We start from the raw sequence: 56,533 nt of genomic DNA on the forward strand, positions 1-56,533 counted from the left end.
TGCGGGTCAGCACCAGCTCGGAGACCATGGTCATCAGATGCTCCAGCGTATCCACGTTGACGCGGATCGACTGGTTGGCGATGCTGGCGCCCTCGCCGGCGCCCTCGTCGGCGATCGACTTCTTCGGCGCGGCCTTTTCCTTGGGCGCCTTGGCTTCCTTCGCTACTTCCTTGGCAACAGGCACCGGCGCTTCAGCGGCCGGCTGGGGCTCGGCCTTGACTTCAGCCTTGGCAACGGGGACCGGGACTTCGATCGCGGTCTCGCGGAAGGCGCGCTCGAGCTCGTCGAGCGAGACTTCGCCCGGACGCAGCGGACGCTCCAGGGTCTGGTCGGCCAGCACGCCGGAGGTCGGCGCGGCTTCAACGGCGACAGGCGCTTCCGGCACCAGCGGCGGCGCTTCAGCCACGGGAGCAGCAGCACCCGCCGCCATGGCCGCCATGCCCTGCTCAACCATCGCTTCCAGCTTGTCGATGAGATCGCGGTCGGTACCCTCGGGCTCGGCTTCGGTCGCCTCCAGCCCGGCCAGAATTTCCTTGATGCGGTCGATCGACGACAGGATCACCGTCACCGCCTGCCCCGTCACCGGCATGCCGTCACGGAATTTGCCCATCAGCGTCTCGCCGGCATGCGCCAGCGCTTCCAGCCGCGGCAATCCGAGGAAGCCGCACGTGCCCTTGATGGTGTGGACCAGCCGGAAGATGTTATCCAGGATCTTGGCGTTGTTCGGCTCCTGCTCGAACTTCACCAGCTGATTGTCCACGGTGTCCAGGCTCTCGCTGGTTTCCGTCAAAAACTCCCGCAACAGATCATCCATGAGCTACGCCTTACTGACCTGGATCCGGACCTCGACACCCGAGCCGCGCTGGCATGAACGGAAGTCCCCACCTTGGATCGTTAGACATCCCCTTTCACGGTCCCGTTAATTTCATCCTCCGTGCTAATACGGATATTGAAGACAAGTTTGCCGTTCGACTGCAGGCGACAGCGTTTTTCGGCAAAACCGGCCCCACGCCGCAACCGCGAGACGCGTTAGGTGAACGTGCCGATAACAGCGGGACCAGGCGCGCGGGAAAGCCCTGCTCGTGAAGGACGATATGCGCGGTCTTCGCGGAATTGTATCGAGCCGCCTGCAAGCCGCGGCAGTCTCGCCACGTTCGCTTGGTGCTTTGCCGGGATACGCAAGACCCGCATTTGCGGTAAACGGACCGTTACCCGCGTCCACTGCGGCCGATGCCGCGCTAACCCAGGCGCGCGGCCGAGGCAAGGTCGCCGTGGGGACGGTGCTCCGCCAGGCAATCGTTGATGGCGGCGAGCAGCGCGTGCGGCGTGAACGGCTTGCGCAGACAGCGCGCCGCACCGAGCTCCAGCGCCATCCGGAGGAAATCGGGGGCAGGCGAATTCAGATTTGCGAACGCGTAGCCGGACATCGCGATCAGCGGAACGGCTGGCGCCCGCTCGTGGAAGATCCTGACCGATTCGAACCCGCGCTTGTGCGGCATGAAAATATCGATGATCATCAGATCGAACTGCTCGTGTTCGAGCGCGCGAAGTCCGGCTTCCCCCCTTCGGCGATCGTCACCCGAAAATCGTTGCGCTGGAGATAGACCTCGATGGCCATGCAGACCATCGGGTCGTCGTCGACGACGAGAATATGGCGCAGACTTTCTGTCCCCGTTTGAGCTTCCCGATTCGGCGATTCAATAATTGAACCGTGGCGCACGCCTTTCTCCTTTGCTCGAGAAATGAACTGTTGAGAATGTCGTTGCCGGCGCGAGGAAGACGATGGACGCGGAATCTGCGGCCACGCGGCGCCAAGGTTCAAAACAATGTTTGAGAATTGCAGGCACTCGTCCGACCAACGAGGGTGCACGGGTCGACCGGCGTCCGATGGCAGCGCGGATGCAATGCTTCCAGCTCATGAAGGCCCCTTGCCGCTTTTACCTGCGCAACTCCTCGCAGACCGGTCCGCCGGCTCATCAGCGAATCAGCGTGCCGTTCTCATTTCGGCCGCAAATGCACCAGCCTGTCTGCCCCCAACGGGTATACGCAGAGCGCCACAACCATTATAATAAGGTTTTGCTGCCGCACAACCGGATGACGAACAGGAACATAGCGGGGATCACGTCGAAACGCGCCGGATCAACCATGACCGCGACCACCCTCCGAATGGATGCTCCAGTCGACGATCTGGATCTGCTGGGTTCCCAAATCGGTATCGTGGAAATGGTCAGGGAATCTGTCTTGGCGAGGGCGACGTGCAGCGGCGATCACCGGTCGGACAACTTGTCCCAATTGCCTATATATCCCGACGGGAAGATGATGGAACTTGCGCGGACGGCAAGCAGTTTCGCGTGCTGCGGCCCCGCGGGTCCGAGAGACGGGAGGCTACTTTGGAAACGATGGTGCGTTCCTCCAACGGTTTCCTGTCCGCGCTGTCGGCAGACGATTATGAATTGATCCGCCCGCACCTGCGTACGGGCGATCTGCCGCATGACGCGGTGCTGGTCGAGACCGGCGAAACGCTCAAGCGCGCCTACTTTCCTCATCGCGGCGTCATCTCGTTGGTGGTGGAGCTCGCCAGGGGCGAGCACGTGCAAGTCGCCATGATCGGCCGCGACAGCCTGCTCGGAACGCTCTCGACCATGGGCGATGCCTGCGCGCTGAACACGGCCATCGTGCTGGTTCCCGGCTCCGCCTCGATGATGGACCTCGACCGGCTGCGCATCGCGGCCGACCAGAGCGGCACCCTGCGGACGCTGCTCACGCGTCACGGGCTCGCGGTCTACGCGCAGGTGCAGCAGACCGCGGGCTGCAACGCCGCCCATCCGGTGGAGGCACGGCTGTCGCGCTGCCTGCTGCACACCCATGACCTCTCCGGCGATTACCGGCTGCTGCTGACCCAGGAGGCGATGGCGCAGATGATCGGCGCTCGGCGCAACAGCGTGTCGCTGGTCGCCAATACCTTGCAGCAGGCGAATTTCATTCACTACAGCCGCGGACACATCCAGATCCTCAACCTGGACGGCCTGCGCCAGACGGCGTGCGAATGCTACGCCACCGTGAAGGCGCAGTATGACCGGCTGCTCGGCCCACGCTGACGGTGCCGCGGCGTGGTAAACCGGCCGCTAATTCCGGCCCGCAAACACGGATTGTCCTGCTACCGGAACTGAAATCCGGATGCCGTAGACATGGACGTGACGCGCGCGCCTGTACGGGCCAGCGGCAAACCAACCGTGATCAAGGCAGGCCAAACCATGTTCGAAGTCACCGTCGCGCCTGCGCAGACAGCGCTTGATGCCGAGCCTGCGCGCGAGCCGGGCGCGTACCAGGCGCTGGTGCGCGAGATCGGCGAGGACGGTGCTTGCGAAGTGCGCGACGTGTTCTGGAGCGAGACCTGTGCGCGCCTGCAATTGTTCCGCACGCTCTCGCTCGCGCAGCACCACGGCAGGATCGCGCGCGAAGCGCATTCGCTGAAGAGCGCGGCCGGAACGTTCGGCTATGTCAGGCTCGCGATGCTGGCGCTGCGGCTGGAGAAGACCGCGGAGAGGCTCGGCGACGCCGGATTTCGCGACCTCCTGGAACTGATGGACGTGGCCTATGCCGCCGGGCGCGCGCAGGAGCCGGAGGGCTGACGCGCGCGCTCGAAAACGCCGTAACCACTCACACGTGCATGCCCGCCGTACTTCTACGGCTTGGGATTTTCACAGATGGCTAATCATAGGCAGCGATAGTCGCCGGAAACCAGGAGGGTTTCCATGTTCACCTACGAGACCGCGGACCAGAAAGAAGTTCGTCGCTTCCGCATCGCACAGTTCAACGGCCGGATGGCGACGGTGGCCGCTGGCGAGGCGACGGTGACGGGCTTCGTGCGTTCGGTGCTGGAGCAGGAATCGAGCATGCCGCCCCGCTGGACCATCACGATCATTCCCAACGTGCCGAAGGAAGAGCTCAAGCCGCTGCGGCCCTCGTCGCGCGCGCGTCCCTTCGCCGAAGATTATTTCTGAGCACGATCGGAGCCGCGGGTCTTTCTCGAGAGATGTCTCACGCTTGGCCCTCGCCGCTGGCGGGCGGCCCGAGGCAAGAGCCTTCAGTCGATCGAATGCAGCAGCGCCGCACGGACGAGGTCCGCCGTGTTGCGCGCACCGAGCTTCCGCATCGCCTCGGCGCGATGGCTCTCGAAGGTGCGCGGGCTGATCTGCATCCGAAGCGCACCCTGCTTGTTCGAATATCCCTCGCTGATCAGCCTCAGCACCTCGCCCTCGCGCTTGGTCAGCCGCTTTTGGCCTGACAGGCCGAGGATCTCGCCGCTCGACACCCGCTGCGGCTGTGGCGCGCGCGTGAGCTTCGGTTCGGCCTCCGCGGTCGGCAGACCAGCCGTGGGAGAACCGGCAAGCTGTTTGACGAGGCCACAAACCCGCTCGGTCTGCACCAGCGCATTCTCCACGACCCGCTGCAAATAGGCACGGTCGCCCGTCACCGGCGCGAGCTGATCGCTGTGATGCTTGATCTCGCCCATGTAGAGCAGGAGCGCCGTGAGGGGACCGTTGAGCTCGCGGGCGATGGCGGCGGCCATTTCGTCGGCCGCCTTGGCGCGGGCGGCGTTCAGGCGGACGACATCGAGCTCTTCAGTTGGAGCAGCGTTGCTGTCGTACCATTCCGACGGCCGCGAATCAGTGGCCGTATCATTCTGTGACCCCATGTCACTCGTTTAGCGGAACCCAACGCGATCTGTGGTTAACTTTTTGCTCCGTAAGACTACGGTGAATTTGGCAGTTTTGTGCCGAAACCCCGACACAGGCACACTTTATGCTTGAGTAGCAACGTCCCTCAACATTCTTAGGTTGCTGAACCTGCCCAAATGGTAGGCGGGTCAACGGAAGCCTTCTTAACGATCCGACCCGCGCCGATTACCTGAGGCCCCGGATTTTACGGATATATTAACGGCGGCTTGCTTCTCTATGTCACAATTGAGAGCGCGCAAATGCCTCCATGCATGGGGCCGATAGGCCTGCTGGAATCGTTGCGGAAGATTGCGTGCAATGAACGAGATCGACCAGCTATCGAACTTCTTGCAGAAGCTGACGCCGCTGTCGCGCAGCTGCCTGCTCAGCGAGCTCGAACGGCTTGAGCTGTGCGGCATCGACATGCCGGGCTCGTCCGACCTCCAATCGCGGCTGCGCGCCGAATTTCGCAAGGACGGATCGAGCCAGGCGCGCGCCACCAGTCCTTCGCGCCATTTCTTTGCGCCGCTCGAGCTGCTCCTGATCGACGGCGCGCCCGAGCATGCCAATATGGGGCGGATCTCGCGCAACACCCTCACCCCGATCTGGGAATGGATCTGCCGCGACCTGCTGCCGACCATGGCGCGCGACTACATCAAGGCGATCAACGACCAGGTCGCCGCCAACAACCAGAAGGAAGTGCTGAAGATCGCATCGACCTTCCAGACCAAGGTCGTCAAGGTTCTCGAGAGCACCCTCGCCCCAGCGGAGAGCACCGAGTTCGCGCGCGGCAAGCTCGCGCAATATACGGCGTCGCGCACCGCCTTCGACGACGTGAAGAAGATGCAGCACGTGCTGCGCGCCGGCGCTGCGCTGCCGAAGTTCAACGAAAAGCTGCCCGAGAAGATCGCGAAATTCGACGACGGCCTGGTCGATCAGATCACCGCACGATTGGACGCCTTCAAGAAGGCCCATCCCGAGGCGCTGCCGTTCGCACTGACGCTGGTGGCGAGGCGGCTGAAGACGTTCTGGCAACTGGTGCGCCTTGCCACCAAGGCCGCCGCGAGCAAGAGCGCCGCCGATGTCGCCGCCACGCGCTATGCCTGCGTCGTTCACATGGTGCTCGACCAGCTCGACGACAGGCGCCTCGCCTTGCGCATCGCGCTCCGGCACAACCGGGTGCTGATCGCACGCGACCTGCTCGCCGAGATCTACGACACCGAATATGCGCTCAAGGTGCGGATCGACGGCATCGAGCATTGCGAATGGGGCATTCGGCTCCAGCAATTGATGGACGCGATCGCGGCGCTGGTGGCCGCCGAGGTGAGCCGCTTCCCCTCCAATGTCGGCCACATTCTCGGCTCGCGCCGGCTGCGCAGCCACGATACGCTCGGTGGAAAGCTGTCTTATCTGGCCTGGAAGGGACGCGATGCGATCGAGGACGGCGCGGCCGCGTTGCGCAAGCTGATCGGCCAAACCTGATCCCGCGCTAATGCGCGCGCGGCAGGCACAGGAAGCGATCGAGAAATCGCCCTGACAGCACGAACCTGAACCACCAATACATTATTCGCCGCGACGTCATTGCTGCGATCCTCGACAGCCCACCACCGGCTGCCCAGAGCAATAGCGCACGTGCAGCAATCCGCTTGTGATGTGCTTCACACGGGCGCCAGCGCGCACCGACGCATTGTCGCAGAACCGTCACGAGCGAACCGGGAAAAATGCGCGCATCGCGCGCAATTGAGGCACGCCATTATTCAATTGGGCGAGGCGCGCGCGGCTTGGTCCAATTGCAGGACAGTGCGCGTGCATGCAGCCTTACTGCGCGTCGCGGAATCTCCAGTGATTGCCGCAACCCTGCGCCCGATGCGCGGGCAGACGTAAAAACTTCTCGAACAAGACGCAGACAATTTTAGACGTGATGGGTGCTTTAACGTTACCCAGATAATTCGACAATCGACTGAAGCCTTCCATATTTGAAACTGCTCACGTCGCTAACACACCGGCACGGAACGGGAGTGCTTGCGATGAACGACGAAATTGTAGAACTCGCCGAACGAAGGCCGAAGACCTTCGGACGGCGAAAGATGAAGCCGCGCGCCTGCGTGGCCGACGGCAAGCGCCATCTGCGCGCGTTTCTCGCGGAAGTTCTGGAGGATCTCGGCTTCGTCACCACCGAATGCGCCAGCGCCGAGGAGCTGCAGAGCGTGCTGACGAGCGGATTGCCCGACCTGATCCTGCTCGGCATCGCTGCCGACGGCATCGAGCCCGGAAAATTTCTGGAGACGCTGGTGCGCGAGGCCTTCGACGGAAAGGTTCTGACGGTGGGCGCCCGCGAGTCGATCATCGTCAGGGCGGTGCAGCAGGTCGGCGAGGAATACGGCCTCAAGATGCTGCCGCCGCTGACCACGCCCTTTGCCGCGGAGACGCTGCGCGACCGCGTCGCGATGCTGTTGCCGGAGGAGCCGGCGCCGAGCCCGGCCGTGCATGTCGGCGAGGCCCTGCACGCCGGCTGGCTCGAGCTCTGGTACCAGCCCAAGATCGACGCGCGCACGCTGATCCGCAATAGCGCAGAGGCGTTGGTGCGGATGCGGCATCCGACCTGGGGCGTGGTGCCGCCGGCCTATTTCATCCCCGAAGAGCACGACCCGAATCTGCGCGACCTCTCCGAATTCGTGATCGAGCGCGCCATGCAGGACTGGCACTATCTGCTGGAGCAGCAGAGCCCGGTCGATCTCGCGATCAATCTGCCGGCGTCCTATCTGAAGGAGCCGCAAGCCGTGGGCGATCTCTGCCGCCGCATGCCGACGCATCCGGCGTTCGGCGGGCTCACGATCGAGATCGACAGCGAGGAGGCGATCCGCGACCTCGATCTCCTGGTCGAGGTCGCCCGCGAACTGCGTCTGCACAATATCGGCCTGTCGATCGACAATCTCGGCGCCAACTGGCCGTCGCTGATGGATCTCGGAAAAATTCCGTTCATCAAGCTGAAGGCCGACCGGCACTTCGTCACCGGCAGCGGCACTGATCGCCTCAAGCGCACGGTGTGCCGCCACATCGTCGAGCTTTCACATGGCTACGGCGTGCACGCCGTCGCCGAGGGCGTCGAGAGCCGCGCCGACCTCGTCGCCGCCAACGAGCTCGGCTTCGACCTCGTGCAGGGTTTTCTGTTCGGCAAGCCGATGCCGCTGAAGAAGTTTGCGCGGAGCACGCTGACGCGGACGGTGATGGGGTGATTCCGTGCGTGGGCGGCGGATTACGCTGTTGTCGCGCAACCATCCGCCGTCGATCGCATGGAGCTCGCCTCACCATTCGGGCTGCGTGCCTCGGCCTGCTCGACGTGAAGCGCGAATCCGGTCGCGCCGGAATGCTCAAGTCCTGCGCGGAGCTGCATGCTCGGAATCAGGTAATCGCCGCCATTCTGGCGTCGGTAAGGAATCGGCGATGTCGTCGCAAGCGTTCGCATCCTCTCGCGCAAACGTTCGGCAGTCGCCTGGAAACCGGCTTCGTCCAGTTTGTCGGCCTTGTAGACAACGAACGGCGGAAGCACGTCATATCCGGGATAATAGAGGACGCCGTGATTGATCGGGAACAGCAGGTCGTCGATCGGCCCGTTGATCCCGCGCGCCGCATAATGCTCCTGCCAGCCGCCGGCCGTCACGATCAGCATCGCGCGTTTGCCCGCTAGCCTGCCTTCGCCGTAACGGTCGCCCCACCGCTTGTCGCTGTGCTCGCCGACGCCATACGCGAAACCGTAGGCGAACACGCGGTCGACCCAGCCCTTGAGGATGGCCGGCATGCTGAACCACCACAGCGGGAATTGCAGGATCAGGACGTCCGCCCACAGCAGCTTCTCGATCTCGGCCTTGACGTCCGCGGTGAGCGTGCCCGACTCGAACGCCTGCTTGGAGGCGGCGGCCGGCGCCAGCCGCGCGTCCTGCGGCAGCAGCGGAAAGTCGGCGCGGCCTACCTCGGATGTCCAGCCATGGGCGTAAAGGTCTGACATCCGCACCTCGTGTCCCTGGGCCTCGAGTTCTCTGACGGCGATATCGCGGAGCGAGCCATTGAGGGAGCGCGGTTCGGGATGAGCGAAGACGATCAACACTTTCATGATCAGCACCTTGGTTGACGATTGCGAGCAGCAGGTAGCGCCTCCGACTGCAATCCGGTAGTTGTCGCCAATGGATAGGATCCTGCCGAAATATGGATAGATCGGACATTACGCTCGAACGCATGCGCAGCTTCGTGCGGGTCGCCGAGCGCGGAAGCCTGTCCGCGGTCGCGCGCGAGCTTGGCCTCGGCCAGTCGACAGTGACGCGGCATCTTCGGGAACTGGAGCAGGCCGTCGGCGTGCCGCTGCTCACGCGGACCACACGCAGCGTGACGATGACGGAGGAGGGGCGCCGCTACTACGCGGACTGCGTGCAGATCCTGCGCCTGGTCGAACTGGCGGGCGACGAGGCGCGCAGCACGCGCGGCGCGCCTGCCGGAACGGTGCGCGTCTCCTGCACCGCGGCCTTCGGCGTGCTCCACGTCAGTCGCTTGCTGTTCGCGTTCCAGGACCGCTATCCGGACGTGGCGGTTGATCTCAGCCTGACCGACGAGCGGATCGACCTTGTGCGGGAAGGTGTCGATATTGCCCTGCGTCTGGGGCCACTCACCGACAGCTCGATGAAGCTCAGGCTGCTTGGCCAGTCGCGGCGGGTGCTTGTGGCCGCACCGGACTATCTGGCTTCGCGCGGCAGGCCCACGCGGCCGCAGGATCTCGCCGGCCACGAGGGTGTCAGGATGTCGAACATCGCCGGCAGCGACGTGCTCGTGCTGCACGGGCGCCGCGGCGGCCGCCATGTGGTCCCGTTCGCAGGGCGGCTGCGGGTGGATCACGGGCTGGCCGCACGCGAGGCGCTCGCGGCCGGTCGTGGCATTGCGCCGGCCCATCTTTGGCTCGTCGACGACCTTCTTGCATCCGGCCAACTCGAGCGCGTGCTTCAAGACTACGCGCCGCCTTCCGTTCCGCTCAACATGCTGATCGTCCCGGAGCGGTCCGGCATCGCGCGGGTACGGCTGCTGGTCGATTTTCTCGCCGAGCGGATCGCGCGGCTGCCGGGGATTGAAAAGGCGCAACCGGGCAAGAACTAAGGCCGCGTCAATCCGGCCTCAGGCAAACCGCCGCGCGAAGAAGACGCAGGCGACCACCAGCGCGGTCGCGACGATCATGCTCCACGCAACCGGTTCGTGCAGAAGGAGGCCTGCAAGCGCGAGGCCAAAGAACGGCTGGAGCTGCTGCAACTGGCCGACACGGGCGATGCCGCCGATCGCGAGCCCGCGATACCAGAAGATGAAGCCGACGAACATGCTGAAGACCGAGACGTAGGCGAGCCCGATCCAGGCGGGCACGCTGATGCCGCTCCATGTCGAGGGCCAGGTTAGAATCGCGACGGGCAGCATCAGCGGCAGCGACAGCAGCAGCGCCCAGGAGATCACCTGCCAGCCGCCGAGCCGGCGCGACAGCGCGGCGCCTTCGGCATAGCCGAGCCCGCACAGCACGATCGCCGCGACCATCAGGAGATCGCCGGCGAGCGATGCGGTGCCGTCGTTGGACAGCGCAAAGCCCGCGACAGTGGCGCTGCCCAGAACCGCGAGCAGCCAGAACATCGGCTGCGGCCGCTCGCCGCCGCGCAGCACGCCGAAGATCGCGGTCGACAGCGGCAAGAGCCCGATGAAGACGATCGAATGCGCCGAGGTGATGTGCTGGAGCGCAAGCGCCGTCAGCAAGGGAAAACCGACCACGACGCCGATGGCGACGATGGCGAGCGAGACGAGATCCTTGCGCTGCGGCCGCGCCTGACGGAGCAGGCCTAGCACGGCCACGCCGATCAGCGCCGCGATGACCGCGCGCACCGAGGTCAGGAACAGCGCGGAGAACCCGCCGACCGCCACCCGCGTCGCCGGCAGCGAGCCGCTGAAGATGATGACGCCAAGAAGCCCGTTGCTCCAGCCGGTGGCGGAAGAGTGCATGTCTGTCTCGTGTGTGGGGTGGTGGTCCGATCTGGAGGTGCCAGCCGGGGTGGCGTGACGATTACCTGTAAGCCTTCCAAGGCCCAACAACAAAAAGCGCGAAAACAACCCCATGCACAGTAGCCGGGGACTGCAAGATCAATGACTTACACGGGGCCGGAATCGTCCGACTGGGCGACACTTAATTCGCCTTGATGCCCGCTTCACTGATTAGCTTGCCCCATTTCGCACTTTCGCTTTGGATGAAACGGCTGAACTGCTCGGGCGAGGTCGGTGCAGGCTCTGCGCCAAGCGTCCGGATCTTCTCGACCACCGACGGATCCTTCAGGGCTTTTCCGAAAGCTTCGTTCAACCGGCCGACGATATCGGCTGGCGTGCCGGCCGGAGCAACCAGCCCGAACCAGCCGACGGATTCGAAACCCGCAATACCGCTCTCGGCGAGTGTCGGCACATCGGGCAAGGACGACAGACGCTGCGCAGACGACACACCGATGGCGTTGAGCTTGCCTTCGAGGATCAGTTGCCTCGATGCGGGGATATCCAGTACCGCGAAGGGGACATGGCCTGCGAGAACGTCGACCGTCGCCGGTGCGGTCCCGCGATAGGGGACCAGCTCCATGGCGATCCCGGTCTTCTGCGTGAACAGTGCTGCGGTCAAGTGCATGGCCGTCGAATTGCCGCCATGCCCGATCGACAACGCGCCCGGCTTGGCCTTGGCAAGCGCGATCGCCTCCGCCGTCGTGTGCGCCGGCACGTCCGCCGAGGCGACGAGCACGAAGGGGATTTTCGCGAGCAGGGTGATCGGCGCAAGATCCTTCGGATCGAACGGCATCGACGAATTGAGGTGCGGATTGACCGTCAGGCTGCCTGCCGGCGCGACGCCGAGCGTATAGCCATCAGGCTTGGCCTGTGCCACGGCAGCCATGCCGATGTTGCCTCCAGCACCCGCGCGGTTCTCGATCACGAGACCCTGCTTGAGCTCGGCGGTGACCAGCGGTTCGAGCGCGCGGATGACGGTATCGGCGCTGCCGCCGGGCGGAAAGGTCACGATGATCTTGATCAATTGCTCGGGATAGGCCGCTCGGCCCGCCTCCAGCGGCAGCACGGCGAAACTCGCGGCCGTCAGCACGGCCAAAATGCGGCGGCTTGCAACGTGAAACACGTTTCCCTCCCCGGTACGTTCTTGTTTGTGAACCACGCCTTGGTGAACCACCTCCCGGCGGACTTCGCCGCGAGACCGTCGGCTTCAAATCGCCTTACGCCGAAGCGCCAATGATGCGCGTCAGCAAGCCTTGTGGGTCCGCGGGCGCGGCCTGCCCGCGCCAGGCGATGTGCTGATCGGGCCGAGCCAGCACCAGCTTCTCGGCATACGCGCCGTTCGCTTCGTCCGGCGCGATGTCGAGCAGCGCGAGCGGAATGCCGCGCTGCTCTGCGGCAGACTTCAATAGCGCCACATCGATCGCCGGATCGAACCGCAGCAAAGTGTAGCCGGCGCCGAAGGCATCGTAGAGCGATCGTCCGTCCCGCAGAAACAGGTGCGGCGCGCGAGCGCCGGGCACGGTGGAGGGCGTGAAGCTGCCCATCGCGTAGGCCGGCGGCGTCTCGCCGTCATAGGCAATGATCGGCGAGGCATCGTAATAGTAGCCGAAGTTCAATCCGGCACAGCAATATTGCTGCACGTTGAGATCGTAGGCCGCCTTGGCCAGCGCTGCACGCGCGGCGTGGCCGCGCGGCGTGTCGTCCTCGATCTCCGCGGAGACGCCGCCACGCTGCGCCATCATCTTCATCGCATGGTCCATGGCAAAGCGCGACACCTGTTCGGTGATGGGCTGACGCTCCGCCTCGTAGGCATCGAGGATCGAAGCCGGCGCCCACCCGTTCAGATGCGCCGCCACCTGCCAGCACAGGTCGACGGCGTCCGCAATGCCCGCATTCATGCCGTAGCCCGCATACGGCATCCACAGATGCGCGGCGTCGCCGCAGATGAAGACCCTGCGGTCGCGGAAGCGATCGGCGACAAGTCGACGCCCGACCCAGTCCTCCTTGCTGAGGACGCGGTATTCGAAGCGCTCGTCGACGCCGAGAATGGCGCGGATCGCCCAGTCCCGATCGACCGAATCAAATTCGGGCTCGTCTGGCTTCAGGTGATTGTGGATCAGCCAGCGGTCACGACCGTCGATCGCGACCGTCGTGCCTGAACGTCGCGGGTTGAGCGAGAGCACCATCCAGGCCGGCTTGTGCGCGCCCATCAGCTCCTTGAGCTGCGGCGCTTCGATGAAGGTCGATTGCACGCGCTGGATCACCGGCGTGCCGGACAGGTTGGCACCGATCGATTTGCGAACCAGCGAACGGCTGCCATCGCAACCGATCACAAAGGAAGCCTCGATGCGGAGCGAGCTTCCGCTGTCGAGGTCGCGCGCCAATGCGACCACATGGTCGTCATTCTGCTCGATGTCCGTGATTTCCGTGCGCGCCAGAATGGTGATGCGCGACTGGGCGGCGGCATGGCTGAACAGGATCGGCTCGAGATAGACTTGGTTGATCCGGTGCGGCGGCTCCGGCGTCGGCCACCAGGTATCGGGGCCGCCGGTGGCATTGTAGCGGCGTGCGCGCGAGGGAATGTCGATGCGACACAGCTCGATGCCGGTCGCCGTGGTCCGGTAGGAGCAGTCGTTCGGGAAATCTGCGGGCAGGCCTGCGTCGCGCAGCTTTGCGGCGACGCCGAGCCGGCGGAAGATCTCCATCGAACGCGCCGAGACGTGATTGCATTTGACGCTGGGCGGATCGCCGGCATGGCGGATCTCCGCGACCACGACGTCGATCCCACGGGAAGCCAGATCCATCGCCGCGGTCAATCCGATGGGCCCGGCGCCCACCACCAGCACCTGTGTCCTCATGTTCGTTTCCAATCCCTTGGCGATCGCGGCTTCACCGTCCACGGGATGCATTTTATTGCATGCTCGCTTATGTGATAAGCCGGAAAGAACTCATCAATTCATGAGCTTTGCCTATGAACGTCACCTTGCGGCAATTGCAGGCCTTCACCGGCGTGTACCGCACGCGCAGCATCACGCGGGCCGCGCGCGAGCTGGGGATCACGCAATCGGCGGCGAGCCTGTTGATCCAGCAGCTCGAAGCGCAGCTCGGCGTCAAACTGTTCGATCGCTCCACGCGTTCGGTGCAGCCGACGCTGGCCGCTGACGAGGCAGTTCATGTCGCCGAACGGATGCTGGGCGATGCGCTGGGCCTCTCGCGGCGCATGCGCGACCTGGCGCAAGCGCGCGCCGGCCGGGTCGCGTTTCTCGCCTCAGCCGGTACCGCATCGGCGCTGCTGCCCTCGGTGCTCGCAAAATTCCGGGCAGGCTATCCCGACATCGAAATCGACATGCGCGACGTCGCCGCCGACGATCTCGTTCCGCGTCTGATCGCGACGGATGCGGAGTTCGCGATCGGCAGTGTCGAGGGAGAATTCGCGGAGCTCACGATCGAGACGCTGACCCGCGGCCGCCTGAGCGCGATCGGCCGCCGCACCGCCGACTTCGCGGCACGGCGCTCGCTGACATGGGACGAGTTGGCTCAGATGCCGACGATCGCGATGCGGGGCGAGACGCGGATTCGCATGCAGATCGATCAGGCGCTGGGCACCCAGGGCAAGCACCTCAACCCAACCTATGAAGTGACGCTGATCAACACCGCGCTCGCCATGACGGCGCAGGGCCTCGGCCTCGCGATCCTTCCTGCGACGATGCTGCCGGCAGATCAATTTCCGACTCTGATCGCAAAGCCGCTGATACGCCCCGCCATTACCCGCCCGGTGTCGCTGCTGCAGCGACAGGGTCGGACGTTGTCCCCGGCCGCGCAGGCGTTTGTGGCGACGGCGCGGACGGTGCTGGCGGAGCGAGGGCCCGCAAGATCGGACTGATCTGCCGCGCTTTCTGGAAGCCGTTTTATTGTGGCGGATGATATTGGCGGAGAGGGAGGGACTCGCCTTTTACGCGGGTCCAAAACCCCTTGTTTACAAGTTTATCCTTCGGTTTCAGGGGTTCGAGAGCGGCCGGTGCTACACCGAGGTGCTCCACCGTGCCCCAGTTCAAGATGCCGACACCCATCACCCGCCCCACCAGCGCCTTCTACTGGCTCCGCAAGAAGGTCCCGAAGGACCTCCGCGACCTCGTCGGCAAGACCGAGGTCTGGGCCTCGCTCGGCACCAAGGATCCGCGGCAGGCGGCGATCAAGATCGGAGCCCTGAACGCCGAGATCGAGGCCGACTGGGCCCGCCTCCGCGCCGAACCCCGTCGGGGACCGGTCCGGGCCAAGCCGGCGGCGCGCAAGCCGCACGTGCTCACCCACCAGGACCTGCACGCCTTGCGCGCCGAGGAACACGCCAGGATCCGCGAGCACTGGAGCCTGGATCCCCCGACCGGCTTCGCCCGGGCGCGTCTGGCCGCGGCGGACGACGAGGCGCTGCGGCTCGACGCCTGGGATCTGCTGCAGGGCGCCGGCTACGACGCCACTTCCGAGAACGTCGAGCGCCTGGTTCCGCTCCTGGTCAGGGCCAGGAAGGAAGCCGCCCGGGACGTCGAGCACGCTCGCCTAGGCGAGTACGAGAAGGTGGCGGACCTGAGCAAGGTACCGCCCCGCACCACGCCCGTGCTCGATTTCATCGACGCCTTCGAGGATTACGCCTGCAACGGCGGTTTGAAGGGAGGACGGTTCGGACCGACGGCCAAACGCTGGCGTCCCGTCATCCGAGCGTTCTGCGACTTCGTCGGACACCGCGACCTGACGAGAATGAAGACCACGGATGCCTACCGCTGGATCAACAGTCTCAGGAAGAGATATCCGCAAAAGTCGATCAAGGACGTGTGGATCGCCGCCATCAAGGCGACGGCCGGCTACTTCGTCGAACAGACCAGACTGGACGTGAATCCTTTCGCGGGGATCAAGGTCCGAAAGGACGATCCGAGCGCCACCAAGGAGAACAAGGTCGAACCCAGGACGCCTCCCCGGAAGGGTTTCAACGAGGACGAAGCCCGGATCATCCTGACGGCCACGCTGGCGACGCCGAGCCATCTGACCTCGCCGGAGATGAAGGCCGCCCGGCGCTGGCTGCCGTGGCTCTGCGCCTACAGCGGCGCCCGCGTGAACGAGGTGACCAGCCTCCATCCCCACGACATCACGGAACATGCCGACGGCATCCGGTGCATGGTGATCAAGCCGTCGCTCGAGAAGACCGAGCAGTGGCGCGTCGTTCCGATCCATACCCACATCCTCGAACAGCCGGGGGGCTTCCTGGAATACGTCGAGCAACGCAGGAAGCTCGGCAAGCCGCTGTTCTACGACCCGGACCGCAGCCGCGGCGGCAAGCCGGGCAATCCGCAATTCAAGAAGGTCGCCGAGCGGATCGGCGAGTGGGTGCATGGTCTTGGAATTCCGAAAGGCGTTAAACCCAATCACGCCTGGCGCCACCTGTTCAAGAGCGTGGCGCGGCACGTCAAGATGGACCGCGAGGTCGAAGCATTCATCACCGGCCACCGCGCCAAGGATGCCAACGCCGGGATCGAATACGGCGACCCTTGGGTCAAGACGATGTTCAACGAGATCGAACGCTACCCACGCTTCGAGATCGAAGCCTTGGGTCGGTCGCCCGTCGCTCACAAGCGCCGGCGCCGGACCAACGCCGAAGTCGCTGCGGCAAAGGTCGCGAACGAAGAGCGCAAGGCAGCACGCGCGAATTAGGCCTCAAACCCTGGCGAGGCGATGGAGGTTAAGAAGCGTGACAAGGGATAGGCCGCAGACCGTGGTTCCGGGCCGCGGAACTTTTGCCCCGACACAATATTGTGGTTCGTGGCAGAGGCTGAATCATGAAAAACGAACCATCCCGGATCTCAAAATTCTTCGGTGATTTGGCTAACAAGACTTCGCTTGCGGCTGGGCGCGCCTCGACCTTCCTGTTAGCTGCGGGTGTGGTGGTCGTATGGGGCATCAGCGGCCCGCTCTTCCAGTTCTCGGACACTTGGCAGTTGGTCATCAACACGGGGACCACAATCGTAACATTCCTTATGGTATTTTTGATTCAGAATTCGCAAAACCGTGACAGCGCGGCCATTCAGGTAAAGCTGGACGAACTCATTCGCGTAAGCGCGGCGCGCAATAGCCTCGTCGGGATCGAACACCTCACCGGCGATGAGATTGAGGAGCTTCGCTCGAAATGTGAAGCGCGTGCCCGAGCCGATAAAGCCGGAGATGAGACACTCGACCGGACCCGACAGTCAGCGCGGCGAGCGGCCGAGCAGATCGCCACCTGACGATGTCAGCGCAGGACTCATCGAAAAAACCGTTAGAGAATATCGACGCCATCCTGCGGCTTGAAAAGCAGGATGAGGAAAGGATCGCTCTTCATCATCGTGTTTTTCATGCCATCGGACGTTCGCGGGCACTCCGCAGTTCGTTGTGCTGCAATGCGCGGCGGTGGTGTGCTGGATTGCCTTCTGCGGGATATTCCCCGATCGCGCGTTTGATCCGTTCCCGTTCCCGCTGCTTGGGACATTCCTCGCGCTGGAGGCGGTACTTCTCACCTCCTGCGTCCTCATTCGTCAAAATGCGACTGACCGCATTTTGGAGAAGCGAGATCGACTAGAACTTCAGATTAATCTCCTCTCCGAACGAGAGGCGACGCGGTCCTTGAGAATATTGCAGAAGCTTGCCAGGCGGCTGAATGTCGATGACGAGGACTGCCAACAAGACGAATTGGCGCAGGAGACGTCTGTTGATCAAATTGCCCGAGGCTTGCGCGAGGGCGAAGAGGCCGAAAAGGCTCAATGAGAGGTTGGCCCCAAGTAAGCCGACATGCCGGTCGCCCTGATGCCACTTGCGCGGTCGTCATCTACACGAGCTAAGCCTCAACTTCCTCGAACAGAGTCGGTGCGATGCGCACGGTGCTAGAATTTGAGTGTAGTCCGGAGCCCGAACACCGAGGCGTTTTTGAGGACCTTTCCGGCGGATGACGTCGCCGGCCCCGTGGCACCGCCGCCCGGGTGGATGATGTATTGGAAGTTTGGCTGCAACGACCAGCCCTCCTTGATCTGGTACTGGTAGACAGCCGTCAACAAACCTTCGAAGCTTCGCACTGGCCAATTTGGGTTCACCAACGTGCGGTAGTCGGCGTCGAGCGCCTGCGCCCGTTTGGACACATGGGCATAGCCCGCGGCGATCCCGAACTTGTCATCGCGCCGGTCGTCACGAAGCCCGATGAACTCGACGCCGGCATCAGCGTAGAGATCGATCAGGTTGCGATCAGCGGGCGCGCCAGCGGCCCTTGCGAACACACCGATCCCGCGATCGTCACTGTGAGGCACGCGGTAGATCTGTTGCTCGAAGACGGCCCAACCACCGATGTCTCCTGCGAGCAACAGCGGTTCGCCGCTGCTACTGGGAGCGGCGAGCGAGCTGCCGTTCGTCGCGAGCTGTTGATCGGCGAAAGACCCGAAGTGCCGCCAGCCGCCGAACTTGATCTGGCCGGTCAGGTTAGGATCACCCTTCTTGTTGTTCCAGGCGTACTGGATCTGACCCAGTAACAACGGCGGATCGTTGACGCGAAAATTGACGCCGTAGCGATTGCGCTCCTGCGGATCGCCCGGTCCGGGTCCTGCTTGGTCGCCGTCGAAGATCCCACCCAGAACGGAGAGCTGGTCGGTCACGTTGACCAGTAGCCTTGCGCCCATAGCTGCCAAAGGTGGCGAAGGTCCGCCGCTGGGAAGATTGAGCGACGTGATCGCGGGCCAACCCATTGAGGCGTTGGTGAACACGTCTGTATATTTGGTGTTGAAGAATTCGCTGTCGGCGGCGAGCTGCCCCACTTTCAGCGAGATCCTCTTTGCGCCCCACTGCTTCTCGAAATACGCTTCGTAGATACGCGTCGAGGGTAGAGCCTCGATTCCGCTGACGACGAGAAAGTTCTGGAGATTGCTCCGGGACAGGCCGTCGCCGTGGATCTGGAACATGTTGGCGTGAAAAGTGAGCTTGTCGATGCCAACGAGTTTCTGCAGATCGACATCCACCGCAAGGTTGAGGCGGCCTTCGTAGATAGCGCCCTGCTTCAGCCCGCCGGAAGCGTTACCCAACGCCTCGCCGATGTACGTGGCTGCGAACTTCACGCCGTACTTCTGCAGCGGATTGGGCAGAAGGCCGAGCGTCTTTTCCTCCACCGTGCTCTCACCCGTATCCGGATCGGCAGGCTTGTCGTCGTCGGTCTTCTTATCCTCCTGGGCGGCGGCGCCGGCTGCCAGGAGCAAAAGGACCGACATCGAAAGCATGACCTGTCTATAGACTCGCTGGGGTCTCGACATGCGAGTTCCTGATCTCGAAGATAGCGTTACGACTTGCCCGATGTTGCAAGGCAAGTCCACCGTGCGGCAGCTACCAAAGGTTTGGGTCAGACCAACTGGCCCATCACGGTCAAAACTTCTTGAGGCGCGCCGTGCGAAACGCTGGCTATAGGTTTTGGGGAGCATAGATGTTCGATGCGGCAACCGCGCGAGTGCGTCTGCGAGCGCATTTCGCAGCGCGAGATCGGACCGCCTAGCCATGTCGTCTCAAAGATCCTGGGGGCGGTTACCAGAGCCGAGGAATCGTTGGACGAACTCAGGCACGGCGGCCGTGACGCCCTTTGGCGGGCGCGCACGGTGTGGCGTTGATCGGTCGAGGCGGTCGTGAATTTCCAGGTCACGGTGCTGAAGATCCTGGTGAGCTATCCGGACGGTTTCGCTGTCATGGAAGACCTCAAGCGAGACATGGCCATCCTGGCGACCAGTGGCCGCGAATGGGCGGACCGCACTAAGCGTCTCGCCGCGAGGGTCCCGGATCTCGATATCTTTTCCCACGGCATGGTCGAACGCCTCAGCGGCGGCTGGAAGATCACGACCAAGGGACGGGCAGTGCTCGAGTTCATGGAAGCCCGCCCCGCTGCGCCGGAACCGCTCCAGCCGCTCTTTGTCGAGAAAGCTCCCGTTGAGACAGCGGCTGCGCCGCAGGTTCCTCCGCTGCGGCAGCCCGCTGACCGTGCCAAGCGGCGGCGCGAACGCCGCCAACGTCGGCGCGAGGCGCGCGAACGAGCGAGGGCGAACGCGCCCTGAAGTGTCCTCAAAGCAGGTAAGGCACCAAAAGAAGGGGTCGGGCGCCGAGCCTGCGCGCTATCGCCAGCCGCGACCGCTCCGCCGGCCCTAACCACGCCCAGCACGCCGCATATGAATGGAGGGCCCGTTTCCGCCGACGAGAGCACCTGTTGCTTAAGGCCGGGCTGGAAGCGGTCGATCAGAACGCAAGGCGTCCGGAGGCCGGTCAGCTCCACGATCGCCGTTGGTCCAAGCTCGATGAGCGTCCGGAGAGGCATCCGCTCAAGGTCCAGACCGGCAGTGGTGATATTCTCGCCCAGGTCCCCCGCTGCGACCTGGAAGCCGGCATTCGAAAGGGATGCAAAGAGCTCGGCCGGGATGAGGTGCACCTGCCGGAGATTGGGTAGGCGCGGCTGCCGGCGGGCGAGATACCGGTGCTTGACGAACGCGCCGGCGTGGGCGTCGCCTTCGACGCCATGGCCTTCCACCAGCATGATCCGGCCCTGCGGCGGTTTGCTGAAGTGGTGACCGCGATCGGCGGCAACTGCGACCACGGTGCCCTCCAGCGAGAAGCCGTGCCCTTGCTGCATCAGGCCGCCCGGGCGAACGAGCGCCGCTTCTGGCGGAGGTAGCGCGTGATCTCCGGAAGAGCCATCGCGTTCAGGACCCGGTCGGCGGGGACACCGCCCTTCCGAGCCATCTCGACGCCCCAGTGCATGTGGTCGAGCTCGGGGATCGAGTGCGCGTCCGGATTGATGCTCAGCATGCAGCCGAACTCCAGCGCTGCCTGGTGCCAGCGCCAATCCAGGTCGAGCCGCCATGGGTGGGCGTTGATTTCGACGACGACGTCGTGCTTGGCGCAGGCGCGCAGCACCTTCTCGATGTCGATTTCGTAGCCTGGTCGCCGCTGCAGCTGGCGCCCGGTCATGTGGCCGATGATGGTGGTGTGAGGGTTGGAGACGGCACGAAGCAGCCGCTGCGTCTGCGCCTTGCGATCCAGTTTGAACCGGCCGTGGATGCTCGCGACAACGAAATCGAAGCTCTCGAGCACGTCATCCGCATAGTCCAGTGAGCCGTCGGCCAGAATGTCGGACTCGATGCCTTTGAGTATCCGGAAATCCTTGCCGAAGCGCTTGTTCAACCGGTCGGTGTCCCGGTGCTGCTGCCTGATCTCTTCCTCCGAGAGGCCGCCCGCGTAGTGCGCGGACTTGGAGTGGTCGGCGACGCCGAAATACTCGAAGCCGCGCCGGCGCGTGGCCTTGGCCATCGTCTCCAAGCTCTCCGTGCCGTCGGAGGCATCGGTGTGGCAATGAAGGATTCCGCGCAGGTCCTTGTCGGTGACGAGCTTCGGCAACTTGCCCTTCAGGGCCAACTCGACCTCGCTACGGCCCTCACGGAGTTCAGGATCGATGAAGGGCAGACCGAGGGCACTATAGATCTCGGCCTCGTCGCCCGCGATCAGGGTGCGGCCCTTGTGCAAGCCGTCGGCCTCCAACCGCATCCCCTTCTCAATGGCCAAGGCCTGGAGCTGCTCAACGTGAGCGGCGGAGCCGGTCGCGAAGAGAAGAGCGGCGCCGAAGTGTTTGCGATCGGACAAGCGGATCTCCATTCCATCCGCCCCGGAAGCCTTCGACGTTTTGGCGACCTTGGGCGCTTCTGCAACGATCGTGAGGTCGCCGACCAGTTCGCAGCCGCGGCGGAAGTCGCCCGCGATCGTCACGCGCTTGAGTTCGGGCCGGGCCTTGCGGAGCGAATCTTTGGCGTGGGCGAGCAGGACGGCGGCACGGTGCAGATGGAGGCGGCCTTCCCCGCTTTTCGCGATGGCCAGGTTCTGCAGGATCTTGGCTTGCAGCGCCGCGCCGAGACCTTTGGCCTTCTTGATACGGTCGTCCTTGGCGGCGGCCTCCAACTCGGCGAGCGAGGTGATACCGAGATCCTTGTAAAGCCGCAGCACCTTCTCGGGGCGGAGGCCGGGAACGGCGAGCATCTCGAGCACGCCCTCGGGTATCTCCTTACGGAGCTTTTCAAGGGTCGGATGAAAGCCCGTCTTGTGAAGCTTGACGATAATGTCGGCGATCGCCTCGCCGACGCCGGGGATTTCCTTGAGCCGGTCTTCAGCGATCAGCACATGCAGAGGGACGGCAAGGGCTGCCAGACTGTCGGCGGCCCGAGAATAGGCTTTTGCCCGGTAGGGGTTGCCGCCGCGCAAGGCGGAGCGCTGCGCATATTCCCGCAGCAGGCTTGCTACACCACGGGTGTCGAGGGAAGGCATTCAACAAACCTCCCGTCCCGCGTCCTGCCACCTCGGCGGACTAAAGCGAGTCCCAGCGCCCGAGCCTTGACCGGGCGGACGATCGAGAGACCTCTCCAGCCTCTGGGCTGCCCGGAAGTCTTCAAAGTGCTGCGTATTCGGGCCGTAAGCGGCCTCTTTCTTGAGAAGATTATAGATCCGCCCGGCCAGCAGCTGCAGATGCTTCATCCTGCCGTGCGGCATGGATCGGGCCTTGCATAGAGCTCGGACAGCGTAAGCCCGGAAGTAATCGAAAGCGTCTGACATGATGTCGGTAACGCCCACTCTTGCCGATAGTTCGGTCGGCATCCAAGTAGCACTGCGCGCCCTGCGTGATCCGCGCCGTTCGTAGGAGCCGAATTCGACTTGCGCGAGTTCGCGAGGCCGGTGGAGTGCTGTTCCGGATCGCGGACTACCCTTCTAGCCGCTGCGATCGATTGGTAGATCAATCGAGTCGGATCCTAGTCCACCTGTTGTCACAACAGGAAATTGCCTTGAGCCGCGAATCGATGCCTACATTTGCAAGGGGTGACGTGGCGGCGTTTAGGGTCACTCGATCGAGGTCCCATGACGGCGTTCACGGTCCACTCTTCGAAGGATGGGAAGACGGTCCAGACCGTTCGGTTAAGCCCGGTCACAATCGTCGCCAAGGCGATCGCCCTCCACAGCGAAGGCTGGCAGGTGTATATTACGGACGCTCATGGAAGGCGATTCGATCCCGCCGATTTCGACCAGGTGCTCGGCGAAAAGAGCGCCCCGGCTCCGGATCCGGTTTAGCTTCAAGGCGCTCGGCTCGCGCCGTGCCGTGTACCGGACCAAATTCCGACGGCATCTCACAAATTCAGGTTGTGGTATTGGAACAGTTCGCAACGAGGGTTGTTGCCTTTCCGATCCCCGAGCCTAGAGGGTCGCCTCGACGCGCCAGCAAGTACGGTGATCATCAATGAACATCCAAGCAAGAAACAATGTGCACGTCACCGGGCGCGGCAGCCGGGCCATGGTCTTCGCCCACGGTTTCGGCTGCGACCAGAACATGTGGCGTTTCGTGGCGCCCGAGTTCGAGGACGACTTCAAGGTCGTCCTTTTCGACCATGTCGGCGCCGGCGGGTCCGACCTGTCCGCTTATGACAAGTCCAAGTATTCGTCGCTGCACGGCTATGCCGGCGACCTGGTGGACATAGGACGCGATCTGAATCTTAAGGACGCTGTCTTCGTCGGCCATTCAGTAAGTGCCATGATCGGTCTCTTGGCCTCTTTGAAGGCGCCGGACCTTTTCGGAAGGATGGTGCTGGTGGGCCCGTCTCCCAGATACATCGACGACGGCGAGTACGTGGGCGGCTTCACCGAAAAGCAGATCGCGGAGCTGCTCGAGTTCCTTGAAGACAATCACATGGGTTGGTCCGCCGCCATGGCGCCGTCCATCATGGGCAATCCGGATCGGCCTGAACTCGGTGAGGAGTTGACCAACAGTTTCTGCCGCACCGATCCGGAGATCGCTAAGGCATTCGCGCGAGTGACCTTCACCTCCGATAACAGGAACGACCTTTCCAAGGTGACGGTTCCGACCCTGATTCTCCAGTGCAGCGAGGACATCATCGCCTCGGAGGCGGTCGGCAATTTCGTGAGGAGCCAGATCCCGGGAAGCGAGATCGTCTTTCTCAAAGCCACCGGACACTGTCCGAACCTGAGCGCGCCGGCGGAGGTCGTCTCGGCCATCAGGGCCTATGTCTGAACTCCTTCCCACCAACGAATACAGAGATCTGTTCGAAAATGCCCCGTGCGGTTATCTCACGATGGGACCTGACGGGCGCATCTCCAAAGTCAACGCGACGTTGACGAGGTGGACCGGTTTCGAAGCCGACATGTTCATCGGCCGACGTCTCCATCAATTCCTCAATATGGCCGGCCGGATCTACTACGAAACCCACATCGCTCCTTTGCTGCGGATGCAGGGTTTCTTCAACGAGTTCGCCCTGGATTTCGAGACCGCCGCCGGCGAGCGGCTGCCTGTCATCGCGAACGCCTCCGAACGCCGCGATGCCGACGGTTCACTTCTCTTGACTGCGGTCGTGGTGATCAAGGCCACCGACCGACGGCGCTACGAACGCGAACTGGTGGAATCGAGGTCGCAGTTGCAAAAGGGTCTCGCCACCGAGCGCGAGACGGCTGAACTTCGCGAGCAGTTCATCGCCGTGCTCGGGCACGACCTCCGCAACCCGCTCGCAGCGATCAGTGCAGGCGCACGGATCCTGCAGCGCTCCGGCGCGCTGCAGGAACACAAGCATCTGCGCGTGCTCGATATGATCAACACCACCGTCACCCGCATGTCGGACCTGATTGACGACGTGCTGGATTTCGCGCGTGGGCGGCTTGGCAGCGGTATTGTGCTGAATCGCGACGCTGGGCAGCCATTGGAGCCGATCCTCGAGCAGGTCGTCGACGAACTACGGACTTCATCTCCGGAGCGCATGATCGAGACGAGCTTCGACATCACGGAGCCGGTGAACTGCGACCGCGCTCGCTTGGGGCAGCTCTTGTCCAATCTGGTCGGCAACGCCCTCACGCATGGGGCGCCCGATCGGCCTGTCCGCGTCGGAGCGGAGACCAAGGGCGGCGAATTGAAGCTCTGGGTCGCGAATGCCGGCGAGCCCATTCCGGCGAGTGCGATGGAAAGACTGTTCGAGCCGTTCTTTCGGGGCGACGTCCGCGACAGCCGACAGGGTCTCGGGCTTGGGCTCCACATCGCTTCCCAGATAGCGCAGGCCCATGGCGGCCGGATCGATGTCACGTCCACGACTGAAGAGACCAGGTTTGTCTTCAAGATGCCGCTGGCAACGGCCACGTCGTGACGAATCCCGCGCGACGCGCTTCCGGGCCTGCCGGGGGCCGGAACGGATTTTTGCCCGACTGCAGGGATGGGCCGGAGGCTTTCAGATGGCGCATCTAATTCCCGTGATCCTGATCGTGGAAGACGAATACCTGCTCCGGATGGATGCCGCCGACATGATCGAGCAGGCAGGCTTCGAAGTTGTCCAGGCGGGCAACGCCGACCAGGCCATCGCGATTCTCGAGGCCCGTTCCGATATCCACGTCGTCTTCACCGATGTCCAGATGCCGGGTTCGATGGATGGGCTGAAGCTCGCCAGCTTCGTCCGGGACCGGTGGCCACCCATCAAGATACTCGCCACGTCCGGCTTCGTGAGAGTGGGGACCGGCGATCTACCTTCCGGGAGCGAGTTCATGGCAAAGCCATATCGCGGTCCCGAGGTCGTGGCGACGCTTCGCAGATTGACCGATCACGGCGGATCATCCGCCGCATAGCATATGGACCGATCTCGCCTGTCGGGCCCTTCGCTGCAGCAGCTTCATTCGGCCATCTCGCAAAGAGCCGCCAAGAAAACACACTCGCGGCGTACCTGTTGCTCGGGTCATGAACATCCCAAGGAACAAACAAAATGAACGCCCAGGAACTCGCAGCCAAGTTCAGCGCAAAGACCGCGGTCGCAGTGGCGGAGAAGAACCGGCAGACCGAAATCGCTGCCGCCAGCTCGGAAAAACGCGCCGCGGATGTCGAGCACTGCAAGGTCGCCATGGAGCGCCATGTGCTGCCTTTTATGGCCGAGCTGAAAGAGCACTTCGCCGACAATCAGTTCTCGTTCGCGCCGCAGATCGAACTGAACGACCACCGCCCGGTCGGCGTATCCTTCAAGGTCGGAGATGGCGCGCCCACCACGATCACCACGGCGTTCGGAAACATCGTGGTGGCGAGGATCGGTGACAGTGGCACGTCGAAAGGAGTTCCCTTCGTGTATGGGCCGGACGTGGAGCCGTACATCTCCAACTCGGGCGACCTGACGCGCGAAAAGATGGCCAAGCTCGTCGAAATGGTGATCGATACCGCCGGCTGATCGCCGCCACGACCGGCGCCACCGCGTCGAGCGGGCGCCGGCCGGCTTATCCTGGATCAGAATTGCCGCAGCGCGCTCAAGGCACTCCCTCGGCGGGGAGACACAGAGGCCGCTCGCTTCGGCGGACGCCAACGATCCGATTACTGCTATACCCCTTCTCATGATCTTCCGGGCCGGGCGCCTGGTTGGGCAGGAACCGCCGGTTGCCTAGGGGAAACGTTCACGATGACAGCCTTCAATACAGGCGACGGCCCTGCGGCTTCATCACCTAATTCTACCGGGCGGGACGAACTTGGTTACCGACTCCGGCAGCAATCGTTGTTGGGAGAATTCGGCCGCGCCGCCATGCAGACCCGGGATCTTCGGATGATCCTTCAGAAAGCGACCGAACTCTGCGCCATCGGACTGCGGGCGGAGTTCGCAAAGGTTCTGGAATACGAGCCCGACGAAGAACGCCTGGTGGTCCGTGCCGGCGTAGGCTGGAAAGAGAATACCATCGACGTCGTCTCGCTTGCCGCCGACGTCGGATCTCCGGCGGGCTATGCCTACCGTACCGGGGAATCGGTGATATCGAACCACCTTGAGGCGGAAACACGTTTCCGTACGCCGCAGCTCCTGACCGATCATGGCGTCAGGCGTGCGATCAACGTGCTGATCGAAAAGGGCGCGGAGGACGAGGCGTACTTCGGCGTTCTCGAAGTCGACAGCGCCGATGCCGGTCAGTTCGACCAGGCCGATGCCGATTTCCTCACTGGTTTCGCCGGCTTGCTCGGCATTGCTATCGAGCGCCAGCAGGCCGACGCCAAGCTTCAGGAAGCGCTCAAATACCAGGCGCTCCTGACCCGCGAGATGAGCCACCGCGTCAAGAACAGCCTCGCATCGGTCGTGGGCCTGCTTCGGGTCCAAGCGCGCAACACACCGTCTCAGGAGGTCAAAAGCGCTCTGGAAGATGCAAGTCTGCGAGTCTCCACCATCGCTGACGTTCACGATCATCTGTGGCGGAGCTCGCATGTCGGCTTCATCGAGCTCGCCGACTTCATGACGGAACTCTGCAAGAAGCTCAGGGGAAACGTGGGGAAACATACGTTGAATTGCCAGTCGGATGCGTTGCTGCTCTCCGCCGACCATGCCGTCCCGCTGGGTTTGCTCATCAACGAGCTCGTCGCGAACGCCATAAAGTATGCATATCCAGATAGCAAAGGACTCATCGAGGTCTCGGCACGGGAGATCGAAGGAAGCCTTCGCGTCGAGGTGTCGGATCAGGGCAAGGGTCTGCCTGAAGGATTCGACATCGATGAGCCGCGCGCCAGCCTGGGGTTCAAGGTAATCACCGGCATGGTGCGGCAGCTTCAGGGCCATCTGACCATCGCCAAAGATTGGAAGGGAAGTCGCTTCCTGATTGATCTGCCCATCATTTCGCATCCGGATCGATCGCAATCGTCGTGACCTGAAACCGCACGCAGCGGGGCGTAGCGCGATCAAAGGTCCTCGCGAAGTCCCTTGAAGAACGGGTGCCTGACCTTGCCCTCGGCCGACTTCGCCCGGTACTCGATTTCGGCAAGCAGCTTCGGCTCGACCCAAACGCCTTTGTGAGCGATCCGTTTTGCGTAGGGCTGCGTCTTCCGGACCAGCGGCTCCAACCGTCTGCGGAGCTCCGCCGTCGAGGTCTTGTCGAATCCATGGTCGACCTTGCCTGCGTAGACCAGATCGGCGCCCTTTCGTCGGCCGACATACAGGCCGTCCCACTTGGTGCCATCCAGGGCGAAGCCTGCGATCGTCAGGGTCTCCCGCTGCGCGCAGGTCTTCTTGACCCAGTTGTTGCCGCGGCCGCTCACGTACGTGCTGTCGCGCACTTTGGAGACCACGCCCTCCAAGCCGACCTTGCAGGCGTGCGCGAATATATCCTGGCCCTCGATCTCGAAGCTCTCGCTGAACTGGACGTCAGTGCCGGCGATAATCCTTTTGAGCTCGGCCTTCCGTTGGTGGAGCGGAAGCTTCCGCAAGTCGCGTCCGTTCAGGTAGAGCAGGTCGAAGGCGACCAGCACGATGCGCTTTGAACTGCCCTTGAGCTCGTTCTGCAGGACCGAGAAGTCGGTAGTGCCGTCGGCCGCCGGCACTACGATCTCGCCATCCAAGATCGCCGAGCCGCACTTGATGTGCCAGGCGTCCTGAGCAACCTTCTTGAAGCGATGAGTCCAGTCGTGGCCGCGCCGAGTGAAAACCTTGACGGCCTCGTTATGCAGATGAACCTGTACGCGGTAGCCGTCGAACTTGATTTCGTGAATCCACCGGGATCCGGACGGCACCTTTTCGATCGAGGTCGCCAGAGCCGGCTCTATGAAATCGGGAAACGGCGCCTTGATGCCGAAATCGGCTGGCTTCCTACGCGTAAACGCCACAACGAACTCCACTCAACAAACGTGATTCTAAGGTGCCGCAGGCCGAATCGTTCCGGAACCGGCGAATCCTTGCGACGTTGCCCCTTCATCGAACCAACGAAAGAGCAGCCGAACATGGCGAAAGCAGCCAAGAAGACCACGCGAGGACGCAAGCAGGACCGAGCCCGTGTCGCCGGCGGGGAGAAGTACGAAGTCGGCTACGAAGCCAAGAAGACCGGCCGCTCGGCCGCCGCGGTCAAGAAGACCGTGAAGAAGGTCGGCAATTCCCGCAAGAAGGTCGAAAAGCGCCTCGGTCGCTGAGGCTAGGTTCGCCGCAGACCAACGCGGCGGTCGCCCGGCCGTCAGATCCTGCTGGAGAATCGGGTGAAGGCGGTCAGCGTCTGCAACCGCGGCTCCACGTCCCGTAGGTAGATCTCGGTCCGCAGGAACGCGAGCTCGTCGTCAAGCGCGGGCTCGCAGACGTCGATGTACCAGCTTTTCGGCCGTCCATCCGTGCCGTCGCTCCAGCGGTAGCCGCGCCGCTTCAGCGAATCCTTGAGCTCGAACGGCGATTGCTCGGCCCAGATGCGTACCGTCTTCTTCCGCGCTGTCTCAAGCAAGATCGCGAGCGCCGGCGTGCCCGTCGTCGGCAAAAGGAAGTCCAGGATCTCCAACAAGGCGTGGCAGTCGTCGACGGCCCGATGGGCCTGGTGGAAGTATCCGGCGCCGTTCAGCAAATAGCCGAGTTGCGCGCCGGCGAAGCCGTGTGTCCGCCAGTCGACCTCGGTGGCGCTGCAGCCCCAGGCTACCCGTTCGAAGACAGGCCAGTACCGCTCGGCGAATTTGCGATCGAAACCCGCATTGTGCGCGATGGAGATCACCGCGCCGTCCACGAAGGCGTTCACGGCGGCCTCGTCGATCTTGTGGCCGGCGACCATCTCGTCGGTGATGCCGGTGAGCGCCGTCACCTCGGGCGGGACCGGCACGGAGGGCTCGTTGAAGGCGGAGAAGGTGTCCCTGACGCCGACGATGCGGCCGTCCGGCGTGTAGTCGAATTTGACCATCCCGAGTTCGATGACCTCGTCCCTGGCGTGATCGAGGCCGGTGGTCTCGGTGTCGAGCAGGATGCCAACCCGGGTCCCCTGTCCGGCTGCCGACGCCGACGGAAGACGCGGCGCCAAGCGGCGCAGCACCCGGTATTCTCCCGACTGCGCGAGCAGTTCGGCCATAGCGGCCAGGTCCGCCGAGTCCAGAAAATGCTCGTCTCTGAGGGGCAGGGCCAGCGCGTCCATTGGTCCACAATACCGCCCGAAACCTCCACGAGGTACCTAGAAAACAAGCAATTCACGGCGTTTTCGAGCGGGCTGCGGGCGGCTGGGTAATTTTCCTGTTGACCGGCTCGGCGCATGTCGGAACCGCTCGGCCCCGACCGTCTTGAGTCCGAGTACCCTATTGGAGTTCCGCGTTGATGGCCCCGCGAGCCAACTGGAAAGGCTTCCTTCGTCTGTCGCTCGTCACCTGCCCGGTGGCGCTGTACCCGGCGACCTCGGAGAGCGAGAAGATCTCCTTCAACCAGCTGAACCGGGCGACCGGTCATCGCATCAAGTACCTGAAGGTCGATGCCGACACCGGCGACGAGGTCCCCAACGAGGACATCGTCAAGGGCTACAAGGTGGACACCGACACCTTCATCGAGGTGACGAAGGAGGAGCTCGAGAACGTCGCCCTGGAATCCACGCGCACAATCGAGATCGACGAGTTTGTCGACAAGGCCGACATCGATCCGCGCTACCTGATCCGCCCCTACTACCTCCGTCCAGACGGCAAAGTCGGCCACGACGCCTTCGCCGTGATCCGCGAGACCATCCGGGAGATGGACAAGGTCGCCATCGGGCGGGTGGTGCTGACCAACCGCGAGCACATCATCGCGCTGGAGCCGTTGGACAAGGGCCTGATGGGGACGCTGTTGCGCTATCCCTACGAAGTGCGCGATCCGAAGGAATATTTCGACGAGATCGAGGACGTGAAAGTCACCAAGGACATGCTCGACCTGGCCCGGCACATCGTCGACCAGAAATCCGGATCCTTCGAGCCCGACAAGTTCGAGGACCAGTATGAGACCGCGCTGGTCGATCTCATCAACCAGAAGCGGGCCGGCAAGCCGATCACTCCGAAGGATCGTCCACGCGGCGAGAACGTCGTCGATCTGATGGACGCGCTCCGCAAGAGCGTCGGCGGTGCTGCAGCGGAGGCCAAGTCCCCTACGAAGCCGGCAAAAAAGGCCAAGAAGGCTTCTGCCGGCCAGAAGGAGATGCTGATGCCCATTGCCGGCAAGAAGCCGGCGAAAGAGGCCGCCGCGAAGAAGCCGGCCGCAGGGACTCGGCGGAAGTCGGCGTGAAACATCCGCCGACACGGGATGGCAGATATTTTCGTCGTCCGCTCACGACGGCAAGCTTCGAACTCACTGCCGAGCGTTTGGGCACCAAGGTTGAACCCGGCGATGATTGATGTAGTCTGCCGCTGACATTCGTACCTGTTATGTTCACTCGCCCTTCGCTCCTGCTCAGAGACCCCATGAATCTCAACGATCGCTTGGAAGCTTCAGCAAGCGATGACGGTCGTTACCGTCTCCTTGTCGACGCCATTACCGATTACGCAATCTACATGCTCGACGCGAAGGGCATCGTGTCCAGCTGGAATCCCGGAGCCGCGAGATTCAAGGGTTACCAGGCGAACGAGATCATCGGCCGCCATTTCTCGGAGTTTTATACGGAGGAAGAGCGAGCCGCCGGTATCCCCGACCTTGCCTTGAAGATCGCCGCCAGCGAGGGCCGTTTCGAGCGCGAGGGATGGCGCTTGCGCAAGGACGGGACGCGGTTCTGGGCGCACGTGGTGATCGACCCTATCCGATCGCCCTCCGGTGAGATCATCGGCTACGCGAAAGTGACCCGAGATCTAACGGAACGCAGGGCAGCGGAAGAAGCCCTCCGTCGTAGTCAGGAGCAATTTCGCATACTCGTTCAAGGTGTCACCGACTACGCCATCTTCATGTTGGACCCGGAAGGTCACGTCGCAAGTTGGAATGCCGGTGCGCAGCGCATCAAAGGCTATGAGCCTGACGAGATCATCGGGTCACACTTCAGCCGCTTCTATACCTCGGAAGACTTAGCCGAAGGCATTCCAACGCGGGGCCTCGCAACGGCGGCTCGGGACGGGCGCTGGGAGGCGGAGGGCCTTCGCAAGCGAAAGGATGGAAGCACCTTCTGGGCGCACGTGGTCATCGACGCCATCCGCGACGAAGACGGCAAGATCATCGGATTCGCCAAGGTCACCCGCGACATCAGCGAGCGAAAAGAGGCTGAGCACTCGCTACAGCAGACGCAGGCTGCCCTGGCGCAAGCGCAGAAGATGGAAGCGCTAGGCCAACTCACCGGCGGGGTGGCACACGACTTCAACAACCTGCTGCAGGTGATCAGCAGCAACTTGCAGTTGGCGGTTAAAGACGTGGCGGGGAATCCGCGGGCGGAGGTCCGGATTCAAAATGCCCTCGCAGGCGTTTCACGCGGGGCAAGGCTCGCCCAGCAACTCCTGGCGTTCGGCCGGCGGCAAGCCCTCGAACCGAAAGTCATCAACGTCGGACGCTTCATCAGAGGGATGGACGACATGCTGCGCCGAACGATCGGCGCGGATATCGAGTTCGAGACCTGCGTCTCCGGAGGATTGTGGAACACGCTGTTGGACCCAAACCAGGTCGAGAACGCGGTACTCAATCTAGCAATCAATGCCCGCGACGCCATGCCGGAGGGCGGAAAGCTCACGATCGAGGCGGGGAATGCTTTCCTCGACGACAGGTACGCCGCCAGCCACCAGGGGCTGCAGCCTGGCCAGTATGTTATGTTGGCAGTGACCGACACCGGTTGCGGCATGCCTGCCGACGTAGTCCAACGAGTCTTCGAGCCTTTTTTCAGCACGAAGCCTGAAGGAAAGGGCACCGGGCTGGGACTCTCCATGGTCTACGGCTTGGTCAAGCAGTCGGGGGGGCACGTCAAAATCTATAGTGAGCTCGGGCATGGCACGACGGTGAAGCTCTATTTCCCGCGTGTCCATGAGAGCGAAGAGGTCGTCACTGACCTCTCAAGCACGCCCATTCGTGGCGGCACTGAAACGATCCTCGTCGTCGAGGACGACGAGGACGTGCGGGAGGGCGCCGTGGCACTCCTCCGCGACCTCGGCTACCGCGTCCTGAAGGCCAAGGACGGATCCAGCGCCATGGGGGTGATCGAGAGCGGTCTTCCCATAGACCTGCTGTTCACCGATGTGGTGATGCCGGGTCCAGTGCGGAGCCCGGACCTGGCCCGAACCGCCAAGGAGCGGCTGCCCAATCTCGCGGTCCTGTTCACCTCGGGCTACACCGAGAACGCCATCGTGCATGGCGGCCGGCTCGACCGCGGGGTCGAACTCTTGGGCAAGCCTTATAGCCGCGAGCAATTGGCGCGGAAAATCCGCCATGTTCTCGCAAACCAGTCTCAGCGCCAGATGGCTGTAGAACAAGCGACCATCAGCGAGCCGCCGCGGTCTGAGAACGCTTCGCGTCCCCGCACAATATTGCTAGTCGAAGACGACGAACTGGTCCGTTCGACGACTTGTGAGATGCTTAGATCTTTGGGCCATGAGGTGCTGGAAGCGCCCGACGCGCCAACCGCGCTGGAAATGCTCGCTTCAAATCCAGTAGATACCCTCCTCACCGACGTGGGGCTACCGCGGGTCTCAGGTACGGTATTGGCCCGTCAGGCCCGCGCGAAATCCAAGAATTTGAGGATCATAATCGTCACCGGAGATGCAGGCGCTGCACAAGATGCTCGGGAGATAGGCGCGACGCTGTTGACGAAACCGTATCAATCGGCGGATCTGGCGCGGGTGCTGGACTAGATTAGAAATTCAATCCATCGGTGTTCGATGAGACGTGTCGACATCGTAGCCGCTTCCTCGAGCGGAAGGGTCCTCGAAGGATCGAACGTTGCGGAGTTGCCGTCTTGGATGAGCCTCCAGTTTTCAACTTGCTTTACGTCAGCACGGCCAGCGTGTCTGTCGCCATGGCGCTGGCCGATACCATGCAGGACATTCTCGTTGCATCGGACGCCAACAACCGTCGCGACGGAATCACCGGCTTTCTGCTCAGCGACGGCTATGCATTCGTGCAGTTGCTCGAGGGGCCGAAAAGGGAGGTCCAGGAGTGTTTCTCGCGCATTTGTGCGGATGGGCGCAACTCCTCGCCGACGGTTCGCGACATGAGTTGGTCTGACTCTCGACTTTTCCCCAACTGGTCCATGTGCGCGCTGAACCTGTCCGGTAGGGACAATCTGCTTCTTCGACCTGGAGACATAAGTCTCGATCTTTTCGCGGCATCGGCCGGAGCGCTGCGCCAACACTTGCTTACCCTCGCCTCTACTCACGGGTCGGAGCTCATGCGAGCCCATGCTCCGTTGCTGGGCAAGCGGGCAAAAGAGCACATCGAAGGCGACCTCACCAACGCTACCCTAATCGCAATTGAAGACAGCCAAACGAAAAGGCGGCGATAGGTGTCAGCCGCAATGAGGACCGCGTCAAGCGCAAGGCCGGGCGCTGATGCTTTCGCGCCGTAACTCAAGCCGCCGGGGCTTAGTTCCGTATTTATTGCCGGCTGCAAAGATGATCGTCGGCGGTAGGACCTGGCCGCGTGAAAGGCCTTCATTCGGGATCGCTTTGAACACCCCGTGGGAGTGCCGGATTGGCCGCGCAGGCGAAATCCAGCGAGGTCGCCGAAAGCCGGCCGGACCTACTCGGGGTTAGGCGGTGTGGAACCGGTTCCAAGTGGTTTTCTTATGTATTTGTTCAATTCCGCAGTTCCTAAAAATGCCGGATCACAAGCACGAGGAGCTCGTCGGATGGACAATTTTGGAACTTGGCTCGCCTAGGATTGAACTCTCTCCCCTATTGGCTGTCCTCGAAGCTGCTCAGAAGCAGGTAGTATTATGAGTTCAAACGACTTTCGATTCCTGAGCGGTGGAGGCGCGATGGGCGCGCTGATGCGGGGCCACGATTGGCACGCGACCCCGCTGGGCGATCCGGCCGCCTGGCCGCAGTCTCTGCGATCGGCCGTGAGCATCATGTTGAACTCGCGCTATCCGATCGCGCTATACTGGGGGCCGGATCTCGCTCTGCTCTATAACGATGCCTGGAGCCCCATACCCGGGAACAAGCACCCCTGGGCGCTAGGTCGGGCCGGTCGCGAAGTGTGGCCGGAGATATGGGACACCATCGGACCGCTCTACGACAAGGTGCGCGCGACCGGAGAGGGCGTGTGGCAGGAGGACGAGCTGCTGCCGATGCTGCGGCATGGCTATGTCGAGGAGTGCTATTTCAATTTCACCTTCAGTCCCGTTCGCGGCGAGGACGGCAAGATCGATGGCATCTTCAACGCCGTCGTGGAGACAACCGACAGGGTCCTCTCGGAAAGACGGCTTCGGACGCTGAGCCGCTTGGGCGAGCGGGCCAACGCCTCGCTTAGCGTCGAAGAGACTTGCCTGCGGGCGACCGGCATACTGGCGGAGAACCGGGCCGACGTCCCGTTCGCCCTGCTGTACTTGCGGGAGGGCGACACGACCCGCCTGCTCGCTGCGGCAGGTTGCGGCGATGTCCCGCTGACTGACGGCACCTCCCCATGGCCACTCGACCGAGCCGAAAAGGAGGGTCGACCGATCGTGGCCCCGGCGCCGCCCGGCTACTGTCCAAGCGACCCGTTCTGGTCAGAACCGGTCACGGAGGCGGTGGTGGCGCCGATCACGGTCGCCGGTGAGGACGGTGCTCCTGCATTCCTCGTCACGGGCGCGAACGCGCGTCGCCGCGTGGACGCCAACTACCTATCCTTTCTCGAGCTTGCCGCAGGCCATATCGGGACTGCCATCGCGACCGCGCGGGCGTATGAGGACGAGCGCCGGCGCACGCAGATGCTCGCCGAAATCGATCGCGCGAAGACGGCGTTCTTCTCGAACGTCAGCCATGAGTTCCGCACGCCTCTCACGTTGATGCTGGGACCTCTCGAGGACGCGCTCGCCGCCTCCTCCGCCCCCGAACAGCGCGCAAGGCTCGAGGTCGCCCACCGTAACGCATTGCGCCTGTTGCGGCTGGTCAACGCGCTGCTCGACTTCTCGCGGCTGGAAGCGGGCCGGGTCGAGGCTACGTTCCGACCGACGGACCTGGCCGCCGTCACGTCCGATCTTGCGAGCAGCTTCCGGTCCGCAACAGATCGCGCGGGATTGCGCCTGAAGGTCGAAGTCAGACCCATCGCCGGCGAAGTCTACGTCGATCATGAGATGTGGGAAAAGATCGTTCTGAACCTCATGTCCAACGCCTTCAAGTTCACGCATCAGGGTGAAATCGCGGTGAGCCAGCGGGAGCAGGAAGGCAAGGCAGTGTTGACGGTGCGGGACACCGGCGTCGGCATCCCCGAGGCGGAGATCCCGAAGCTGTTCGATCGCTTCCATCGGGTCGAAGGGGCGCGGGGACGCAGCTTCGAGGGCTCCGGCATCGGGCTCGCCCTGGTTCAGGAGCTCGTCACGCTCCACGGCGGCGCGATCAGCGTCGCCAGCGAACTCGGCCGCGGAACGACCTTCACCGTCACGATGCCGCTCGGTCGGGCACACTTGCCCCCGGATCGCATCCAGCCCGGCACGGCAGCGGGGCAGGGCGCCGGTCGCGCCCAGGCATTCGTCGGGGAAGCACTGCGCTGGATTCCGAACGGCGCGGAGCCGGACCTGCTCGCCGAGGTCACGCCGGCGCCGGGCTCGGCCCAAGTGCTGCCGGCGCCGGAGGTCCAGGGCGTCGAACGGCCTCGGGTGCTGCTTGCCGACGACAATGCCGATCTGCGCGACTACATCGCCCGCCTCCTTCGGGAGGCAGGATACGACGTTCAGGTTGCGGCGGATGGCAAGGCAGCGTTGGACGAAATCAAAAGCGAGCCGCCGCACCTGCTGCTCACCGACGTGATGATGCCCGAGCTGGACGGCCTGGGGTTGCTGCGCGAGATCCGCAGGCGGCCAGAGCTCCACTACATTCCGGTGATCATGCTGTCCGCCCGCGCAGGCGAAGAAGCCACGATCCACGGCATCGAGGCCGGGGCGGACGACTACTTGACGAAGCCATTCTCCTCGCGCGAACTGCTGGCCCGGGTGTCGGCCAACATCAAGATGGCGGGCCTCCGCCGAGAAGCGGGCCAGGCCATCCGCGCAAGCGAACAGAGGTTGAAGGATCTGAATGCCACGCTGGAGCGGCGCGTTGCGGAGGTGCTCGCGGAGCGGCGGATCCTCGCCGACATCGTCGAAGGCACGGACGCCTTCGTGCAGGTCGTCGACCTCGATTTTCGGTGGCTGGCCATCAACAAGGCCTCGGCCGCCGAGTTCGAGAGCATCTTCGGCGTTCGTCCGGCGGTGGGCGACTGCATGCTCGACCTGCTGAAGCATCTGCCGGAGGAGCGCGAGGCGGTTCGCAAGGTTTGGGCCCGGGCGCTCGCCGGCGAAGAGTTCACCGAAGTGGGAGCGTTCGGAGATCCGGGGCGCGACCGCCGCCACTACGAAATGAAGTACAACACGCTGAGGGACGACCAGGGCCGACGCATCGGCGCCTATCAGTTCGTGTACGATGTGACGGACCGCATCCAGGAGCAGGAGCGGCTGGCGCATGCCGAGGAACAGCTTCGGCAAGCGCAAAAGATGGACGCGATGGGACAGCTGACAGGCGGGGTCGCGCACGACTTCAACAACTTGCTGACCCCGATCGTCGGAGCCCTTGATGCCCTGCAACGCAAAGGCGTCGGCGGTGAGCGGGAGAAGCGCCTTATCGCCGGCGCCGCCCAGTCGGCCGACCGCGCAAAGACGCTGGTGCAGCGGTTGCTCGCTTTCGCGCGCCGGCAACCTCTGCAGGCCACGGCGGTCGACATAGCGGGCCTTGTTAGGGGAATGACCGACCTGATCGCCAGCACCAGCGGACCGCAGATCAAGGTCTCCATGGAAGTCGCCGAGAACCTGAATTCGGCCAAGGCCGACGCCAACCAGCTTGAGATGGCGCTTCTCAATCTCGCCGTGAACGCCCGCGACGCGATGCCGAACGGCGGGATCTTGCGCATCAGCGCCGACGAGGAGCCGGTCGCGGCCGGCCATCGGTCAGGCCTGCCCCCGGGTCGCTACCTCCGCTTGTCGGTCGCCGACACCGGGGTCGGAATGGAGGAGTCGGTGCTGGCACGCGCGGTCGATCCGTTCTTCTCCACCAAGGGAGTCGGAAAGGGAACGGGTCTTGGCCTTTCCATGGTCCATGGACTGGCTTTGCAGCTCGGGGGCGCCCTTAAGATCCAGAGCAGGCGCGGCGTGGGCACGAACGTCGAACTCTGGCTGCCCTTGAGCCATGAGCCTGCGCAGCGCGAGCAGGAGACGGAGGGGACGGAGCCCTTGGGGCGCGGCGCCGGCACGGCCCTGCTGGTGGATGATGAGGATCTGGTGCGGGCGAGCACGGCCGACATGCTGGCCGAGCTTGGCTACGCGGTGGTGGAAGCAGGATCGGCCGAAGAGGCGCTCTCTCTCATCCGGAACGGCGTGAGACCGCAACTGCTGATTACCGACCATTTGATGACCGGAATGAACGGGACTGATCTCGCGCGGATCGTCCGTGCGGAGGCGTCGGATGTACGGGTGCTGCTTGTGTCGGGATATGCGGATACGGAAGGCGTGGCTCCCGATCTGCCGCGACTGACCAAGCCGTTCCGCAGAGACGAACTCGCCGCGACGCTGGCGGGCATGGCGACGTCGCATTGATCACGAACTGCGGAACGCCAAGGGCTCCCGCAGCGCCTACACACTCCTTCGGCGTCAGACAAGATCGTCGCCTGGCAGACACTCCGGGCACGTCTCGCCGATAGAATCCAACACTTCGCAAACTTCAGCCACCGCCTGCTCCGGCGATAAGCCGGTCGGTGGCTCCTGCCTGGCGATGTCCAACGCGTGCTCGCGCGCGTGCGGATCGGCAAGGTCCTTGGCCCAGCCATGCTCCTCGCATTCGTGGATTGCGCCCGCCTCCTGCAGCACATGGATGGCCCAGCCGCGCAGCGTACGGGTCGCCGACCGTCGTTCTGTCGTCATCAGCATCGAGATAGCTCCTGCCGGGACGTATCCTTTGGACCGCCGGCTCGTTCCTGGCGGTTAGCACGGGTCAGGGATTCCGAAATGCAGTGGCTTCGGGTTGTCCACGTGTTCTGCATTCCCGTGCAAAACGCGGTGCCGGCGATCCGCTGACGTCCGCCTCGACGACACCGGCGTGCCCTCCCCACGGCAGCAGAACGCGATGGGGCCGGTTTGAGACGGGTTCAAATTCGACCTTTGCCAGGAATTCAGGAACACACGGCCTTAGACCCCGTTTCCTTTCCATGAGTGAACCCTTACCCGTCGTCATGGAGAATTCGATTCAGATCGCCTGGGATTACCTTGAGCGCACTGGTGACCTCGGCGATCCGACGATTGCGAGCCAGATTCTGCTGGAGTCGGTGGAAACACTGGTTCGTCGCGGAGAGCGTCGCGTCTTGATGCTCTCGAACAAGGCCATCAGCGACTACAAGAAATTCCGTGCCGACCGCCCGTTGGAGTTGGTCACCTGATAGATCCCGATTGTCAGATCTGCTTCGGGCTGGGCTGGGTCTGTGAAAACCACCCGTTCCAGACTTGGGATGATAGGGGCTGTCAATGCGGGGCGGGCATGCCCTGTGAATGTCAGCAAGCAAACGGTCTCGAAGAACCCGATGTCTCGAAGGTCATAACGCAATCACCCACACCGAAAACGCAATGAGCGCCGTGAGGATGATTGCCGCGACTATTAGAAGCTTCATCACTTCGGCTTCTCGGCGCTGATACGCAGCGTGTAAAGCGGGTTCTGAAATTCGTCCACGACCTCCATGCTCCAATCCTCCTGTGGGCGCAGGCTGCCATCGAGGCCTTGCAGAATCTGTCCCGCCGTCACCGTCGCTTCTCGCCAAGCCGCATGCTTGTCCGGCAATTCCTCACCCTCGCGGTCTAGTTCGATGTGGCCATGATGAACGTGGAAATAATACCGTGGCATAGCAGTCCTCACGTGCCGCTTGTGGAGGTCGGAGAGACGGCCCCGGTTGGGGGGCTTTGGGGCAAGTAGACCGGGGCCGCTCCGCCAGCATCGGCGGCGATGCTTGGCAGGTTAACAATTGGCCTGCGAGGCCGGTGGTTCCAAGTGGTTCGACGCAACCGTAGATTCGTGGTCGGCCGCTCGCAGGTATGCGATGCTCGCAATATATTTCGCGTCTCGGAGGGAAGCCGATGCGCCTTGCATTGCCTTATCTGGGGATCGGTCTCTGTGCGTCGCTGGCGGCGTGGCTATCGGTGCTGTTGCTTTACTGACGCGGAAACAGTCGATGCCTTGCGCCAGTATCCACACATAGGTGCCGCTTTCGTGCAGCTCGAGCCAGCCGGGCTCGAGAGCGAACTCGAGGCCGGCACCGACCTCGCTGCTTTTTGCCTTGAGCGTGAACAGGAATGGCGCGTTGATCTTCTCGATATGAATTCGCCCGTCCTGAATCGGCGCGACACCGGTCGCTAACTCCACCAGTTTGCGGACCGCGGCTTTCCTGATTGGCGTAGGGACGGGTCTCAGCGATTTTCAGTAGCAGCTTGATCCCCTTTCGCCCCACGCGCCACGATTCTCAGTGTGCCGTCCGGGAGCGGTCGCTGCAGCTTCAGGGCTTCCTCCGCTGGAGCGGTCATCCAGGTCTCGACCTCTTCGGGCGTCGTCAGGATCACCGGCATCGCTTTCGGGTGGATGGCGCCGACTTCTGCGTTAGGCTCCGTCGTCAGGAAAGCGTAGAGGTCGTTCGTGGTCTCGCCTTCTTTGACCTTCCGGACGGACGTCTAGTTGGTCCAGATGCCGGCGAAGCACGCGAGCGGGCGGGTCTCGTCGAGTGCGAACTAGACGTCGCCGCCCCTCGGCTCATCCGCTCCGCACCAGGCGAGCGCCTGTTCGACGGCGTTGTCTAGTTCGTCGAGCACGTAAACGATCATCAGATATTTTGCTCGCCGCACGGCTCGACGCGTACGTCACTCAAACTAACATAGGTTTGGGGTTGCCGGAATTTCCCGGCAGTCGTCAGATTTTAGTTGGCAGAAGCGAATCATCTTGGCATGCTCCTGTGACCGGGGCTGGCACGTTTATCCGCATCTATTTTCACCCGGGTTCTGAAGCAACGGCAACGCTGCGGCAGGCGTTTCAGTACGCGTTTTTTAAATCAACTTAATGAACTCCTGGGGCCGCCTTTGGGTGGCCTCTTCGTTGGGCGTTCAATTTTGCGGGGCATTGCAATGGCAAAACCAGCCGTTTCCCGTGATGCTTTTCGTGGACTATTCGCTTTTTACTGGGCGAAAGCTCATCACGACCACAAAGCCGAAGCCGAGGAATGCCTTTTGACGTTGTTCGGGTCTGCGGAATACATTCCCGATCGCCTGCTGCAGCAATGGTCTGAAAAAGCGGATCTCCTCGGTCCGGAAACCGTCGGTAGTGTGGTGGAGCCGCGGGCCCGTGAAATCGCGAGCGGCGGCGCGCGGTACGACCATGCGAGTGATTTTCTCCACTCGCTCCTTAGAGACCTCGGGCGCAAAGTGCAGTGATCAGATGCGCCGTTTCCGCGCTCTTACCGCGCTCCTCTGATCAACTTTGACCTCACAGGCAATCTTCTGCCGGCACGCAGCTCGTTAGAGCCGCTGTTTCGCCGGCGGCTGCCGGGTAGGGCCTGGATTGTCGTAGACAGCGGCGGCGGGTGTCGGAACCGTGCCGCCTCGTTCGTCGTGACTCCGTGTCACCGTATCCCGGAGCGTTGCGCACCCGGCCGCTCGCGCGAACTGGAATCGAATTTTGCGTCTCTCGCTCGTCACCTGGTCCCGTCGCGCTCCATACGGCCACCTCGGAGAACGAGAAGATCTCGTTCAATCAACTCAACAACCTCGATCATTCGAATGGCCTAGGGGCTGAGCGGCGTGAGAGCGTTGCGCAGTGGCGCATTGGAAATTTGCATCAAACCCGCAAATGGCTGACCAAGCTCCAAGACCAGGTAGATCGCTCCCGCGGCCGACAGTGCAAAAACGAACAGCGCGCAGAAAACGGTTGTGCTGGGTTTGGCAAACAGGCCGAGGCTTCCAAAGATGATGGTGAGCCAGAAAATCAGCACCACCAGGAACGGCATGGGGATTGAGTTGCTCGTCTGTGCGAACAGCAGCAGGCGGGTTTGCGCAATGTCGGTGGCGATCTGTACGGCCCTGGCCTGCACGGAGCGCTGGGCATCGTTCTGCGGCGAAAGCTGCTGCAGCTTCGTGAAGAATGCCTCGCTTGCGGCGCTCGCCTCGAAAGGGGTCCCCTTGGCCGCCTCGGAACTATTCTCGCGCCACATTCGATCGGCCAAGACAGCGACGCTGCGCCTTAACAGACGGCGTACGTCGTTCGTCTCCGGTCCGTACTGCGCCAGCAGATTGTCCAGCACTACCACGCTGCTCGTCATATGCGTCACTTGAGTGCTCTGCGTGTCGTAGGAGCCCTTCGCCGAGCCAATCAGCAGGCCGAGGACAAGCGCGGCTATCGTCCCGATGAGGCCCGTGCCCAGCCTGACCACATCCTTCTCATCGGTGCTCAGGTGATGCCCAGGAAGGAACATACCGAACAGGGCGCCGCCCGCGATGCATACAAACGTGATGCCCGATAACGCGATTGCATTCATGATTCACCTGTGTGGCGAGGCAGCGGGGTCACTCCGTCCATTTTGCGTTCCCGCAATCGCCGTGCCACGGCATGCCGCGACGTTGCGGTGTCGCCTAGGCCGCCGAAGCAACTGCGGGCCTCTTCGCGAGCAGGGCTCGTCGGTCGTGGATCAAGCCCTCCAGCCGGTGGGCTGCAACGTTCAATGTGGCATCATCCACCGCGCGCTCGTCTCCACCAGCGGATTTGGCGCGCTCCGCTCTTAGAATGCCGTCGATTTCTTCTTCGATATCCGAAAGCTCAGCCTCTGCATCGACTTTCCGAATCCGACGTGCCAGGGCGTAGAGAGAGTCGAGCGGGCCTTCAGGTGCGGGGCTACCGAGCCCCAGGAATTTCCACGCCGCCGCCAGCATAGTGGCGGCGCCGCCCAACACCATCGGCGTCAGATAGATCCAGTTGCCGTATTCATCCATGAAGCTCTGCGTGGTGCTGTTGTAAACAGCGGCCGCACCGGGGTGGAGCGGAAGGTAGGCATCCTGGTCGGTGCTGGGCGCGGTGATCTGCGCGAAAATCGGCTGCTCGCGCAGAAGATTCCTGCGCGCGCTCATGATCGCCTGCGTGAGCCTGGTCACCAGATCAGTGCCGAGCTTCTTTTGCGCAACCAAGTACAACGACGTCCTCAAGGTCGTCAGATCATCTTCCGGCACCGGTGGCGACCCCCGCAGCGTGCCCTTCGGCACGTCGAAGCTTTCGAAGGCGCGTTCTGTCTCTGCAATTGCTCCCGCTGAATTGATCGGGATCAATACCGGGACCTTTTTATGGTCGAGCTGAAAGAATCCGCGAACGAGTGAGAGGTATTTTTCGGCGAGCGGAATCACGACCAGCAGGGCACTGACCTGTTTTGAGTGAATGGCTTGCCGGACGTCCGCCAAAGGAAGATTTTTGAACACAACTTTTGCGTTTGCCAAATCATATTCTTTGGTCAGCACATCGACAATTTTGGCGTTCGCCACCCCACCGACCACGCCGATCGCGCGTCCTTTGAGGTTTTCAATGCTGTCGATGGCCGATCCCGGCGGCGCGATGACCAGTACGACCATATGGCTGACGACGACGACGGCTTGCGCGTGCGACAAATCGCCGACATCGCCGCGAACCACGGCCAGATCGACCTTACCCGCGGAGAACGCGGCAGCGGCCTCAAGCGCTGTGCCGCTGTCGATGACCTTGAGCCGGACCGGCGCGTTCGTCGAAACGAGTTCGCTCGCCATCGCCGACATTGCCTTGGCTGCCTCGCCGTCGATCGACCCGACCGCCACGGTCAGCGTGACCGGGCGAGCGTAGTACCGATAGGCGAGGAGACCTGCGCCTGTCGCAACGATCACTACTCCGACAAGCGCGAAGAAGCGAAGCCAGAGCGGTAATTTCCTCGACATCCTCGCCACTCCAGACACGTCGTCCGATGGACATCGCTGCATCGCCTTGATTGCAGCGGCCGCCGCTCAAACGCACCGCACTATGTATCAGAACTGTCGGCCGATGCCGGCTATGCCCAAGTCGGCGCGAGAATGCGTCGCGAAGGGTATTGCCTCATCTGACCAATTGACGAGCATTGGCGGGGCGGTCTGTGCGGGGCCAATTGTGGCAAGGTCAGCGCGGCGCTGACCGCAGTGACTGCAAGGCGGCTAAGAAGGAGCTTCATTATATCGTCTCCGTTTTTAAGCCTCGAACCGAATGCGTGGAACACTACCGCGGGTTGCGATGGTTAGCTATGCCAAAAACGGCAGAGGTTTGATCGGATGTTGCGTCCGAGATTGGTGTTCACTGTGTGACAACGCGGAGACGCCCGATGACGAAGGACCAAATCACTCGTCTGAGACTGTGAAATCGAGGCGGCGATGAGGTGGGGATGGAAGATATCAGCGAGTAGCGGACGGACCTGGCCCTCCGTCGTGCCGTACGAAAATTCCTGGAAAATCGACATCATGACAGACGGGCCGGAGCGTCAAGTCGTTTGATCAGCCCCTTTCGACCCCTCGCACCATTTGGAATTTTGCGGAGGGGCCACATGGACGTGGAGGCGCATAATAGCAATGGCTGACGCTTGCGTTCGGTGCTAGGGTGATACTCGTTGAGGTAGCCGAGGTTTTTCGGCCCCTCGCGGCGATCTCGTCCTGATGATGCGGCTGTACTGGCCGAGCGAAAACGATCCCTTGATCATCGACAATTCTTGGAAGCTTCCGCCGGCGAAGAAGATGAGTTGAGGGGCTGCAAACAGCTCGAATTGATCTCAAGCCATTTGCGGCGAACAGTGACCAAATAGGCCTCGCGCGACCAGGCTGAACAATGGTTGGATGGGCTTGGCCATGCGAGCGATGCGAGCGGTAAGGACGGCGAGAAGGACGAGATCATGGGTAGATCGCTTGGACCGATGATGCTGGCCATCGCTGTTCTTTTCAGCCCGGTTGCGCAGGCGCAGCCGCTTGCGGGGGCCCACAATCCGCAGGAGGTGCTGGCCGCGCAGATACGTCTGCAGGGGTTCGCATGCGACAAGCCGCTTGGGGCGGTGAGGGACAAAAAGCGCTCCAGGCCGGACTACGCCGTCTGGACACTGAATTGCGGCAACGGGACGTACCGGATCGGACGCGCCCCCGATATGGCCGCGAAGGTCGAATCTGTTCGATGAGGGCAGGTTCTTCGGGGCACATTACTGCCTTGGCACTGGTGAGTGGGAGATTTCAGATGCCTCTCTCGATTTCGCTGATAGTTCTGAGCTCGCAATTGGTCGTCGCCGCGGCTGATACCGTCCCTAAATTTGACATCGGGGGTAGCTGCAAGGCCACTGCCAGTGCGACGGCTGGCATGTCCGAGGACCAGCCGCTCAAGCGGTGCATAAGCGACGAGCAGGACGCGCAGCGCCAGCTCGAAAGCCAGTGGTCAACATTTACCAGCTCGAGCCGAGTAAGCTGCGCCGGGATGGAAAACAGCACGCGAAGCTACGTCAGCTTGCTGACCTGCCTGCAGTTCGCCAACCAAGCCAAGTAGCTGAACCGCCCTGGTCGATGCCAAAGGCTCAGCGGCGAAAGCGCCTGGCGAAGCGGTGCGCTTGAGATCTGCATCAGGCCTGCGAATGGCTGCCCGAGCTCCAGGACAAGGTAGATCGCTCCGGCGGCCGACGGCGCGAAGGCGACGAGCAAGGCCGGCGACGGTTGCGCCGGGCTGGGCAAACAGGCCAAAGCTCACGCAGATCATGGTCAGCCAGAAAATTAGCCCGACCATGAAGGGAATGGAAGGATTGTCGTTTTCCGTGAACATCAACAGCGCAGTAGCCGCTGGATGGATTGCCGGTCCCGCGAGAACGCGATGGCCGCTGCGTCGGAGCATCGGCCAGGAGGGCGCGCCGGCGAGGCTGTTGCTCTTTCGTCGCAGTTTTCACCTTTTTTCTGGCAAATCAATCGTGAGCGAATTTTACATAGCAGTCCTGCTTTCTCCAGGGCTACAGTATCGCCGAGTTGTATTCGGAGGCGACACATCCTGCGGGGGACGGCTATGAAGGCGAGAATTGCACTGGCCTCGGCTAATGGTGCGCGGCCAATCACAGCACATCGACGCAGAGTTATTTCTGCAGCCCTCCTGACGTCCACTCTGCTGCTTTCCGCCCCGTCTGCCTTCGCCGACGAAAACGGCATCAGTTTCTGGATCCCCGGCCTCTTCGGAAGCCTCGCGGCCACGCCTCAGCAGCCGGGTTGGTCACTCGCAAATATCTACTATCACAGCTCCGTATCCGCCGGCGCCGACGTCGCGCGGGCGCGCGAATTCACGCTCGGCAGAGTTCCCGCCAACCTCAACGTAAACGCGAATCTGAATTTGCATCTCAACGCCACCGGCGATCTTGGCCTTGTGCTCCCGAGCTATGTGTTTGCAACGCCGGTGCTCGGCGGCCAGGCCTCGGTGTCCCTCCTGGCAGCCTATGGCGTCGTCGGCACCAGCCTGGCGGGGACCTTGTCCGGCGTTCTCACGACGCCCTTCGGCAATGTTCCCTTCGCGCGGTCCGACACCATCAGCGACACCACGTGGGGCTTCGGGGATCTGGCGCCGCAATTCGCATTGCGCTGGAACGCCGGTGTCCACAACTACATGACCTATATCACCGGCGACATCCCAGTTGGCGCCTACCAATCCGATCGTTTGTCGAACCTCGGCATCGGACACGGCGCGATCGACGTCGGCGGCGGCTACACCTATTTCAATCCGCAGACCGGTCACGAATTCTCCGGCGTGCTCGGCTTCACCTACAATTTCAAAAACACTGCCACGCAGTATCAAAGCGGCGTCGACATGCATTTCGACTGGGGTGCATCGCAATTCCTGTCGAAGCAGGTCATGGTCGGTCTCGTCGGCTATGTCTACAAGGGGCTGGGCTGTGACAGCGGTTCTGGTGACCGTGTCGGCTGCTTCCAGTCCCAGGTGGTTGGTATCGGACCCCAGATCGGTTTCCTTTTCCCGGTCGGCGACATGCAGGGCTATCTCAATCTGAAAGCTTACGGAGAGTTCGCTGCGGAAAATCGGCCGTCAGGCTGGAATACCTGGGTCACTTTCTCTATCTCGCCGCCTGCGCCTGGAGCGCCTCCGACAACAAAACCCGTCGTCAGAAAATACTAGGAACATGCAATTGGCCCTTGCGAAGCGGCGGCATCCCTCCACGAGGTCCGCTCGTGGAGGCATGGCGGACCAGATTTTCTCACGTTGAGTTTTTCGCGTTTTGACCCAACTCGGACGTCGAACTTGTCTGCGATTTTGCCTGCGCAGTCGGGAAATACCGCGCCGGTGCGTGGCATCCAGCGCGGTACATGTTTAGCTGGCTTTTTGCACCGCCGGGGGCTTCCACGAGCCGTTCAGGATCGAAGGCGACTCATCCTTCGGCCAGTACATCCTCAGCATCGGGATGAACTCGCCCTTCGGAGCCGGAAGCCAGTTCGCCTCCTTGTCCTTACCCGGCGATTCATTCTGGAAGTAAAGCGTCAGCGAACCATCGGCGTTGAACTTTGGATTGTCGCGCAGGCTGACGGTAAATTTGTTCAGCGGGTTGGGAACGAACCACCAGCCCTGGTCGATCATGTACATGGTGATCGACCAGAAGCCGTTGACCGGCGGCGTCGCGTCCTTGGCGAAGGTCAAGGTGTACTTGTTTGCGCCCGTCAGCTTCTGTCCGGTCGAATCAGTCTCGGTATAGGGATAGACGGCATCCCGCTGCTGGTTGGCGGGCCAGCCGAATGCCGCCACCACAGCGCGCTTCATGTAGCTGTCGGGGCCGTAGGTACCTAGCCCCTTTGTCACCACCCAGCCGTTCATGATCTCGCCCAAGGCTGCCTTGTTGTCTTCAATTTTTTTCAGGGCTGATTGAGGAATGTCCTTCAATGCAGCCTGCACAGCAGGATCGAGCCTGCTCATCTCAAACGGCTTGCCGGGTACGATGCCGATCTTCGCCATGCTCGCGAGGATGGGGCCATCTCCCGCCGCTGGCGGTGCATCCCCACCCATTAGCTTCGCCATGAGATCGAAATATCCCTCCGTTCCCATAGCTATGATGAGCGGTTGCGGCTTGTCGGTCATGCTGAACCCGGGATTCGGATTCACCGGCGGCGCGACAGGTGTATAGGGCTTGCCCCACGAAGAAAGCGGCGTGATCTTGTACTGTGCCTGCAACCCGTTGACTGCCTTGTAATCCTGTTCGGTGCCATCAGCATAAGTTCGGCCCAAAATAACCATGTAGCGCGTTGCCATGGGAAACTGCGTCATGCCTGCCGGTACCTCGCCCTTCCAGCCAGGCCCGGTGAACAGGTAGTTGGCGGGCTTGCCGTCAGCCGTGCGTCTGCTCGGCGATGACTCGGAATCCGACATCCAAAGGTCGGTCAGCTCGAACAAATAGAAGCGATTGCCCATCTCTGGGTGACTGAACACCTGCGGTTCAGTGAGGTCGAGCCAACCCAGAGAATAAAGTGTGTCCGCATTTGGCGCCGAAACGCCACGATAATCGGCCGGCGGATAGCGCGGAACGTTGATGAACTGTCCGGTCGGCGCCGTAAGCCCTTCAACCTTTGGCACATTGCTCATCTGAACCTGGGTGACATAGGTCGTGATGAGCGAATAGCCGTAGATATATGCGCTCTCGGCGATCTGCCGCGCTTCCTCAGGAGTGACTGCTTGCGCGTGTGCAGGCAGGGGCATTCCGTTGAGGACCGTGAATGCCAAGCTGGCCGCAGCCGCGCCGTTTACGAATGATCGTCGGGTCGATTTCATGGCGAACTCCTCACTTTGGTTCAAAGGGGAGACAAGCGCTCGTCGAACCTAAGGAAAATTCAGCGGCTCAACACGACGCCCGGTTGACCTTAATCTTTGAAGCGTACCATTAATTGCACTCTAAAGCCAAGCGTGCCGTGATCGCTGTTGGTCCGACTCCGCGTATTCCGAAATCCAGAGGGTCCGGATTGTCCATCTCCGTAGGCCTGTGTAGAACCCTATGGGGCAGGCGCCGGGTCTTCCTTCACGCCGCGGGCCACGATCCGCAGCGCCCCGTCCGGAAGCGGCCGCTGCAGCTTCAGCGCCTCGTCGGCCGGCGCGGTCATCCAGGTCTCGACCTCGTCGGGCGTCGTCAGGATCACCGGCATCGCCTTCGGGTGGATGGCGCCCACCTCGGCGTTCGGCTCGGTCGTCAGGAATGCGTAGAGGTCGTTGGTGGTCTCGCCTTCCTTGACCTTGCGCACCGACGTCCAGTTGGTCCAGATGCCGGCGAAGCAAGCGAGCGGCCGGGTCTCGTCGAGCGCGAACCAGATGTCGCCGCCTTCGAGCTTGTTGAACTCGCTGAACGAGTTGAACGGCACCACGCAGCGGTTCTCGACGCCGAGCCATCGCGTCCAGTGCTTGGACTTCACGTTGCGGATGTTGGTGGTGCCGCCGTCAGGCTCCATCCGGAGCAATTCCTTGAAATCGACCGTCTTCCCCTTGGCCTGCAGCTTCTCCGCGCGCTTCTTGGTCGCATCCATCAGCGCCTTGGACGACGACGGCATGCCCCATCGCGCGGTCGCGAGCTCGCGGCCCTCGGCGCCCGTCCGGACGATCGGCGCCCTGTAATCCGGAAACACGCCGGGCATCGGCGCGAGGTTGCCCACGTACCGGTTGACCACACGGAAAAGCGCGCCGATGGCGGCCTGATTGGTGGTCATCGAGTACAGATTGCACACGTGGTCAGGTCTCCGGATCCGCATGGCGCGCCCGCTGCGCCAGCTGCAGCAGCGTGGCAGGCGGCCTGCGGCCGGCCTTAGCACACTTGCTGCAGCGGAGACGGCTTGCCAGGTCGTGGACGAAGGTGGTTGGCGGATGGCGCAGCGCGGCCATATGGACGTCTCGCCGTGTCTTGCAACGGGAGCACTCGATCTCAAGCCAAGGATAGCCGCCGTTGATGGCTTGGTCGATCGTCGGCGACGGGTCCATGGGGGCGCCGTCCGACCACATGAGTTCGTTCCAGCTTTCCGCGAGCAGTTTATCCGCCGCCCGGATCAGGGCCTCGCCCTTGGCCCGGGCCTCGACGGACTGCGCGGCCAGGATCGTCGTCATGGCGCGGGCTTTGCCGAGCTCCTTGGCAAGGGCCTTGCGGTCGCCTCCGGAGAGAGGCGTCGGGTGGTACTTGGGGGCCATGGCTGTCCCGCCGCCGGCTATGCGCCATCGAACGACGGCCAGCAGCCGTCTTCCTCATGCCGACCGGTCCGCTGCGAACACGTGTTGCCCAGCAGCCGCTGCCCGACGTCCCTCCAGACCGCGTCCGGACCGTAGAGCCGAACGGCATCGACCTTCTGGATCTCGACGGTCCGGCCGCAGCGGCGGCAGCCGACCCTCAGAATATGCTCAGGAATCCGGCTCAGCCGCAGCGTTCGTCCGGAGGCGCAGCGAGGCGGGCTCGCGGCGGCACGAGGGTCTTCCAGAACAGCCTGCCAGTATTCCGGCGGCAGGGCGTCTGCCGGTCCTACGGCCCGCGTGGGCGAGGTTTCTCGTACCATTGCGGGAGAGGAGCCGAGCTTTTCCATCTGCCGTCTGGTGGGCATGCGCCAGCTTGCGGGGTGATCAGTCATGCCCTAATAGAACATATCAAGAACAAAATTGTCGAGTCTCGAAAACGTCGGGTCTGGAGCCTTTGATATCTGAGGTCGCGTAGCGGGTGTGTGGCGCCTTCGAGAGCCGGCGCTGCGGATTAGGCGTGACAGTGCGGCGCTGATAACGTCGCGGAAGCGATTGGAACTGGCTTTTTGCGGAATCGGGAAGGCACGGGATGGAAATATCTGACGACGATAGAGCCGAGATCGAGGAGGCCCGACGAGAGGCAGCTCCCACGCGACGGCCGACCGTCCCTGCACTCGAGGAGATACTTTTCGAGCCAATGCCCGTGCTCGACCACGGTTTCATTCGCGTGGTGGACTACATGGGCGACGACTCGTCGGTCGTCCAGGCTGCCCGCGTTTCCTATGGACGCGGAACGCGCAAGGTATCCGAAGACAGTGCGCTGATCAGGTACCTGCTGCGTCACCGACACACTACGCCCTTCGAGATGGCGGAGATCAAGCTACACGTGAAGCTTCCGATCTTCGTCGCGCGTCAGTGGATCCGGCACAGGACTGCGAGCGTCAACGAGTATTCGGCCCGCTATTCAATCCTCGACAAGGAGTTCTACGTCCCGGCGAAGGAGCATCTTGCCGCCCAATCTTCCTCGAATCGGCAAGGGCGCGGCGAAACGCTCGACGACGAAAGAGCCGCCGAGGTGCTGGAGATTCTTCGCGGCGACGCGGAGATGGTCTACCGGCACTATCTGCAGATGCTCGGCGAAGGCACCGACGCGGTACCGACCGCCAGTCCAGGGCTCGCCCGCGAACTTGCGCGGGTGAATCTGTCGCTGAATTTCTATACGCAGTGGTACTGGAAGGTCGATCTGCATAATTTCATGAACTTCCTGCGTCTTCGAGCGGACGCGCACGCGCAGTACGAGATCCGCGTCTATGCGGACCGGATGCTGGACGTGATGAAGAAGTGGGTGCCTCTATCCCACGCCGCGTTCGAGGAGTTCGATCTGAAGTCGGCGAACCTGTCGGCGACCGCCCTGACGGTCGTCCGCAGGATGATCGGGGGAGAAAAGGTCGATCAGCAGACGAGCGGCCTGCCCAAACGCGAGTGGGACGATCTCATGCGGCTGCTGGATCGCTGACGCTCAGGCCCGGGTGATCTGCGAGAACACGGCTTTCGCGAGCAAAGGCGGGACGGCGTTGCCGACCTGCTGCTGCTGGAGCCCGATCGTGCCGACGAACTCGTACCAGTCTGGGAACGACTGGAGTCGCGCCGCCTCTCTCACCGATAGGCCGCGATCCTGCGTCGGGTGGATCAGCATATTCTTGCGGAAATTGCCTATCACGACCGATGGCTCATCCCCGTTCAGACGATGATAGATGCCGGTGTGACATCTCGTGGGGTCCGAATAATTTCTCATCAGGTGGCGCGGAATGTCCGACCAATTTCCCCCCTGAGGGATGTATTTGTAACGGGATACGACAAATTTGGAGTTGTCGCTGACCAGATTGTTCGAGCATTGCGCGCGCCCCCCTCTCATCTTCTTGGCGTAAGTGCTTCTGGCCGCGCTTCTGTAGGCGAGCGTACATTCCTCCGCGCCGTTTTCCAGCGCTGGTAGATCTTCGATTGCCTCGTTAACGGAGGTGAGCCTGATCTGCCGTGAAGTTGGTAGACTCGGTGCCGGACCGTTGCGGGATCCGATGATGAAGAACCGCTTACGGTGCTGAGGGACGCCGAAGTCGGCGGCGTCCAGGACTCCGGATGCCAAGCTGAAGCCCAGGGTTCGGAGCTTTCGCTCTATTTCCAGCACGTAGGGTCGGCTTCCCTTTTCAAGAATGCCGGGCACGTTCTCGAACACGACCCAATCCGGTTCCTCCGCCTGCACGAATTTCAGGAATTCACGGAAGAGGAAGTTGCGTACGTTTTGAGGACCGCGGTTTCGCTGGTTCGAGGTCGAAAACGCTTGGCACGGAGGGCCGCCGAAGATGACAAGTTCTTCCTTGCGTCGCCGGTAGTTTCCGATCCCGTTGATGTGCTGGAGGTCTCCCTGGATCGCCAGGCAGTCGGGATGATTCCTTGCGATCGTGCGCGCGGCGGCATGATGCAATTCGATCGCCAGCTTAACGTCTATGCCGGCCCATCGTGCGCCCAACGACATGCCCCCGGCACCCGAAAAGAGATCAAGCCCAAGCATTCCCGCTATCCCTTGAGAGCGTCAAACAGCGGAATTTCGAGCCGGGTGACGTAGCAGAAGTCACAAGGACTCGAATAGGCCGGAGTATTGTACGTCATCGCGGGCGCGTAGCAGAGTTGGACTTCCCTCTGCTTCATGGCGAGGACGGCCGCGCCGATCGTCGACAGCTTGGTGTTCATCGGGGCGATGATGGTGTTTTTGCCGGGAAAAAGGCCAACCTGCCGCGAGAGAGCCTGCTCGGTCTCGATCGGATCGACGCTCGAGAACTCGAACTTGAGGAAGTTCGGATACAGGACCGAAAGGCTTCGCAGGCTCTCCGTGTTGCGCGGCAAATGTGCCTTTCCGGAGTCGGTCGCGTCTCGCCCGCTTCCGAGCGATACGATGTCGGGCTCGCATGAATCGATAAGCATGCGGGCTCGTTCGACCTCGAAACCAACTAGTACGATCAGGTGCAGATCACGCGCCGGGACCATCAGACCGGGGAAACCCAGCACCGAACGTATCTCTCGAAGTCCTCGGCTGAGCCATTTGTCGGCGGCATTCGAACCGAGCGCGTAGTCCGCAGCGGGCGTGTAGGCGATATGGATGGCGTCGCCTTCTCGGAGGCAGGATGCCAAGAGGCGGAGAAGGATCAACAGGCCTTCGTGCGTGAACGTCGTCGAGTCGATGACGACAGTCTTGGCTTCTCCATCGATGATGGCCGCGAGTGCCTCGTGAAGATGATCAAGTCCAAGCATCGGATCGCTCTGCCGTAACGCGACGAGTCGCGACTTCCCGCCGAAATGCTTCAGGATGGCGACCCGGTTTTCGCGCACAGAATCTTCGAAATCGTCGTTGAAGCAGATGAGCGGGACGGCCACCTGATCCGGTGCGATGCTGAGCGGTGCGCACGTCGACCGTCTTTCGTAGCTCGCGCAGCATACGAACAGGTCGATCTTCGACGGCAATTCGCCGGAAAGCCCGTTTAGAAGAACCTTCGCCGGAACGGACATCATACCTCCCCGAAAAGGTTGCCTTGAGGAGGATCGATCACGTCGCCCAACGTCCCCGACCGAAGACTGTTCGTGAAGCGCTTGGGCTCCATGATCATCATCCGTGCCGTGTCATTGGTGATGAACTTGTAGCCTGCGAACGACGACGGATCGAGATTGAAGACTGGCGCAATCCGGCGGCTCAGGATGTATAGGTCGGTCCTGCCACCCCCTTCCTTTTTGCCGATTGAGCTCTTGTGGAAGTAGTTGTACTCGGCGCCGAGGTTGAACACCGCGCGGACTTCGTCGTCGGGACCGTTGCTGAAGGCAACCGAGAATACGCGTCTTTCCGCATCGTCGGAGACCAATATGTGCTGAAACAGACTACCGAGACTGTCGATCAGGTTGCGAAGCTTCCACGCTTTGTCACGGTGATCCGCCCCTCGCGTCTCGTCCTGCGAAATTCGCTCGAACTCCGAGGTCAGGAATCGGTTGGCTTCGCTGCGGACGATCTTATTCTGGATGTGGGGGGCGATGGACGAAACGGGCCTGCCGTCGTTCGCCGCCGACTGTTCGCCCCACATTAACGCGGCCGGCTCCAGGAAATAGCGTACGACGCCGGACGATACGTGAACGAGTTGACTGAACCCTGCATAGCTGTAGGTCGATGAGGCTTTCCGGGTGCCGCCAAGACCTTTTATGAAATCCGGACGGGCATAACGGTACGCGTCGTCCCGCGCCCGATTTCCGCGCCCTTCCGTCGGGAACGCTTCTTTCAGCTTCGCGGCGATTGCCTCTATTTCGTGCTCCTGCTCGCGATCGGGTGGGAAGAATTCGTCCGGTTTGGCGGCGATGTCAGCCTTCTGTAGCCGCCTGAGAACGATATCGTGGACGCGTTTTGCGTACCGATCCCGATCGGAAGTGTAGACGTTCGAGATTTCTACTTCTGCGAAATCGTGTGGCATCTCGATCTGCTGGCCCGAGACGGTCCGGTAGGTTTTGTAGCGTAGCTGCGTCGATACCTTCAGGCTCAGTTCGGCGACCCCTCGGCTAGAGATCCACGTATTGAGGATGCGCGTCTGCTCCTCGCTCAGATTGTCCGCGTCGTCGATTAGCAGGAAGGTCGGAGCCTTGGGCATGAAGGAAAGCGAACGCAACGCGAGAGTGAACGGCTTGAGGAAATCGAGGAAGCCAAGCAACGCGCCCTCGTACGTGAAATTTCTGCCTAGCGAGAGCCGTTGGATGAACTGCGAGACTTCCGCGTGCAAGTCTTCCATCACCTCGGTCGCGGCCTGACGCACCCGATCAAACGGCGCGTCGGCGTCGATCGTCGGGAGTTCGCCGCGCCAGCCGCCCCGTCGGAGAAGTCTCATGAAGTCGCCGCCGACGAAGCCGGCGAAGGATTTGGCCGCCGCCGCGTCCGCGTGGGCGGAGATCCTCTGCAGCGACGCGAGCATCTTGATCGCGAAGCTCACTGTCATCAGGTGCTCGTTCAGCGCGAGGCTCCCGTGACGTTCCTTCTCAAGCCTGAGAAGTTCGGTCAGCCTCAGTTCGGTTTCCTTGATGGGGATGTAGAAGGAAAAGAACTCGAGCTCACCCAACGCGCGCTTCTTCGCGATGACCTGGCAGTCCGGCTCCAGATACCGGAATATCATGCTTTTTCCGGAACCGCGGGCGCCATGAAGGAAGGTATGGCCTGTCCGAAGTACCTGATGGAAATCGGCGAAATCCTCGACGAACAGCGAGATCACGTCGTCTGCGGCGATGTGCTCGGGTGACTGAACGGCGAACGGGTTCTTGGTCAGGTCGCTAGACATGGGCCTGCTCCAGTTCGCTCTTCAATGCTAGACCGTTCAGGCGACCGACGTTTTTCCAGCGCTTCAAATCATCACATATTTCGTAGATGTCCTGGCCGCTGGAATCGGGGTACCCGGTTTCGGCTAATTTGTAGGCGATCGTTTCCTCGACCTTGTAACCGGCTTCGTTGGTGACCGCGATGTTCACGGAAACGGCCGTAAGATCGATGACAGATCGCATGAAACGCGAACAGTACATGCGTTCGCAATGGCACTTCATCGTCCGCTTAAAGATTTCGTCGAGCAGGTACACGTTGGTAGTCGCGCCCACCGACCCTTTCGTAAAAGTTCGCGTCGCCTTGCTGACCGGCATCACGAACTGCATTCGGACTTCCCGGGAAAGGCCGTCGATGGAGATGTTCTGCAAGGCGAGCGCATATTCGTGGAATATCTCGCTTCCGCCGAGCTGGCCGAGTTGGGCGGTATAGCGCGCTGCGCGTTCCGAGTCCTCCGCGAGTTCGTCCGCGAATTTAAGGATCGCGGCCAGAAGTTGAGGTCTCACCGTGGTCTGGGCGATATCATACGTGCGCGGCAAGTCGCTGAGTTTGTCCTTACGATCGCCTCCATGGGCCTGGGCTATGTCATAGATCAGGCGGTACTCAATATTGTCGGGCGGAAGCGTCGTGCGGTTCCGCTCCATAATCTGCCAGGACATCTCTTCGTGCTTGTCTCGGCCGAAGATGTTGCCGACGTCGTGAAATTGCGCTGCGCAAAGCAGGACGTATGCTTCGTAGGCGGATATCAGACCTTCGCCGGCGGACAACAACTCGGAAATCCGCGATATCAGTTTTCGTATGTGATCTGGACCGTGATCGGTCAGATACCCGCCGTCCACCCGGTTCGCGGTTGCCGTGACTTCCTTGTGCAATGGCAGGAGATTCGATGCCAACGCCGCGTAGTTATCCTGGTAGGCGAAACTCCGCACCGGAAGTTCCCCCACGGGCTGCGCGAGCAGCCAATCGGCCAATGTTTTACCGCCTAAATTCATCACAGGACCCCGTGCGCCCGGTTTCTATGATAATCGGACGCGAAATACCACGCCGCTGCAATCTTTCGTCGGGCTTAGGTATTCCCGGCTTTTCGCGACAAGGCGGCTCCGTGAGGCGGCCATGGTCGCCGCGAGGGATGTCTGGATCGCGGTAAAGACGTCGGCGGCGACACGCCGCCCTATTTCTTCCCATCCTGGTGCC

Annotated in this window: 52 protein-coding genes and 4 pseudogenes (1 of these 56 cut by a window edge); 29 read left to right on the top strand and 27 right to left on the bottom strand. The window is 62.3% G+C overall.

Going from position 1 to position 56,533, the window contains the following annotated elements; translation table 11 throughout:
- Window positions 1-814: Hpt domain-containing protein (locus ABIB90_RS23630; protein WP_354201449.1), on the bottom strand; the 814-nt coding region annotated here is incomplete at its 3' end.
- Between the two features lie 424 nt (window positions 815-1,238).
- Window positions 1,239-1,720: pseudogene (locus ABIB90_RS23635) on the bottom strand (response regulator).
- A 679-nt stretch (window positions 1,721-2,399) separates the two neighbouring features.
- Between ABIB90_RS23635 and ABIB90_RS23640 the strand changes: the two are divergent.
- The 3 genes from ABIB90_RS23640 (at window position 2,400) to ABIB90_RS23650 (ending at window position 4,004) form a co-directional block, all read left to right on the top strand.
- The gene (locus ABIB90_RS23640; RefSeq protein WP_219681736.1) at window positions 2,400-3,098 is read left to right on the top strand and encodes a Crp/Fnr family transcriptional regulator; all 699 of its coding nucleotides are present in this window, start codon (window positions 2,400-2,402) and stop codon (window positions 3,096-3,098) included.
- 156 nt (window positions 3,099-3,254) lie between these two features.
- Complete coding sequence (locus ABIB90_RS23645; protein WP_354201555.1) at window positions 3,255-3,632, top strand: Hpt domain-containing protein; 378 nt, start codon at window positions 3,255-3,257, stop codon at window positions 3,630-3,632.
- A 123-nt stretch (window positions 3,633-3,755) separates the two neighbouring features.
- The gene (locus tag ABIB90_RS23650) at window positions 3,756-4,004 is read left to right on the top strand and encodes a hypothetical protein (RefSeq protein ID WP_007598946.1); all 249 of its coding nucleotides are present in this window, start codon (window positions 3,756-3,758) and stop codon (window positions 4,002-4,004) included.
- An 83-nt stretch (window positions 4,005-4,087) separates the two neighbouring features.
- On the opposite strand, the gene ABIB90_RS23655 is transcribed toward ABIB90_RS23650, so the two are convergent.
- Window positions 4,088-4,699, bottom strand: coding sequence for a LuxR C-terminal-related transcriptional regulator (locus tag ABIB90_RS23655; protein ID WP_007598945.1), 612 nt, complete (start codon window positions 4,697-4,699; stop codon window positions 4,088-4,090).
- A 340-nt stretch (window positions 4,700-5,039) separates the two neighbouring features.
- Here ABIB90_RS23655 and ABIB90_RS23660 point away from each other — a divergent pair, with 340 nt between their 5' ends.
- Together ABIB90_RS23660 and ABIB90_RS23665 are read left to right on the top strand one after the other, a co-directional pair.
- A complete protein-coding gene (locus tag ABIB90_RS23660) occupies window positions 5,040-6,203 on the top strand; it encodes a hypothetical protein (protein WP_354201450.1) in 1,164 nt (387 codons plus the stop codon).
- A gap of 545 nt (window positions 6,204-6,748) precedes the next feature.
- Window positions 6,749-7,957 (top strand): EAL domain-containing response regulator, encoded by a 1,209-nt coding sequence (locus ABIB90_RS23665; RefSeq protein WP_007598940.1) that lies wholly within the window; start codon window positions 6,749-6,751, stop codon window positions 7,955-7,957.
- Window positions 7,958-7,977: 20 nt separating this feature from the next.
- Here the strand turns inward: ABIB90_RS23665 and ABIB90_RS23670 are convergent, their stop codons facing one another.
- Window positions 7,978-8,832 (bottom strand): NAD(P)H-dependent oxidoreductase, encoded by an 855-nt coding sequence (locus tag ABIB90_RS23670; RefSeq protein ID WP_354201451.1) that lies wholly within the window; start codon window positions 8,830-8,832, stop codon window positions 7,978-7,980.
- Window positions 8,833-8,924: 92 nt separating this feature from the next.
- On the opposite strand from ABIB90_RS23670, the gene ABIB90_RS23675 reads away from it, so the two are divergent.
- On the top strand, window positions 8,925-9,860 hold the full coding sequence (locus ABIB90_RS23675; RefSeq protein ID WP_354201452.1) for a LysR family transcriptional regulator: 936 nt from the start codon (window positions 8,925-8,927) through the stop codon (window positions 9,858-9,860).
- 18 nt (window positions 9,861-9,878) lie between these two features.
- Here ABIB90_RS23675 and ABIB90_RS23680 read toward each other — a convergent pair whose 3' ends face one another.
- From ABIB90_RS23680 to ABIB90_RS23690, 3 genes are all read right to left on the bottom strand, one after another.
- Window positions 9,879-10,739 carry a DMT family transporter gene (locus ABIB90_RS23680; protein ID WP_354201453.1) on the bottom strand — a complete coding sequence of 287 codons (861 nt, stop codon included), beginning with the start codon at window positions 10,737-10,739 and terminating at the stop codon, window positions 9,879-9,881.
- Between the two features lie 181 nt (window positions 10,740-10,920).
- A complete protein-coding gene (locus ABIB90_RS23685; protein WP_007598933.1) occupies window positions 10,921-11,901 on the bottom strand; it encodes a Bug family tripartite tricarboxylate transporter substrate binding protein in 981 nt (326 codons plus the stop codon).
- A gap of 94 nt (window positions 11,902-11,995) precedes the next feature.
- Window positions 11,996-13,636: an FAD-dependent oxidoreductase gene (locus ABIB90_RS23690; RefSeq protein ID WP_035995374.1), complete on the bottom strand. Its 1,641-nt coding sequence runs from the start codon at window positions 13,634-13,636 to the stop codon at window positions 11,996-11,998.
- A gap of 113 nt (window positions 13,637-13,749) precedes the next feature.
- On the opposite strand from ABIB90_RS23690, the gene ABIB90_RS23695 reads away from it, so the two are divergent.
- From ABIB90_RS23695 to ABIB90_RS23710, 4 genes and pseudogenes are all read left to right on the top strand, one after another.
- Window positions 13,750-14,661: a LysR family transcriptional regulator gene (locus ABIB90_RS23695; RefSeq protein ID WP_007598929.1), complete on the top strand. Its 912-nt coding sequence runs from the start codon at window positions 13,750-13,752 to the stop codon at window positions 14,659-14,661.
- Window positions 14,662-14,819: 158 nt separating this feature from the next.
- Entirely contained in the window at window positions 14,820-16,478 is a 1,659-nt protein-coding gene (locus ABIB90_RS23700) for a DUF6538 domain-containing protein (RefSeq protein ID WP_354201454.1), read from the top strand.
- A 125-nt stretch (window positions 16,479-16,603) separates the two neighbouring features.
- Window positions 16,604-17,047 carry a low affinity iron permease family protein gene (locus ABIB90_RS23705; RefSeq protein WP_354201455.1) on the top strand — a complete coding sequence of 148 codons (444 nt, stop codon included), beginning with the start codon at window positions 16,604-16,606 and terminating at the stop codon, window positions 17,045-17,047.
- Window positions 17,048-17,186: 139 nt separating this feature from the next.
- Window positions 17,187-17,564, top strand: a pseudogene (locus tag ABIB90_RS23710) (DUF1003 domain-containing protein); the annotation flags it as partial.
- A gap of 116 nt (window positions 17,565-17,680) precedes the next feature.
- Here the strand turns inward: ABIB90_RS23710 and ABIB90_RS23715 are convergent.
- A complete protein-coding gene (locus ABIB90_RS23715; protein WP_354201456.1) occupies window positions 17,681-19,054 on the bottom strand; it encodes a carbohydrate porin in 1,374 nt (457 codons plus the stop codon).
- Between the two features lie 396 nt (window positions 19,055-19,450).
- On the opposite strand from ABIB90_RS23715, the gene ABIB90_RS23720 reads away from it, so the two are divergent.
- Window positions 19,451-19,873, top strand: coding sequence for a hypothetical protein (locus tag ABIB90_RS23720; RefSeq protein ID WP_354201457.1), 423 nt, complete (start codon window positions 19,451-19,453; stop codon window positions 19,871-19,873).
- Window positions 19,874-19,989: 116 nt separating this feature from the next.
- Here ABIB90_RS23720 and ABIB90_RS23725 read toward each other — a convergent pair.
- Window positions 19,990-20,346 (bottom strand): annotated as a pseudogene (locus ABIB90_RS23725) (MOSC domain-containing protein); the annotation flags it as partial.
- On the opposite strand from ABIB90_RS23725, the gene ABIB90_RS23730 reads away from it, so the two are divergent.
- Window positions 20,287-20,484, top strand: coding sequence for a hypothetical protein (locus ABIB90_RS23730; protein WP_354201458.1), 198 nt, complete (start codon window positions 20,287-20,289; stop codon window positions 20,482-20,484). The pseudogene ABIB90_RS23725 and the gene ABIB90_RS23730 sit on opposite strands and share 60 nt — an antisense overlap.
- On the opposite strand, the gene ABIB90_RS23735 is transcribed toward ABIB90_RS23730, so the two are convergent.
- Window positions 20,442-22,124, bottom strand: coding sequence for a DNA polymerase/3'-5' exonuclease PolX (locus ABIB90_RS23735; protein WP_354201459.1), 1,683 nt, complete (start codon window positions 22,122-22,124; stop codon window positions 20,442-20,444). The two genes, ABIB90_RS23730 and ABIB90_RS23735, sit on opposite strands and share 43 nt — an antisense overlap.
- Before the next feature lie 585 nt (window positions 22,125-22,709).
- Here ABIB90_RS23735 and ABIB90_RS23740 point away from each other — a divergent pair.
- The 6 genes from ABIB90_RS23740 (at window position 22,710) to ABIB90_RS23765 (ending at window position 27,496) form a co-directional block, all read left to right on the top strand.
- Window positions 22,710-22,919: a hypothetical protein gene (locus ABIB90_RS23740; RefSeq protein WP_354201460.1), complete on the top strand. Its 210-nt coding sequence runs from the start codon at window positions 22,710-22,712 to the stop codon at window positions 22,917-22,919.
- A gap of 166 nt (window positions 22,920-23,085) precedes the next feature.
- On the top strand, window positions 23,086-23,874 hold the full coding sequence (locus ABIB90_RS23745) for an alpha/beta fold hydrolase (RefSeq protein ID WP_354201461.1): 789 nt from the start codon (window positions 23,086-23,088) through the stop codon (window positions 23,872-23,874).
- A complete protein-coding gene (locus ABIB90_RS23750; RefSeq protein WP_354201462.1) occupies window positions 23,867-24,991 on the top strand; it encodes a PAS domain-containing sensor histidine kinase in 1,125 nt (374 codons plus the stop codon). The genes ABIB90_RS23745 and ABIB90_RS23750 overlap by 8 nt, the downstream gene beginning before the upstream one ends.
- 85 nt (window positions 24,992-25,076) lie before the next feature.
- Window positions 25,077-25,463: a response regulator gene (locus ABIB90_RS23755; protein ID WP_354201463.1), complete on the top strand. Its 387-nt coding sequence runs from the start codon at window positions 25,077-25,079 to the stop codon at window positions 25,461-25,463.
- Window positions 25,464-25,597: 134 nt separating this feature from the next.
- Entirely contained in the window at window positions 25,598-26,050 is a 453-nt protein-coding gene (locus tag ABIB90_RS23760) for a hypothetical protein (protein WP_354201464.1), read from the top strand.
- A gap of 225 nt (window positions 26,051-26,275) precedes the next feature.
- Window positions 26,276-27,496: a sensor histidine kinase gene (locus ABIB90_RS23765; RefSeq protein WP_354201465.1), complete on the top strand. Its 1,221-nt coding sequence runs from the start codon at window positions 26,276-26,278 to the stop codon at window positions 27,494-27,496.
- 32 nt (window positions 27,497-27,528) lie between these two features.
- Here ABIB90_RS23765 and ligD read toward each other — a convergent pair whose 3' ends face one another.
- Window positions 27,529-28,449 (bottom strand): non-homologous end-joining DNA ligase, encoded by a 921-nt coding sequence (ligD, locus tag ABIB90_RS23770; protein WP_354201466.1) that lies wholly within the window; start codon window positions 28,447-28,449, stop codon window positions 27,529-27,531.
- A 114-nt stretch (window positions 28,450-28,563) separates the two neighbouring features.
- On the opposite strand from ligD, the gene ABIB90_RS23775 reads away from it, so the two are divergent.
- Window positions 28,564-28,749, top strand: coding sequence for a DUF3606 domain-containing protein (locus tag ABIB90_RS23775; protein WP_354201467.1), 186 nt, complete (start codon window positions 28,564-28,566; stop codon window positions 28,747-28,749).
- A gap of 41 nt (window positions 28,750-28,790) precedes the next feature.
- Here ABIB90_RS23775 and ABIB90_RS23780 read toward each other — a convergent pair whose 3' ends face one another.
- Window positions 28,791-29,720 (bottom strand): 3'-5' exonuclease, encoded by a 930-nt coding sequence (locus tag ABIB90_RS23780; protein WP_354201468.1) that lies wholly within the window; start codon window positions 29,718-29,720, stop codon window positions 28,791-28,793.
- A gap of 176 nt (window positions 29,721-29,896) precedes the next feature.
- Between ABIB90_RS23780 and ku the strand changes: the two genes are divergently transcribed.
- The 4 genes from ku to ABIB90_RS23800 all read left to right on the top strand — a co-directional run bounded on the left by ku (window position 29,897) and on the right by ABIB90_RS23800 (window position 38,270).
- Window positions 29,897-30,826: a non-homologous end joining protein Ku gene (gene ku, locus ABIB90_RS23785; RefSeq protein WP_354201469.1), complete on the top strand. Its 930-nt coding sequence runs from the start codon at window positions 29,897-29,899 to the stop codon at window positions 30,824-30,826.
- Window positions 30,827-31,002: 176 nt separating this feature from the next.
- Window positions 31,003-33,357, top strand: a complete 2,355-nt coding sequence (locus ABIB90_RS23790) for a hybrid sensor histidine kinase/response regulator (RefSeq protein WP_354201470.1) — start codon at window positions 31,003-31,005, stop codon at window positions 33,355-33,357.
- Between the two features lie 104 nt (window positions 33,358-33,461).
- A complete protein-coding gene (locus tag ABIB90_RS23795; RefSeq protein ID WP_354201471.1) occupies window positions 33,462-34,007 on the top strand; it encodes a BLUF domain-containing protein in 546 nt (181 codons plus the stop codon).
- A gap of 474 nt (window positions 34,008-34,481) precedes the next feature.
- Window positions 34,482-38,270: an ATP-binding protein gene (locus ABIB90_RS23800; RefSeq protein WP_354201472.1), complete on the top strand. Its 3,789-nt coding sequence runs from the start codon at window positions 34,482-34,484 to the stop codon at window positions 38,268-38,270.
- A 54-nt stretch (window positions 38,271-38,324) separates the two neighbouring features.
- Here ABIB90_RS23800 and ABIB90_RS23805 read toward each other — a convergent pair whose 3' ends face one another.
- Window positions 38,325-38,600, bottom strand: a complete 276-nt coding sequence (locus tag ABIB90_RS23805) for a hypothetical protein (RefSeq protein ID WP_354201473.1) — start codon at window positions 38,598-38,600, stop codon at window positions 38,325-38,327.
- A 302-nt stretch (window positions 38,601-38,902) separates the two neighbouring features.
- Here ABIB90_RS23805 and ABIB90_RS23810 point away from each other — a divergent pair, with 302 nt between their 5' ends.
- Window positions 38,903-39,106, top strand: a complete 204-nt coding sequence (locus ABIB90_RS23810) for a hypothetical protein (protein ID WP_354102104.1) — start codon at window positions 38,903-38,905, stop codon at window positions 39,104-39,106.
- 227 nt (window positions 39,107-39,333) lie between these two features.
- On the opposite strand, the gene ABIB90_RS23815 is transcribed toward ABIB90_RS23810, so the two are convergent.
- The 3 genes and pseudogenes from ABIB90_RS23815 to ABIB90_RS23825 form a co-directional block, all read right to left on the bottom strand.
- Window positions 39,334-39,564 (bottom strand): DUF6894 family protein, encoded by a 231-nt coding sequence (locus tag ABIB90_RS23815; RefSeq protein WP_354102103.1) that lies wholly within the window; start codon window positions 39,562-39,564, stop codon window positions 39,334-39,336.
- A 111-nt stretch (window positions 39,565-39,675) separates the two neighbouring features.
- Window positions 39,676-40,080 carry a hypothetical protein gene (locus ABIB90_RS23820; protein ID WP_354201474.1) on the bottom strand — a complete coding sequence of 135 codons (405 nt, stop codon included), beginning with the start codon at window positions 40,078-40,080 and terminating at the stop codon, window positions 39,676-39,678.
- 44 nt (window positions 40,081-40,124) lie between these two features.
- Window positions 40,125-40,439, bottom strand: a pseudogene (locus ABIB90_RS23825) (SOS response-associated peptidase family protein); the annotation flags it as partial.
- A gap of 390 nt (window positions 40,440-40,829) precedes the next feature.
- Here ABIB90_RS23825 and ABIB90_RS23830 point away from each other — a divergent pair.
- Window positions 40,830-41,135: a hypothetical protein gene (locus ABIB90_RS23830; protein WP_354201475.1), complete on the top strand. Its 306-nt coding sequence runs from the start codon at window positions 40,830-40,832 to the stop codon at window positions 41,133-41,135.
- A 350-nt stretch (window positions 41,136-41,485) separates the two neighbouring features.
- Here the strand turns inward: ABIB90_RS23830 and ABIB90_RS23835 are convergent, their stop codons facing one another.
- Both ABIB90_RS23835 and ABIB90_RS23840 read right to left on the bottom strand, forming a co-directional pair.
- Window positions 41,486-42,235 carry a bestrophin-like domain gene (locus ABIB90_RS23835; RefSeq protein WP_354201476.1) on the bottom strand — a complete coding sequence of 250 codons (750 nt, stop codon included), beginning with the start codon at window positions 42,233-42,235 and terminating at the stop codon, window positions 41,486-41,488.
- A gap of 94 nt (window positions 42,236-42,329) precedes the next feature.
- On the bottom strand, window positions 42,330-43,649 hold the full coding sequence (locus tag ABIB90_RS23840; protein ID WP_354201477.1) for a TAXI family TRAP transporter solute-binding subunit: 1,320 nt from the start codon (window positions 43,647-43,649) through the stop codon (window positions 42,330-42,332).
- Window positions 43,650-44,563: 914 nt separating this feature from the next.
- Between ABIB90_RS23840 and ABIB90_RS23845 the strand changes: the two genes are divergently transcribed.
- The 3 genes from ABIB90_RS23845 (at window position 44,564) to ABIB90_RS23855 (ending at window position 46,875) form a co-directional block, all read left to right on the top strand.
- Window positions 44,564-44,899 carry a hypothetical protein gene (locus ABIB90_RS23845; RefSeq protein ID WP_354201478.1) on the top strand — a complete coding sequence of 112 codons (336 nt, stop codon included), beginning with the start codon at window positions 44,564-44,566 and terminating at the stop codon, window positions 44,897-44,899.
- A 56-nt stretch (window positions 44,900-44,955) separates the two neighbouring features.
- Window positions 44,956-45,258, top strand: coding sequence for a hypothetical protein (locus ABIB90_RS23850; protein ID WP_354201479.1), 303 nt, complete (start codon window positions 44,956-44,958; stop codon window positions 45,256-45,258).
- A 504-nt stretch (window positions 45,259-45,762) separates the two neighbouring features.
- Window positions 45,763-46,875, top strand: coding sequence for a SphA family protein (locus ABIB90_RS23855; protein ID WP_354201556.1), 1,113 nt, complete (start codon window positions 45,763-45,765; stop codon window positions 46,873-46,875).
- Window positions 46,876-47,067: 192 nt separating this feature from the next.
- Here the strand turns inward: ABIB90_RS23855 and ABIB90_RS23860 are convergent, their stop codons facing one another.
- From ABIB90_RS23860 to ABIB90_RS23875, 4 genes are all read right to left on the bottom strand, one after another.
- Entirely contained in the window at window positions 47,068-48,513 is a 1,446-nt protein-coding gene (locus ABIB90_RS23860) for a DUF1254 domain-containing protein (protein WP_354201480.1), read from the bottom strand.
- 218 nt (window positions 48,514-48,731) lie between these two features.
- A complete protein-coding gene (locus ABIB90_RS23865) occupies window positions 48,732-49,454 on the bottom strand; it encodes an SOS response-associated peptidase (protein ID WP_354201481.1) in 723 nt (240 codons plus the stop codon).
- Window positions 49,455-49,458: 4 nt separating this feature from the next.
- The gene (locus tag ABIB90_RS23870) at window positions 49,459-49,908 is read right to left on the bottom strand and encodes a hypothetical protein (RefSeq protein WP_354201482.1); all 450 of its coding nucleotides are present in this window, start codon (window positions 49,906-49,908) and stop codon (window positions 49,459-49,461) included.
- Between the two features lie 17 nt (window positions 49,909-49,925).
- A complete protein-coding gene (locus ABIB90_RS23875) occupies window positions 49,926-50,339 on the bottom strand; it encodes a hypothetical protein (RefSeq protein ID WP_354201483.1) in 414 nt (137 codons plus the stop codon).
- Between the two features lie 305 nt (window positions 50,340-50,644).
- Between ABIB90_RS23875 and thyX the strand changes: the two genes are divergently transcribed.
- Entirely contained in the window at window positions 50,645-51,463 is an 819-nt protein-coding gene (gene thyX / locus ABIB90_RS23880; protein WP_354201484.1) for an FAD-dependent thymidylate synthase, read from the top strand.
- 3 nt (window positions 51,464-51,466) lie between these two features.
- On the opposite strand, the gene ABIB90_RS23885 is transcribed toward thyX, so the two are convergent.
- The 5 genes from ABIB90_RS23885 to ABIB90_RS23905 form a co-directional block, all read right to left on the bottom strand.
- Window positions 51,467-52,516 carry a DNA cytosine methyltransferase gene (locus ABIB90_RS23885; RefSeq protein ID WP_354201485.1) on the bottom strand — a complete coding sequence of 350 codons (1,050 nt, stop codon included), beginning with the start codon at window positions 52,514-52,516 and terminating at the stop codon, window positions 51,467-51,469.
- 5 nt (window positions 52,517-52,521) lie between these two features.
- Window positions 52,522-53,376, bottom strand: a complete 855-nt coding sequence (locus ABIB90_RS23890; protein WP_354201486.1) for a hypothetical protein — start codon at window positions 53,374-53,376, stop codon at window positions 52,522-52,524.
- A gap of 131 nt (window positions 53,377-53,507) precedes the next feature.
- Window positions 53,508-55,304, bottom strand: coding sequence for an ORC-CDC6 family AAA ATPase (locus tag ABIB90_RS23895; RefSeq protein WP_354201487.1), 1,797 nt, complete (start codon window positions 55,302-55,304; stop codon window positions 53,508-53,510).
- Entirely contained in the window at window positions 55,297-56,310 is a 1,014-nt protein-coding gene (locus tag ABIB90_RS23900) for an HD domain-containing protein (protein ID WP_354201488.1), read from the bottom strand. The genes ABIB90_RS23895 and ABIB90_RS23900 overlap by 8 nt, the downstream gene beginning before the upstream one ends.
- 200 nt (window positions 56,311-56,510) lie before the next feature.
- Window positions 56,511-56,533, bottom strand: partial view of a hypothetical protein gene (locus tag ABIB90_RS23905; protein ID WP_354201489.1) — the 3' portion only. The gene runs 178 nt beyond the window's last position; only the last 23 of its 201 coding nucleotides appear in the window; the start codon falls outside the window, past its right edge; it ends in the stop codon at window positions 56,511-56,513.

Source organism: Bradyrhizobium sp. JR4.1, from assembly GCF_040548605.1.
Taxonomy (GTDB): domain Bacteria; phylum Pseudomonadota; class Alphaproteobacteria; order Rhizobiales; family Xanthobacteraceae; genus Bradyrhizobium; species Bradyrhizobium canariense.

Excerpts from the sequence above, each read along its gene's own strand:
- ABIB90_RS23715 (WP_354201456.1), bottom strand. The coding sequence starts at position 19,054 with ATGCTTTCGATGTCGGTCCTTTTGCTCCTGGCAGCCGGCGCCGCCGCC.
- ABIB90_RS23895 (WP_354201487.1), bottom strand. The coding sequence starts at position 55,304 with ATGTCTAGCGACCTGACCAAGAACCCGTTCGCCGTTCAGTCACCCGAG.
- ABIB90_RS23750 (WP_354201462.1), top strand. The coding sequence starts at position 23,867 with ATGTCTGAACTCCTTCCCACCAACGAATACAGAGATCTGTTCGAAAAT.
- ABIB90_RS23690 (WP_035995374.1), bottom strand. The coding sequence starts at position 13,636 with ATGAGGACACAGGTGCTGGTGGTGGGCGCCGGGCCCATCGGATTGACC.
- ABIB90_RS23650 (WP_007598946.1), top strand. The coding sequence starts at position 3,756 with ATGTTCACCTACGAGACCGCGGACCAGAAAGAAGTTCGTCGCTTCCGC.
- ABIB90_RS23675 (WP_354201452.1), top strand. The coding sequence starts at position 8,925 with ATGGATAGATCGGACATTACGCTCGAACGCATGCGCAGCTTCGTGCGG.
- ABIB90_RS23875 (WP_354201483.1), bottom strand. The coding sequence starts at position 50,339 with ATGACTGATCACCCCGCAAGCTGGCGCATGCCCACCAGACGGCAGATG.
- ABIB90_RS23835 (WP_354201476.1), bottom strand. The coding sequence starts at position 42,235 with ATGAATGCAATCGCGTTATCGGGCATCACGTTTGTATGCATCGCGGGC.
- ABIB90_RS23850 (WP_354201479.1), top strand. The coding sequence starts at position 44,956 with ATGCCTCTCTCGATTTCGCTGATAGTTCTGAGCTCGCAATTGGTCGTC.
- ABIB90_RS23805 (WP_354201473.1), bottom strand. The coding sequence starts at position 38,600 with ATGCTGATGACGACAGAACGACGGTCGGCGACCCGTACGCTGCGCGGC.
- ABIB90_RS23790 (WP_354201470.1), top strand. The coding sequence starts at position 31,003 with ATGAATCTCAACGATCGCTTGGAAGCTTCAGCAAGCGATGACGGTCGT.
- ABIB90_RS23830 (WP_354201475.1), top strand. The coding sequence starts at position 40,830 with ATGGCAAAACCAGCCGTTTCCCGTGATGCTTTTCGTGGACTATTCGCT.
- ABIB90_RS23775 (WP_354201467.1), top strand. The coding sequence starts at position 28,564 with ATGGCGAAAGCAGCCAAGAAGACCACGCGAGGACGCAAGCAGGACCGA.
- ABIB90_RS23655 (WP_007598945.1), bottom strand. The coding sequence starts at position 4,699 with ATGGGGTCACAGAATGATACGGCCACTGATTCGCGGCCGTCGGAATGG.
- ABIB90_RS23780 (WP_354201468.1), bottom strand. The coding sequence starts at position 29,720 with ATGGACGCGCTGGCCCTGCCCCTCAGAGACGAGCATTTTCTGGACTCG.
- ABIB90_RS23800 (WP_354201472.1), top strand. The coding sequence starts at position 34,482 with ATGGGCGCGCTGATGCGGGGCCACGATTGGCACGCGACCCCGCTGGGC.
- ABIB90_RS23745 (WP_354201461.1), top strand. The coding sequence starts at position 23,086 with ATGAACATCCAAGCAAGAAACAATGTGCACGTCACCGGGCGCGGCAGC.
- ABIB90_RS23870 (WP_354201482.1), bottom strand. The coding sequence starts at position 49,908 with ATGGCCCCCAAGTACCACCCGACGCCTCTCTCCGGAGGCGACCGCAAG.
- ABIB90_RS23695 (WP_007598929.1), top strand. The coding sequence starts at position 13,750 with ATGAACGTCACCTTGCGGCAATTGCAGGCCTTCACCGGCGTGTACCGC.
- ABIB90_RS23755 (WP_354201463.1), top strand. The coding sequence starts at position 25,077 with ATGGCGCATCTAATTCCCGTGATCCTGATCGTGGAAGACGAATACCTG.
- ABIB90_RS23885 (WP_354201485.1), bottom strand. The coding sequence starts at position 52,516 with ATGCTTGGGCTTGATCTCTTTTCGGGTGCCGGGGGCATGTCGTTGGGC.
- ABIB90_RS23645 (WP_354201555.1), top strand. The coding sequence starts at position 3,255 with ATGTTCGAAGTCACCGTCGCGCCTGCGCAGACAGCGCTTGATGCCGAG.
- ABIB90_RS23860 (WP_354201480.1), bottom strand. The coding sequence starts at position 48,513 with ATGAAATCGACCCGACGATCATTCGTAAACGGCGCGGCTGCGGCCAGC.
- ABIB90_RS23840 (WP_354201477.1), bottom strand. The coding sequence starts at position 43,649 with ATGTCGAGGAAATTACCGCTCTGGCTTCGCTTCTTCGCGCTTGTCGGA.
- ABIB90_RS23815 (WP_354102103.1), bottom strand. The coding sequence starts at position 39,564 with ATGCCACGGTATTATTTCCACGTTCATCATGGCCACATCGAACTAGAC.
- ABIB90_RS23640 (WP_219681736.1), top strand. The coding sequence starts at position 2,400 with ATGGTGCGTTCCTCCAACGGTTTCCTGTCCGCGCTGTCGGCAGACGAT.
- ABIB90_RS23765 (WP_354201465.1), top strand. The coding sequence starts at position 26,276 with ATGACAGCCTTCAATACAGGCGACGGCCCTGCGGCTTCATCACCTAAT.
- ABIB90_RS23855 (WP_354201556.1), top strand. The coding sequence starts at position 45,763 with ATGAAGGCGAGAATTGCACTGGCCTCGGCTAATGGTGCGCGGCCAATC.
- ABIB90_RS23810 (WP_354102104.1), top strand. The coding sequence starts at position 38,903 with ATGGAGAATTCGATTCAGATCGCCTGGGATTACCTTGAGCGCACTGGT.
- ABIB90_RS23760 (WP_354201464.1), top strand. The coding sequence starts at position 25,598 with ATGAACGCCCAGGAACTCGCAGCCAAGTTCAGCGCAAAGACCGCGGTC.
- ABIB90_RS23735 (WP_354201459.1), bottom strand. The coding sequence starts at position 22,124 with ATGCCTTCCCTCGACACCCGTGGTGTAGCAAGCCTGCTGCGGGAATAT.
- ABIB90_RS23660 (WP_354201450.1), top strand. The coding sequence starts at position 5,040 with ATGAACGAGATCGACCAGCTATCGAACTTCTTGCAGAAGCTGACGCCG.
- ABIB90_RS23680 (WP_354201453.1), bottom strand. The coding sequence starts at position 10,739 with ATGCACTCTTCCGCCACCGGCTGGAGCAACGGGCTTCTTGGCGTCATC.
- ABIB90_RS23665 (WP_007598940.1), top strand. The coding sequence starts at position 6,749 with ATGAACGACGAAATTGTAGAACTCGCCGAACGAAGGCCGAAGACCTTC.
- thyX (WP_354201484.1), top strand. The coding sequence starts at position 50,645 with ATGCCCGTGCTCGACCACGGTTTCATTCGCGTGGTGGACTACATGGGC.
- ABIB90_RS23740 (WP_354201460.1), top strand. The coding sequence starts at position 22,710 with ATGACGGCGTTCACGGTCCACTCTTCGAAGGATGGGAAGACGGTCCAG.
- ABIB90_RS23670 (WP_354201451.1), bottom strand. The coding sequence starts at position 8,832 with ATGAAAGTGTTGATCGTCTTCGCTCATCCCGAACCGCGCTCCCTCAAT.
- ABIB90_RS23705 (WP_354201455.1), top strand. The coding sequence starts at position 16,604 with ATGAAAAACGAACCATCCCGGATCTCAAAATTCTTCGGTGATTTGGCT.
- ku (WP_354201469.1), top strand. The coding sequence starts at position 29,897 with ATGGCCCCGCGAGCCAACTGGAAAGGCTTCCTTCGTCTGTCGCTCGTC.